Origin of the sequence: Pantoea sp., from assembly GCF_028283705.1 — a bacterium.
GTDB lineage: Bacteria > Pseudomonadota > Gammaproteobacteria > Enterobacterales > Enterobacteriaceae > Pantoea.
Genome location: NZ_JAPWKD010000011.1, coordinates 230,687 through 288,357, shown reverse-complemented (window position 1 = coordinate 288,357; position 57,671 = coordinate 230,687). Strand labels below are relative to the sequence as shown.

General features: G+C 51.8%; 35 protein-coding genes (2 of these 35 running past the window's edge). 15 read left to right on the top strand and 20 right to left on the bottom strand.

The genetic code is table 11. The features are described from left to right. The 3 genes in view from attM to PW844_RS08300 are tightly spaced (at most 54 nt apart) and all read right to left on the bottom strand, a layout consistent with a single transcriptional unit that may run on beyond the window. On the bottom strand, positions 1-433 hold the 5' portion of the coding sequence (attM, locus tag PW844_RS08310; RefSeq protein WP_084881079.1) for an N-acyl homoserine lactonase AttM. Its footprint begins 359 nt before the window's first position; 433 of the gene's 792 nt are visible here — the first part of the coding sequence; the start codon lies at positions 431-433; the stop codon falls past the left edge of the window. Between the two features lie 54 nt (positions 434-487). Further along, the gene (locus PW844_RS08305; RefSeq protein WP_299450248.1) at positions 488-1,648 is read right to left on the bottom strand and encodes an iron-containing alcohol dehydrogenase; all 1,161 of its coding nucleotides are present in this window, start codon (positions 1,646-1,648) and stop codon (positions 488-490) included. Between the two features lie 28 nt (positions 1,649-1,676). Continuing rightward, positions 1,677-3,128, bottom strand: coding sequence for an NAD-dependent succinate-semialdehyde dehydrogenase (locus PW844_RS08300; protein WP_299451092.1), 1,452 nt, complete (start codon positions 3,126-3,128; stop codon positions 1,677-1,679). Positions 3,129-3,203: 75 nt separating this feature from the next. Between PW844_RS08300 and PW844_RS08295 the strand changes: the two genes are divergently transcribed. Then, entirely contained in the window at positions 3,204-4,004 is an 801-nt protein-coding gene (locus PW844_RS08295) for an IclR family transcriptional regulator (protein ID WP_299450246.1), read from the top strand. Positions 4,005-4,023: 19 nt separating this feature from the next. Here PW844_RS08295 and PW844_RS08290 read toward each other — a convergent pair whose 3' ends face one another. The 4 genes from PW844_RS08290 to PW844_RS08275 all read right to left on the bottom strand — a co-directional run bounded on the left by PW844_RS08290 (position 4,024) and on the right by PW844_RS08275 (position 9,194). Further along, positions 4,024-5,241: a cytochrome c gene (locus PW844_RS08290; protein ID WP_299450244.1), complete on the bottom strand. Its 1,218-nt coding sequence runs from the start codon at positions 5,239-5,241 to the stop codon at positions 4,024-4,026. Continuing rightward, a complete protein-coding gene (locus tag PW844_RS08285; RefSeq protein WP_299450243.1) occupies positions 5,238-6,995 on the bottom strand; it encodes a GMC family oxidoreductase in 1,758 nt (585 codons plus the stop codon). Before PW844_RS08285 ends, PW844_RS08290 begins: the two co-directional genes overlap by 4 nt. 3 nt (positions 6,996-6,998) lie before the next feature. Beyond that, complete coding sequence (locus PW844_RS08280) at positions 6,999-7,745, bottom strand: gluconate 2-dehydrogenase subunit 3 family protein (protein WP_299450242.1); 747 nt, start codon at positions 7,743-7,745, stop codon at positions 6,999-7,001. 225 nt (positions 7,746-7,970) lie between these two features. Further along, positions 7,971-9,194, bottom strand: coding sequence for a LysR family transcriptional regulator (locus tag PW844_RS08275; protein ID WP_299450240.1), 1,224 nt, complete (start codon positions 9,192-9,194; stop codon positions 7,971-7,973). A 136-nt stretch (positions 9,195-9,330) separates the two neighbouring features. Between PW844_RS08275 and galB the strand changes: the two genes are divergently transcribed. Genes galB through PW844_RS08255 form a run of 4 tightly spaced genes read left to right on the top strand, consistent with a single transcriptional unit; the run spans position 9,331 to position 12,752 of the window. After that, positions 9,331-10,068 carry a 4-oxalmesaconate hydratase gene (gene galB, locus PW844_RS08270; protein ID WP_299450238.1) on the top strand — a complete coding sequence of 246 codons (738 nt, stop codon included), beginning with the start codon at positions 9,331-9,333 and terminating at the stop codon, positions 10,066-10,068. Continuing rightward, positions 10,065-10,781: a 4-carboxy-4-hydroxy-2-oxoadipate aldolase/oxaloacetate decarboxylase gene (locus tag PW844_RS08265; RefSeq protein ID WP_299450236.1), complete on the top strand. Its 717-nt coding sequence runs from the start codon at positions 10,065-10,067 to the stop codon at positions 10,779-10,781. The genes galB and PW844_RS08265 overlap by 4 nt, the downstream gene beginning before the upstream one ends. Positions 10,782-10,783: 2 nt before the next feature. After that, positions 10,784-11,875: a 4-oxalomesaconate tautomerase gene (locus PW844_RS08260; protein ID WP_299450234.1), complete on the top strand. Its 1,092-nt coding sequence runs from the start codon at positions 10,784-10,786 to the stop codon at positions 11,873-11,875. Further along, positions 11,868-12,752, top strand: a complete 885-nt coding sequence (locus PW844_RS08255) for an NAD(P)-dependent oxidoreductase (RefSeq protein WP_299450232.1) — start codon at positions 11,868-11,870, stop codon at positions 12,750-12,752. The genes PW844_RS08260 and PW844_RS08255 overlap by 8 nt, the downstream gene beginning before the upstream one ends. Positions 12,753-12,804: 52 nt before the next feature. Here PW844_RS08255 and PW844_RS08250 read toward each other — a convergent pair whose 3' ends face one another. The 6 genes from PW844_RS08250 to PW844_RS08225 form a co-directional block, all read right to left on the bottom strand. Further along, complete coding sequence (locus PW844_RS08250) at positions 12,805-21,453, bottom strand: hypothetical protein (protein ID WP_299450230.1); 8,649 nt, start codon at positions 21,451-21,453, stop codon at positions 12,805-12,807. Between the two features lie 232 nt (positions 21,454-21,685). Further along, positions 21,686-23,722, bottom strand: a complete 2,037-nt coding sequence (locus tag PW844_RS08245) for a glycoside hydrolase family 31 protein (RefSeq protein ID WP_299450228.1) — start codon at positions 23,720-23,722, stop codon at positions 21,686-21,688. Beyond that, positions 23,719-25,098 (bottom strand): glycoside-pentoside-hexuronide (GPH):cation symporter, encoded by a 1,380-nt coding sequence (locus PW844_RS08240; protein WP_299450226.1) that lies wholly within the window; start codon positions 25,096-25,098, stop codon positions 23,719-23,721. The genes PW844_RS08245 and PW844_RS08240 overlap by 4 nt, the downstream gene beginning before the upstream one ends. Positions 25,099-25,319: 221 nt before the next feature. Then, positions 25,320-33,980, bottom strand: coding sequence for a hypothetical protein (locus PW844_RS08235; protein ID WP_299450224.1), 8,661 nt, complete (start codon positions 33,978-33,980; stop codon positions 25,320-25,322). A 150-nt stretch (positions 33,981-34,130) separates the two neighbouring features. Then, positions 34,131-36,068: a MacB family efflux pump subunit gene (locus PW844_RS08230; RefSeq protein ID WP_299450221.1), complete on the bottom strand. Its 1,938-nt coding sequence runs from the start codon at positions 36,066-36,068 to the stop codon at positions 34,131-34,133. Then, positions 36,065-37,240 carry an efflux RND transporter periplasmic adaptor subunit gene (locus PW844_RS08225; RefSeq protein ID WP_299450218.1) on the bottom strand — a complete coding sequence of 392 codons (1,176 nt, stop codon included), beginning with the start codon at positions 37,238-37,240 and terminating at the stop codon, positions 36,065-36,067. Before PW844_RS08225 ends, PW844_RS08230 begins: the two co-directional genes overlap by 4 nt. Positions 37,241-37,475: 235 nt before the next feature. On the opposite strand from PW844_RS08225, the gene PW844_RS08220 reads away from it, so the two are divergent. The 8 genes from PW844_RS08220 (at position 37,476) to PW844_RS08185 (ending at position 46,308) form a co-directional block, all read left to right on the top strand. Beyond that, on the top strand, positions 37,476-38,417 hold the full coding sequence (locus tag PW844_RS08220; protein ID WP_299450215.1) for a formyltransferase family protein: 942 nt from the start codon (positions 37,476-37,478) through the stop codon (positions 38,415-38,417). A gap of 269 nt (positions 38,418-38,686) precedes the next feature. Continuing rightward, entirely contained in the window at positions 38,687-39,766 is a 1,080-nt protein-coding gene (gene pmrB / locus PW844_RS08215) for a two-component system sensor histidine kinase PmrB (RefSeq protein ID WP_299450213.1), read from the top strand. Positions 39,767-40,229: 463 nt separating this feature from the next. Beyond that, entirely contained in the window at positions 40,230-41,888 is a 1,659-nt protein-coding gene (gene arnT / locus PW844_RS08210; protein ID WP_299450210.1) for a lipid IV(A) 4-amino-4-deoxy-L-arabinosyltransferase, read from the top strand. A gap of 87 nt (positions 41,889-41,975) precedes the next feature. Then, positions 41,976-42,641: an iron ABC transporter ATP-binding protein FetA gene (gene fetA / locus PW844_RS08205; protein WP_299450208.1), complete on the top strand. Its 666-nt coding sequence runs from the start codon at positions 41,976-41,978 to the stop codon at positions 42,639-42,641. Beyond that, positions 42,628-43,389 carry an iron export ABC transporter permease subunit FetB gene (fetB, locus tag PW844_RS08200; RefSeq protein ID WP_084881055.1) on the top strand — a complete coding sequence of 254 codons (762 nt, stop codon included), beginning with the start codon at positions 42,628-42,630 and terminating at the stop codon, positions 43,387-43,389. The genes fetA and fetB overlap by 14 nt, the downstream gene beginning before the upstream one ends. Positions 43,390-43,476: 87 nt before the next feature. Continuing rightward, positions 43,477-44,178: a response regulator transcription factor gene (locus tag PW844_RS08195; RefSeq protein WP_299450194.1), complete on the top strand. Its 702-nt coding sequence runs from the start codon at positions 43,477-43,479 to the stop codon at positions 44,176-44,178. Positions 44,179-44,182: 4 nt separating this feature from the next. After that, complete coding sequence (locus PW844_RS08190) at positions 44,183-45,457, top strand: ATP-binding protein (protein ID WP_299450191.1); 1,275 nt, start codon at positions 44,183-44,185, stop codon at positions 45,455-45,457. 71 nt (positions 45,458-45,528) lie between these two features. Further along, positions 45,529-46,308: a MipA/OmpV family protein gene (locus tag PW844_RS08185; protein WP_299450188.1), complete on the top strand. Its 780-nt coding sequence runs from the start codon at positions 45,529-45,531 to the stop codon at positions 46,306-46,308. Here PW844_RS08185 and PW844_RS08180 read toward each other — a convergent pair. Then, a complete protein-coding gene (locus PW844_RS08180; RefSeq protein WP_299450185.1) occupies positions 46,305-47,003 on the bottom strand; it encodes an O-methyltransferase in 699 nt (232 codons plus the stop codon). The genes PW844_RS08185 and PW844_RS08180 overlap by 4 nt on opposite strands. A gap of 55 nt (positions 47,004-47,058) precedes the next feature. After that, complete coding sequence (locus PW844_RS08175; RefSeq protein WP_299450182.1) at positions 47,059-47,958, bottom strand: LysR family transcriptional regulator; 900 nt, start codon at positions 47,956-47,958, stop codon at positions 47,059-47,061. A gap of 91 nt (positions 47,959-48,049) precedes the next feature. On the opposite strand from PW844_RS08175, the gene PW844_RS08170 reads away from it, so the two are divergent. Beyond that, positions 48,050-49,009, top strand: coding sequence for an NAD-dependent epimerase/dehydratase family protein (locus tag PW844_RS08170; protein ID WP_299450179.1), 960 nt, complete (start codon positions 48,050-48,052; stop codon positions 49,007-49,009). On the opposite strand, the gene PW844_RS08165 is transcribed toward PW844_RS08170, so the two are convergent. Continuing rightward, positions 49,006-49,755 (bottom strand): SDR family oxidoreductase, encoded by a 750-nt coding sequence (locus PW844_RS08165; protein ID WP_299450175.1) that lies wholly within the window; start codon positions 49,753-49,755, stop codon positions 49,006-49,008. The genes PW844_RS08170 and PW844_RS08165 overlap by 4 nt on opposite strands. 140 nt (positions 49,756-49,895) lie before the next feature. Between PW844_RS08165 and PW844_RS08160 the strand changes: the two genes are divergently transcribed. Next, positions 49,896-50,804, top strand: coding sequence for a LysR family transcriptional regulator (locus PW844_RS08160; RefSeq protein ID WP_299450172.1), 909 nt, complete (start codon positions 49,896-49,898; stop codon positions 50,802-50,804). Here PW844_RS08160 and glgX read toward each other — a convergent pair. The 4 genes from glgX to PW844_RS08140 form a co-directional block, all read right to left on the bottom strand. Continuing rightward, positions 50,791-52,872 (bottom strand): glycogen debranching protein GlgX, encoded by a 2,082-nt coding sequence (glgX, locus tag PW844_RS08155; RefSeq protein WP_299450170.1) that lies wholly within the window; start codon positions 52,870-52,872, stop codon positions 50,791-50,793. The genes PW844_RS08160 and glgX overlap by 14 nt on opposite strands. A gap of 94 nt (positions 52,873-52,966) precedes the next feature. Then, complete coding sequence (gene treY, locus PW844_RS08150) at positions 52,967-55,444, bottom strand: malto-oligosyltrehalose synthase (RefSeq protein ID WP_299450167.1); 2,478 nt, start codon at positions 55,442-55,444, stop codon at positions 52,967-52,969. Beyond that, positions 55,441-57,228 (bottom strand): malto-oligosyltrehalose trehalohydrolase, encoded by a 1,788-nt coding sequence (gene treZ, locus PW844_RS08145; RefSeq protein ID WP_299450164.1) that lies wholly within the window; start codon positions 57,226-57,228, stop codon positions 55,441-55,443. Before treZ ends, treY begins: the two co-directional genes overlap by 4 nt. A 123-nt stretch (positions 57,229-57,351) precedes the next feature. Continuing rightward, on the bottom strand, positions 57,352-57,671 hold the 3' portion of the coding sequence (locus PW844_RS08140) for an ABC transporter substrate-binding protein (RefSeq protein WP_299451089.1). 751 nt of this gene lie beyond the right edge of the window; 320 of the gene's 1,071 nt are visible here — the last part of the coding sequence; its start codon lies off the right edge, out of view — the gene reads right to left on this strand; it ends in the stop codon at positions 57,352-57,354.

Genomic DNA, 57,671 nt, shown 5'->3' with positions numbered 1-57,671 from the left:
CATTACGGATATAGCCACCCGCTGCAAACCAGTCTGGCGTAAAGGCATACTCATACTCCGCCCGCTGCACGATATGACGGGCGTTCGGGAAGCGGCCAATAGCCCCGGTATGGTCGAGATGCAGGTGCGACTGCACCACATATTTCACATCTGCTGGGTCGATGCCCAGCGCTTTCACCTGATCGACACATCCCTGATCCTCGCCAAGTACTGGCCAGTAAACATCGCAGATTCCGCCCCAGTAACCTTTGGGATCGGTTGCCACCTCGATGGCATTGCCACCATCAATAATGGTGTGGCCGTCAGGGTGGGTGATGAGAAAGAAGGGCACGGGGATTTCATAATCTGCCCCGGCTCCCTGGTTCATCTTGATATTGTGCACCTTACATTTCAGGGTGCCGGACTGGAGCATGTAGAGTCGTATATCTTTCATACTGGGCATTCCTCTGGTTCGTCGTGGGTACTTTATTGTTGTGGGGTAAGGCTTTTAGAATGCTTCGCGATACAGATTCAGGGCGTCCTGCTCCAGAACCTCTACCGGGTTATTGGTGAGCAGGCGCGTTTGTAACATGGCATCGGCAGCCAGTCTGGGCAGGCTTTCCTCGGTGACACCGACATCGCGCAGTCGTCGCGGTGCGCCGCTTTGTTCCATCAGTTGCAGCATATGCCCGACGAAAGCACTGGATCGGGTATCCGCATCGCCACTGCCCGCGACGCCAAGCACATCCGCCAACTCGGCATACAACGGAGCCGCAGCGCTGGCGTTGTAGCGCAGTACCGGTCCGAGCATCAGCGCATTGGAAAGGCCGTGCGCGACATGGTAGTGACCGCCCAGCGGGTAAGCGAGGGCATGCACGGCGGCAACCGGCGAATTGGCAAACGCCTGGCCTGCTAACGTGGCACCCAGCAACATCCCTTCACGCGCAGCGCGGTTGCTACCGTCTTGACAGGCGCTGATCAGATTGGCTCCCAGCAGTCTCAGAGCCTCACGCGCCAGCGCATCAGACAGCGGGTTTTTCTTGTGCTTACTGGTATAGGCCTCGATAGCGTGCACCATGGCATCGATGCCGGTAGCAGCGGTATGAATTTTTGGCAGGCCCACCGTCAATTCGGCATCCAGCAACACAAAGTCAGCATACAGTTGAGGTGCAACCACCCCCATTTTGGTCGTTTCGCCGGTGGTGATGATGGCGATATTGGTGACCTCGGAGCCGGTTCCGGCGGTGGTGGGAATCAGCACTAGCGGCAGGCGTGACCCTGTCACCTTTCCGATACCATACATCTCTGCCAGCGGCTGATCCCCTTCAGCCATCACGGCGGCAATTTTGGCGATATCCAGCGAGGAACCGCCGCCGAGGCCGATAATAATGTCGCTCCCGGCCTGTTTAATGACTTCCGCACAGGCATGCACGATAGCTTCCGGCGGATCCGCCACCACGTCATCAAACACCGTGACGTTAAAACCCGCCGTGGTGAGATTTTCCACGATGGGCGCGATCAGTCCGGCTTTCACCAGCCCGGCATCGGTAATCAACCCGACATTCCGCTGGGTAAAACGTGCCGCCACGCTGACGCCCAGTTGCTGAGCGCCTCCCCACTTCATTTCAATCGCGGGTACGGTACGAAACTCGAATGGATTGATAGTCATCTCATCTCCTCTTTCCAGGTTGCGATATTCAGGCGATCTCAGAACACAGGTATTTGATTTCCAGATATTCATCGATGCCGTGATGGGAACCTTCACGGCCAAGGCCGGATTGCTTGACGCCGCCGAACGGGGCGACTTCATTCGAAATCAGCCCACTGTTATGGCCAACCATGCCGTATTCAAGGGCTTCGGCGACACGCCAGGTGCGGCGAACATTTTCGGTATAGAAGTAAGCGGCGAGGCCAAACTCGGTGTCGTTAGCCATGGCAATCACTTCTTCTTCGGTAGTAAAGCGGAATAGCGGGGCCACCGGTCCGAAGGTCTCTTCGCGCGCAATCTTCATCTGTTGCGTGGCACCGACCAGCACCGTGGGTTCGAAAAAGGTGCCACCAAGCGCATGAGGTTTACCGCCGGTGATGACGGTGGCACCCTTCGCCAGCGCATCTGCGATATGGTCTGTCACCTTGCTGATGGCGGCTTCATCAATCAGTGGCCCGATCATCACATTCGCCTGATGACCTTCGCCGACTTTGAGAGCGGCAACCCGTGCGGCAAGCTTCTCCGCAAAGGCGTCATACACCCCGGACTGCACATAAATGCGGTTAGAGCAGACACAGGTCTGCCCGGCATTGCGATATTTGGAGGCCATGGCACCTTCCACCGCGGCATCCAGATCGGCATCGTCAAACACGATAAAAGGCGCATTGCCGCCAAGTTCCAGTGAGAGTTTTTTGATGGTGGGAGCACATTGCGCCATCAGAATGCGGCCCACTTCGGTGGAGCCGGTGAAGGAAAGCTTGCGCACTGTATCGCTTTCAGTGAGTACCGCACCCAGCTTACGGGCATCCCCGGTAATCACCTGGAAAACCCCGTCCGGAATGCCCGCCTGCTGGGCAAGTACTCCCAGCGCCAGCGCCGTCAGAGGTGTTTGTTCGGCGGGTTTGACGATCATGGTGCATCCGGCTGCCAGCGCAGGCGCAGCTTTACGCGTGATCATCGCTGCCGGGAAGTTCCACGGGGTAATGGCTGCACAGACGCCAATCGGCTGCTTGATCACCACAATACGTTTATTGGTTGCCGGGGCCGGAATGGTTTCGCCATATACGCGTTTGGCTTCTTCAGCAAACCATTCAACAAACGAGGCTGCATACAACGCCTCGCCTTTGGCTTCCGCCAGCGGTTTGCCTTGCTCGGCGGTCATCAATGCGGCGAGGTCATCGGCATTTTCGACAATCAGATCAAACCAGCGGCGCAACAGAGCTGTGCGATCTTTGGCGGCCAGCTTGCTCCAGCTGCGAAAGGCTGCCTGAGCAGCGACAATGGCGTTGCTGGCATCCTCTGCCGCCAGCGCAGGAACGGAGGCGATAATTTCACCCGTGGCCGGGTTATTCACGTCAATGGTCGCGCCATCGCCTGCGTTCACCCATTCACCCTTTATCAGACAACGGTCACGCAGCAGAGATGGATTTTTGAGTTGGATCATGGACTCCCCCATAAGATGAGTTCAATATATTGAACTAATATCACTATAGTGAACTAAGTGTGAGGGCGCAGTATGTCAGGGGAATCCGTAACAAAAAGCGATCAAACGCGCAAAAATATCGACACCGTCCCCGCCCTGCGTCGTGCTGTGACGATAATGGATTTAGTTGCGGCGTCGGGTGATGGGCTGACTGCCGCAGAGATCACGCGTCAGCTGGCATTGCCGAAAAGCACCGCGCATGGGCAACTGAATGTCCTGACGGAGCTGGGGCTGCTGGTCAGAAGCGCAGACGGGACATTTCGCCTCGGGCCGCACCTGATGCGCTGGGCAGACGGTTTTCTGTCACAGATGGATATTGTCTCGCTTTTTCGTGAATATTTTGCCAGTGACTCGGCACTGGAAGGCTATACCATCACGCTGACTGTGCTTGACCGTGATGAGGTGGTCTACATCAGCTGCCGAAATTCAGATAAACCCCTGGGGCATACGTTCCGCATTGGTATGCGTCTGCCTGCTCCTTTTACCGCCACGGGCAAGATGCTGCTTTCCCGGCTAAACGATGATCAACTGGCCGCGCTTTTTGCCACGCACTTTCCTGCGCCGATGACGCCGACCAGCGTGCCGGATCTCGCTGAACTTAAGCAGGAGCTGGCGATCATTCGTGAGCGGCATTTTTCCATTGATAACGGGCAGATTCATGCGGCAATGACCTGCGTCGGGGCGGCGATTTACGACCATTCCGGCCGGGCCATCGCCGGGATTGCGACCAGTTTTCTCAGCAGCGAGGCGGAGACGGGGCTGATTGAGACGCTGGGGGAGAAGATGCGTTGTGCGGCGTTGGCGCTTTCCAGGCAGTGCGGTTATCAGGGTTGATAACCGCACGGACGCCCCCTTACTGCAGGCTTTCTTTCACTTTCTTCACCGCTTCAGCATCCACCGGTGCTGCGGCGTTACCCCAACTGTTGCGGATATAGGTCACTACCGCAGCGATCTGATCGTCACCCAGGGTACCGGCAAACGACGGCATTGCCGGTGCGGTGGGGCGCGTATCGGTATCTACGCCGCGACTACCGGCCGCCACCACGCGAATCAATGAAGTGGCATCTGGCTGGTTGAGCAGCGGGTTATCTTTCAGCTGCGGGAAGATGTTCTGCTCACCCCGCCCGCCTGGACTGTGGCAGGCCGAACATTTTGACTCATAGATCTGCGCGCCCAGTTTCATGCGGTCATCGCTGGCAGGCAGCGGTTGTGGCACTTTCTCACTGGTTTTGTCTCCTTCTTTCAGGAAAGTGGCGACGGCCTGCAAATCCTCATCACGCCAGTGCTGCGTGGAGTGGCGCACCGCATCCGCCATCGGCCCGGAGGCGATGTCGAAGCGATTTACGCCAGTGCGCAGATAGCTGACGATATCTTCCTTCGTCCATTTGCCCAGCCCGGTATGGTCGCTGGCACTCAGATTGGGGGCATACCAGCCTTCCACCACTTCGCCTCCCAGGAACTGACCGTTTTTATCGCCCCCGATCAGGTTTTTCGGCGTATGGCAGGTCCCACAGTGGCCGAGGCCCTCAACCAGATAAGCACCGCGATTCCATTGCGCCGATTTTTGCGGATTGGGCTGGAATTCGCCTTTGTCGAAGTTGATCCAGTTCCACACCATCAGGCTGGTACGGATATTGAACGGGAAGGGCAGCTGATTGGTTTCCACTTCGTTATGCACCGGCTGCAATGTCTGCATCCAGGCCCACAGATCCTGCAAATCCTTGTCAGACATTTTGGTATAGGCGGTAAACGGCATCGCGCCGTACAGGCGTTTTCCGCCGTGACCAATCCCTTCTGTCATGGCGCGTTTGAAGTCGTCGTAGCTCCAGTTGCCGATACCCGTTTCGCGATCCGGCGTGATGTTAGCGCCCACCAGGGTACCGAAAGGTGTCTGCAGTTTTACGCCACCGGCAAAAGGTTGTTTGGGGTCGGAGGTGTGACATGCCGTACAGTCACCGAGGGTAGCGATATAGCTGCCCCGGCTGTATTGGTCATATTCTGGCTGTGCCTGCACGCTAAAACTGGCCGCGACCAGCCATGCCGCAGCTGAGAGAGAAATGAAAGTCTTCATGCGGTGATCATCTCCCCAGGGCGTTTCAGATAATAAGTACGGATGGCATGTGCTGCCTTAAAGGCCAGCGCGCCGACGGTGCCGGTTGGGTTGTAGCCCGGGTTCTGCGGAAAAGCCGAAGCGCCAACCACAAACAGATTCGGCACGTTCCAGACCTGCAAATGTTTATTGACGGAGCTGGTGCTGGGATCGGCACCCATCACAAAACCGCCCACCACATGGGATGATTGGTAAGGGACGCTGTTCCAGTGGCCGGTCATCGGCTTGGAAACAATCTCGCGTGGATTCATCGATTTAGCGATTTCTGCCACCTTTCCGGTACAGTATTGCGCCATCTTCAGGTCATTCTCAGCGAAGTCAAAGGTGATGCGCAGCAGCGGGCGGCCATGCGGATCCTTGTAATTAGGATCGAGCGACAGATAGTTGGTGCGCGTGGTGTAGCTACTGGCTTCACAGCCGATAGACATGGTGCTCAGGTAATTATCTTTAACGGCACGTTTCCATTTGGAGCCCCATTTCGGGGTGTTTGGCGGCACCGGTCGGTAACCAATCGGGGCAGAACCGATTGGCGTCACACGGATGCTGCCGCCGCCAAAGAAGCCAAGACCGCTATGGTCGAAGTTGTCGTTATTAAACTCATCAATACCCATGCCGACAGCGCCTGCGCCGATAAAGGGATTAAAGTTTTTGCCATCGAAAAATAACGTCACGCCGTTTGCGGTTTGATAGGCATAGTTGCGTCCGGTGGTGCCGCGATTGGTTACCGGGTCGTAGGCTTCCCCAATATTGGAAAGCAGCATCAGGCGCACGTTTTCGAAGGTGAAAGCAGCGACGATCACCAGGTCGGCGGGCTGTTCCCATGTGTCACCCGAGGAGTCCACATAGGTTACGCCAGTGGCTTTTTTCCCGGTCGAGTCGGTCAGCACTTCCAGCACTTCGCAGTTGGTATAGGCGGTGAAATTATCTTTACGCATTAACGCCGGGAGTACCGTGGTAATGGCGCTGGCTTTGGAATAGTTGGCGCAACCGTAGTTGGTGCAGAAGCCACAGAAGGTGCAGGGACCCATAGTGACGCCATACGGGTTGGTATAGGCTTCGGAAACCAGTGATGAAGGAACCGGGAACGCTTTATACCCCATATTCTTCGCCGCTTCGGCAAACAGGGTTGGTCCGTAAGGCTGGCGCAAGGGCGCTGTCGGGTAATCGCCGGAACGCATACCTTCAAACGGGTTGCCACCCTCACGTTTTTCACCGTTGACGTTAGCGGCATAACCGGAAGTCCCGGCTACACGCTCGAACTGCATATAGTGCGGTTCCATCTCCTCCCAGCTGGTGCCCCAGTCCTGCAGTACCAACTCGTCAGGGATGGCACCGTAGCGTTCGGTGAGATGGCTTTTGAGGCGGAACTCTTCTGGCTGGAAACGGAAGGTGATGCCAGCCCAGTGGTTACCTGCGCCGCCGGTGCCGTTCCCGGGGTGAAAAGAACCCCAGGTGCGCATTGGCAGCGCGGTTTGTGAGGGGTTATTACGCATGGTGCAGGTGTTCTGCCGGGTACGCAGCATCAGTTCTTCGCGCATCACGTAACGCAATTCATCGGTCACCGTGGCGACATTGAAGTCACGCGCAGTATCGCGCCAGGGACCACGTTCAATCCCGATGACTTCCAGCCCCTCATCGGCCAGTTCTTTGGCAATAATCGACCCTGCCCAGCCGAGGCCAATGACCACGACATCGGTTTTTGGTAATTTTTTCATGCGTTATCCCCTGGCTTTCCATTGCGCAATGCTGATGGGCTCGAGTCCCAGATTCTCGTTATGGCGCTCGATATAGTCGCGATAGTCATAACGCGCGCCGGGGAATCCCAGCATCTTCCAGGAGACCATCTCTTTGTTGCCGCCATAAATCGGATCGGCAAAGAAGCCTTCCATGGTGTTATTCAACACGTCGAGGAAAAACGATTTCGCGTCGTAGCCGTCGAACTGCACCTTGCCTGCTTCCATCGCCTCCAGCAGCTGGTCCTGCTGTTCAGTGGTCAGCTCGGCAAAGTTCTTTTTCGTGGTTTGCTGCACGTAGCGATTCAGTGCTGCAATGCCATGGCGATAGCGCTGCTGTGGCACCAGCGGCGACTGGTCGCCTTGCTCCGGTGTACCCTGCTGGAAAGGACCTTCCATATACAGCCGTTCAAAGGTGCCGTAAAAACCCTGCAACTGGCGATCGATAAACACCGCACAACCCGCCTCTTTGCCGCCGATGCTGAGCTCATCGGCAGGGATCAGGCGGTCCACAATGGCTTCAACGGTCTGGGCTTCTTCCGGGGTAAAGAACAGCCAGCCTTGCTGGTCAAACGATTCGGGGGGATTGTCGGAGAAGGGCGTCCAGCCCGGTGAACCTTTGAGAGAGACGGCATCAGCCGCTTGCGTCACGGTGGCGGCGACGCCCAGCGTCGTCCACGTCAACACCTGCCGTCGCGTGACGCCCGGCAGCGTTTTGGCTCTTTTTTTCATTTTGCTTCCTAATTGTAAGTTGAACAAATTTGCAACAAAGGTGTTTCCAGCTTCGAAAATATCGCCACAGACTCTGCGTGTTGTGTTTATGTATAATTAACATTGTACAAATGTTAAATGTAGGGGCTTTCGGCGATACAGCCAGTTGCCGGGCAGGAAAATGCATTTTTTGTTCAAAAAGAAACAAATGAGAGAGGTTCTTGCGGGTGTCTACTTAAGCGAATGTTACAAATTCTGCGCAGTAGCGACATCGGTGATGCAGCGGATCAGCGCCTTGGCCGCTGGCGCGTGTAAAGCCCCCTGGCGCAGCGTTAGACCAATCTCGCGATGGGTATTGGGCAGGGAAAATTCTAACGGGCGCAGGATCCCCGCAGTGAGTTCGTATTCAAGCTGATGGGACGACACCGCCGCCACCATATCGGAATTTAGCAACAGACCACGCACGATGGCGAGATCGCCACTTTCAACCATCGGGGTGGGTACGTTGATGCCCAATGCCTGAAAAGCACTATCCAGCAGATGGCGCGCGGGCGAGTTCACGCGCGGTAAGATCCACTGCACAGGGGGTAAATCCGTTGCGCTGAGTTGACGTCCGGCCAGCGGATGTTGCGGTCGCACCACTAATACCAGCGATTCGGCAAACAATACCTGGTTTTGAATATCCAGCACGTTCTCATCCTGACGCAATGCGCCGAGGATGAAATCAATATCCCCGGCGCGCAGTTCGGTCACTAACGCGTCGAAGGCACTTTCATTGGTGACGATTTTAATACCCGGATGGGTTGCCACCAGCCGGGTAATCGCCAGTGGCAGCAGGGTGCTGCGACACAGCGGCAAGGCACCCACATGCACCGTGCCACGTAAAATACCGGTTGCTGCTGCCAGGTCTTCCGGGATATGGCGAATCTCATTCAGTGCGCGGCTGATAAAAGGTGCCATTTCCCGCGCGGCGGTGGACGGCATCATCCCTCTCGGTGTGCGCTGGAACAGGGATATTCCGGCACCTTTCTCCAGCACCTTCAGTGCAGCACTGACCGCAGGCTGGCTGATGCCGAGTGAATTCGCCACGCTTTGCGTATGGTGCAGGCGATATAACCGCAGAAAGACCTGCAGGCGACGCACATTGAACAACCAGATGGGTTCGGCATCGTCACGGTGATAATCGCGCTGTTTGAGCCGACTCAGGGTCGCCGGGATACGCTGCAACTCGCTGATGGCGCGCTGCGCCCGTGGCAGCACGCATTTCCCCATTTCCGTCAACAACATGCCGCTGGCATGACGCTCAAACAACGGTGTGGCTAAAGTGTGCTCAAGATCACGGATAGATCGGGTGATCGCCGATTGCGTGCGAAATAATTTCTCCGCCGCTTCCGAGACCGTCCCGCGTTCCGCGATCATGCAAAAAGCGCGTAGTTGCATGATTTTAATCTCATTTTCTTCGGCTTTCATTGCTGGCGTTTCCCCGGCTTCTGTGACGATCGAAATCACAACATAAATAAAAATCATAGCTCGCGCAATGAAAGGCATTATCCGGCCAGCAAGTGGCATGTCAGGATGAAAAAAACAGCCACCGCAGGATAGAAAGATGGAAAACACCGTTAAAAAAAGTGCCCTCGTTGTCAGTGCTCACTCTGCCGATTTTGTCTGGCGCGCGGGTGGCGCTATCGCCTTACATGCCGAGCGTGGCTATGACGTCCATGTGGTTTGCCTGTCATTTGGTGAGCGGGGCGAATCCGCCAAACTGTGGCGCAAAGGCAATATGACGGAAGACATTGTCAAAGCGAATCGCCGCAGTGAAGCGCAGTCAGCGGCGGAAATCCTCGGCGCATCGATTGAATTTTTCGACCTGGGTGATTACCCGCTGCGTGCCGATAAAGAGACCCTTTTCCGGCTGGCAGATGTGTTCCGCAAAGTGCAGCCACATTTTGTGCTCACCCATTCGGTTGCCGATCCCTACAACTACGATCATCCACTGGCTGCCAATCTGACTCAGGAAGCGCGCATTATCGCCCAGGCCGAAGGCTACCGTCCGGGTGAGCCGATTATCGGTGCACCGCCGGTTTACTGCTTCGAACCGCATCAGCCGGAACAATGCAACTGGAAACCGGATGTGCTGCTGGATATCACATCGGTGTGGGAGAAGAAATATGCGGCGATTCAGTGCATGGCGGGTCAGGAGCATCTGTGGGAATACTACACCCGTGTGGCTCTGCAACGTGGAGTGCAGGCGAAACGCAATGTGGGGATCGCCTCGTCACGCGTCATCAGTCACGGTGAAGGCTACCAAAGCCTGTTCCCGCGTGTGACGGAGGATTTGTCATGAGCCAGGTCAACCAGAAAGGCGTGGTGGTACGCCAAATCGAGCGGGCAGACGCGGATCTGGTGGCGCAGTTCGCCACCTTCGGTGTGGCGACGGTGCATGAAGCGCAGCAGCGTCAGGGATTACTCGATGCGCGCATTCGCCCGGTGCAGCAGGGTACCACCATCGCGGGCAGCGCACTGACGGTGCTGGTTTCCCCCGGCGATAACTGGATGTTCCATGTCGCAGTTGAGCAATGCCAGCCGGGTGATGTGCTGCTGGTGGCTCCCACTTCAGATTGCCATGACGGCTTCTTTGGCGATTTGCTGGCAACCTCGCTACAGGCGCGCGGTGTGGTGGCGCTGGTGGGCGATATCGGCATTCGTGATAGCCAGACGCTGCGCGAGATGCATTTTCCGGTATGGTCGCGGGCGGTGTATGCACAGGGCACGGTGAAAGAGACGCTGGGGTCGGTGAATGTGCCGGTGATTTGCGCCGGTCAGTTAGTCAATCCAGGTGATCTGGTGGTAGCGGATGATGACGGCGTGGTGATTGTGCCGCGTGCCGATGCCAAAACGGTGGCGCAGGCGGCAGCGCAGCGGGTTGAGATCGAAGAAAGCAAGCGCCAGCGTCTGGCTGCGGGGGAACTGGGGCTGGATATTTACCAGATGCGACAAAAACTGGCCGCGAAAGGATTGCGTTATGTCGATTCGCTGGCAGAACTGAAGAGTCTCTGACGATGAAACAGACGCTGATCCCCTGTGTACTTATGCGTGGGGGTACCTCCAAAGCCGCCTGTTTTCTGGCGCAGGATCTGCCTGCCAATCCGGCGCTGCGCGATCGGGTGCTGCTGGCGGTGATGGGGTCGCCCGATGCGCGGCAAATCGATGGCATCGGGGGGGCTGATCCGCTGACCAGCAAAGTGGCGATCATCTCTCCCTCGACGCATCCCGATGCTGACGTTGAGTATCTGTTCGCTCAGGTCAATGTGGATAAAGCCGTGGTCGATTACGGTCAGAACTGCGGCAATATTCTGGCGGCGGTGGCCCCTTTTGCTATCGAAAAAGGGCTGGTGGCGATACAAGGCGTAGAGACGCGGGTGCGTATCTTTATGGTCAACACCGGTCAAATCGCCGAGGCGCAGCTGCCAACACCCGATGGCGCGGTGGAGTATGAAGGAGATGTGCGTATCGATGGCGTACCTGGCTACGCGGCTCAACAGGTCCTGAACTTTACGGATATTGCCGGTTCCAGTTGTGGCGCATTGCTGCCCACCGGGCAGGCAAGGGATCAGTTTGATGGGGTGGCGGTGACCTGCATCGATAATGGCATGCCGGTGGTTTTACTACGCGCCGCTGACCTGGGCCGTACCGGGCTGGAGAGCCGCGAACAGCTGGATAATGACGACGAGTTAAAAGCACGGCTGGAATCGATTCGTTTACAGGCCGGGCCGCGGATGAATCTGGGCGATGTGGCACTACGCACCGTGCCAAAAATGACCCTGATAGCAGAACCGACTCAGGGCGGAGTGCTTTCCACCCGCACTTTTATTCCACATCGCTGCCATGCTTCGATCGGCGTGCTGGGCGCGGTCAGCGTGGCAACGGCCTGCCTGATTCCCGGTTCAGTGACGGAAGGGATCGCGCAACTCAATCCAGGCGCAGAGCAGCGTCTGGCTGTTGAACATCCGAGCGGGGAGTTCAGTGTGGTGTTACAACGCGATAGCGCTGGGAATGTTACCCGCAGTGGCTTGATTCGCACTGCACGGCTGCTGTTTATCGGAACGGTAGCGGTACCGGGTTCAGTGTGGCAGGGAGAAAAACATGACTAAAATCGCCATTATTGGTTTTGGTGAAGCCGGACGGATCTACGCCAAGGATCTGGCGGCGCAGGGTGCGCAGGTAACGGTGTGGGATAACAAATTCCTCAGCGCCGAGGCAGATCAACTTAAAGCTATGGCGGGACAATGGCGGGTGCGCGCTGCGCACAGCCTGGCGCTGGCGCTGGAAGGGGCCACGCTGGTTCTCTCGCTGGTGACCGCCGCTAACGCCTTGCAGGTGGCGCAACAGGCCGCAGCGCTGCTGCGACAGGGACAAACTTTACTGGATTTTAATTCTGTCGCGCCTGACACCAAACGCGCAGCGGCGCAGGCGGTGACCGAGGGCGAAGGAGGCTATCTGGATGTGGCCGTCATGGCCCCGGTGCCACCCAAGCGGCTGGGCACACCGCTATTAATCGGTGGCACACAGGCCGCCACGGTTGCTGCACTGCTATCCGGGCTGGGTTGCCAGGCCCGCGCCGCCAGTGAGGAGATTGGTACGGTGTCCGCGATCAAGATGTGTCGCAGCGTGATGATCAAAGGTCTGGAGGCGTTAACTACCGAGTGTCTGGCTGCCGCACAACGTTACGGTGTCGAAGAGGCGGTGCTGAATTCGCTGCATACCAGCTTTCCCTCGCTGGGCTGGAATGACGCGCTGCCTGACTATCTTATCAGTCGGGTTGCGGAGCACGGTGTCAGGCGCGCGGAAGAGATGCAGGAAGTGGTGAAGACCTTACAGGATGTCGGGCTGGAAGCGCCGCTTAGCCGGGCTATTCGTCAGGTCCAGGCGGAATTACCGGCTCAGCTTAAATCGCATCAGCTGCAATATCAGGATCTGGTGCCGTTTAGCTGGCGTACGGTGCTGGCGAAACTGTCGCCAAAATGTTAGTAGCGGTGCGATTTATCGCGCCGCAGTCGCACCTGATGACGGAGAGGCTAATTTACACACCGACCAGGTAGAGTGGCTGTGTAGCATCTTCATCAGTACACAACCCAAAGGTATTGCTGAAAAGAAACCATGCCATGGAAAAATCCTCTGTCGCGCGTTCCGGGTGTTGTGCTTTGAAATAATCGCATAGCAAACCGAAGACCATTTCTACATCAGGCAAAATCAGGCGTGCAACCAGCACGTCGCTGGCGAACAAAGCTTTAAAAAAGTCCAGAAAACGGCGCTTATCTGCAACGCCAAAATCGGTAAGTTGCAAAAATCGCGTGGTATCTGATAACCCATAGAAGTTGCGTTCTTCACGTCCCCATTGGTTTGAGTCGGTTACCATTGCGGCATCGATTCTGCTTTGTAATCGAAACAAAAATGCGGATCCAGAAAGCTCGTTCATAAATACCGGGCCAGCAAGGCGATTTTTAGCCCAGGCTGCGAAATCCGCGGCAGTACGGGGGGCGCTATTAATGCCAGCCAGGCGAATCGCTGATCCATTGGAGGGCTGTGGGGCGGGATTGACGAGTAATAAATCGGTAAACTGGTCAGTGCTGAGCGACAATGGCGGAGCCTTTTCCTCATTGGTCAAATGACCCGCCACCGCAGAAAGAATCATGTTGATCGGATGATTATATTGGGTGGACATAAGCGCTGTCGGCCTGATTAACACTAATTGCTGTGCCTGATGAGACTGTCGCCAGTAATGTAGAGTGCTATTGATAATCTGGTGAACCTGACGGGCACAGGTCTGCATATGTCCTGCCTGCCATAAGTGTTCAGGTAAGGAAAGAAACTGATTTAATACCTGCGTGTTATCGGGTATCCCCATCACGAGGAGATGCAGCTGATCCAGTGCCTGCTGCCATGCGTGGTATTGAATGGTTGAACGACGTTGGTCAAAACGAAATGCCCAGGATTCTGCGAATAATTCTGGCGTTACATAAGGTTGCGCACCGAAATAGCTAAAAAAGGAATTTTTCGCCAAAGAGTCCAGATGTAAAGCTGAAGTAGCAGTATCGGAAAACGACGGGCGGTTCCCACGCGACTTAAACCACTCTATTGCGTCAATGGCACGAGACAGATATGTCCGACTGTGCTCAATCCATAAAGTCAGAGAAGGTGTTCTATGCAGTGCGATTAAGGGGTTATCAGTCACTAACTCATTGAGGGCAGTGAAGATCGCCTGCTTTTTTATCAGGTTTTTAATACTGTTGTTGCAAATCCTCTCGTCATAAAGGTCATCGTCACGCCAGGTAAAGACATTCCAGTTTCTGTCGCTAAGTTCGACATCCGCATGGATACGTTGCTGAAGTTCATTATTTAGTGAACGGCCATGTCGTTTCAAATAGACATCGATATCAATCAGTCCGTCGGTATCGATTGCCATACGAAAAGGAATATTTGTCGTGATATTGCTAAGTAAACGTATGTGTTCCCGTCTTGCGGCTTGTGCGTTGAATAGCAGGGATTTATTTTGTTGCAGTTCAGTGGTGGTGAGTAAGGGGAGAAATTCCGGTAGCAACTCTCTTTGTTGTCGGATAATAAAATCTTCAATGGTGGCATTAAATAGCTGTTTTGAAGAAATCTGGTCTGAAGTGTGAATAAGATGCGGCCAGTCAGTGAATTCTTCAGGAAGAGACTGCACAACTCCCTGTGAATCTATAATGCCATATCTGGCTTTCTGGTAATTATCTTCACTGAAAACAAATACGATATTACCGCTATGATATTGCAACACGTAAGGGGTTAATTGGGTGTTGATCTCATTCCGTCTGGTGTCAGCTTGTAAATAATAATCAGGTGTGAAGACCCCCTGACGCAAAAGTTGGCTGGCTACTTCATTTTTCACCAGATGCCAGGATTCCGTTGCATTTCCGGTATTACGTCGCCAGGCAACAGGAATAGACTGCTCAAAAAAAGCCAGTGCGGAAAGTTGACCACGGCGTAATGCGGAAAAATCAGCCTGCAACTCACTATACAAGCTGAGTTTTTCCCAGATTCGGGCATGTGCAAACCTGTCTGCCAGTAGATATAAAACCTCACGATTTTCTGGCAGACTTGCGTAAAGCGCACGCTCGTTTTCATTGATAAAACCCACATAGCAGACATAACGCATCGGATCCCACCAGATTCCCCTGAAGCCAGTCATTGGGAGTTCACCGGCAGAGAGGGTATGATCCCATTTCCGGCGGCTTCTTAATACAGAAGCATCAGCGGGCCAGTCGGTATATTTTCCCATTACCTCGGTGATGGCCTGATCGAAGTAATAAATTGAGGACATATTTTGCGGCCTGGCCAGGCTCCGTGTTTTCCATTTATTCACTGCCGGATGTGCCGCCAGTTTGATAATGTGTTCAGACTTTAGTTGCTCTGCAAGTATATTATCCTTGATATAAAAGGGGAAATGTCTCATCAGCCATGCCACTGCCCGCTTTTTTTGGGTGATGAAATCTGCTTCATTTTGTACCGCAGCGAGCTGGTGTAATTGTTCCTGCACTTCAACTTTTATCCAGTTGAATAAGGTCGTTATGACGCTGTTATTATTCTGCCGATTAGCCAGAGGAGCGGGTACTACTGTGGTGCGGTTAAAATGAATAATATCCTTACTCGCTGGATCGAAACAGATGGCGGTTAAAGCTTCATCCGTGAGTGGTGCGGGTTTCTGGTGGAACATTCCTGTCGCGGGAAAGGACAAAGAATAAGGGAATAAGATCCCCTCATTATTATTTATAATATCGAATCCGATACCCACCACCGTGAGATCAGGACCCTCATTCTTTCCGCCAGTCTGATACCAGGTAAATTGCAGTTCCCCCCGGGCGTGTGCTTGTCTTAATTGTTGCTCTTTGCTTGCGGGCATGGCGATGGTGAGTAGCTGCTGGTGGCTTTGTAGCGCGGTGTTGAATAGAGAAAGCAGTCGTTGTTGTTGTTCAGATGATGAGGTAGCAAAGTGAAGTTCAGTCAGATATGCCGCCAGTGCCTGGCTGTCATCAACGCAGGCAAGTATGTACGTTTGTATCGTAGCTGTATGTTCCAGACAGGTGGCCACGCAGTGCAGCGCATCTTCACCAGTGTGGCGGCCCGGCCGAGTCAGCAAGGCTATTTGTTGTTGAGCGGCAACAGGAATGATGCCTGCATCCTGCATTGCAACGCTAAAGAGTTTCAGCAATGCGCCTTGGCTGACTGTTTCCAGCTGCAAGTTCTGAGCAATGATCGCCCCGAGGCAAAGTTTTTGTGCTGAGACATCTTTTAACCTGATGCTCGCCATTCCCGCGTCCATGCTTTTTAATTGTGTTGTGAAATCAAGAAAATGACTGACGGCGGCAGTCATATAGCGCCGGACTGCCTGCAGTGTTGTACCGTAGTTTATTTTTGAATGTTGCTGAAATTGTTGAGTTAAACTCAGTGATTGAACTTTTATAAAATTCGCATTCGTTAAGTGTGCCAATGTCATCCACGATGAGCTAAGCACAATTTGTAGCTGTCGAAACGCATAATCATATAAATCAGGCGCAGTTGGCGAGGCTAATTTAAAAATATCGCTTAATAATTGTAGCAATCGGTCTTCATCAATAATCGTTCCTGTAGGAAGGTTGCGTTGCAAAACTTTAAGCTGACAATTAATCAGGTTGCCATTTTCATCAAGAATTGTATTGATCAGTGTCGCAGCATCACTCGGGCCCTCTCTTTCTGGCGTGAGCATACTCATAGTATGGCCATATAATCGCTCATGAAAGGGCAGAGCAGAGAAATAGATAAAATTCTGTAGGATGTTATTTAATTCTTGTTGATATAACAGCGTTTCATTTTTTTTCTGGCTGGGTAGTTTGCTCTTTAATGGAGAGATAACCACATCAGTCAGTTGTTCATCATTCAGAGAAGGTAATGGATAAAAAGGATGCTCACTCAGCAGCTGACGTCTGGATCGCTGTTGTGGTTCAGAAATAAAGTCGTTAGTCAGAAAAGTAAATCTGCTACCGTTATCAAGTTGGTAGTATTGGCAGAATAAAAGTGTGGGATAAGTGTCGCAACATTGTTGCATTGCATTTTTAACTAATGATATAAAAATTGGATTGACATCATCGGCAATGATAATTTCTAAACTATTTTTTATAGTGGCACTACGTTGCTCATGTTGCCAGCCAGCCAGGATTTTCTTCGTCACATCTTTAAGATAGAGCGCAAGATTTTGGCTGCGCATTTGAGGAGAAAGATATTCCTGGAATTTTGCCAACCAGTCAGCCTGTGCATCAGCGTTGAGCCATTGTTCTTCCGTATAATTATCCAGTACCCTGGCGCTGTATTCTATGCGTGCGAAGGGTTGATAAATCCGTTCAAATTCATTTTCCATCCAGATTTGATTTCTGATAAATTCAGCCAGTGTGGGGACAACCTCACCGGGATGATGTTGACGGTATTGCTGGCATCGGTGATTGAATATTTCGATGTTTGCGCTAAATAACGTTATTGCAGCGGGGCGTTCTCTTATTGTCTGGTTCATGGCTTGCGTAAAGTAATTAATTATCACAATGTGGAAGTTTTCCTGCATAGCAGAATGTGTGGAATATAAGGTTGTTTTCCCAAGTTTATAATGAATGTTTTGTACTATCTCTTTATGTTTTCTCTTCTTTTCCTTTTCAGATGCTTGTAATAAATTCTCAAGATCTTCACTAAGAAAGACTTGTTTAAGCATAAACAGATAATTAAACTGAAAAGCCTCGGAGTCACTCTCAAGGGTACTATTTATCGCTTTAAATGACTGGCTTATGAGGAGGTTTTGATCGGCAGTTAGTATAATGTTTGATATTGGATTTCTCTTGATTAAATTATCATTGAGATAATCAAAAAACATCCCTGCGTTCAATTCTGATCTGTTGGGGTTAAGATTGTAATGTTTATCAAGATCTATAATTTCACCAACATAATGCCACACTGGAGCGATAAAACTTCTAAAGCAAAACATGGCCATTTCGTCATGGTCGTTCGGTATTTTCCACCCGCCAGCATCTGCAACATCGATAATTGTCTGAATGTCTGGGTTTTTCAACATCGCAAAGAATATTGTATGATAAAGTTCAGGATTGTTGGTATGGATATCAAAAATGTTGGTCGTAATTTTCAATGGTGGTGAATCATCAGAATAACAGGTAATGTTCTTTTTCTGTAGTGTTAATAATATGTGATGCTCCTTTTCCACAAGTTCCTTTGCTGATGGTTTTACCCAAGGGTAAAAAATATAGGATTTTAGTCCAGACTTTAATTCTTTCAGTTGTTTTTTTCCTATGCCCGCAGCCAATGGAAATATAAACGTCTTCCCACTACCAAAACTGAATATTGGATATAATATTTCAGTAGGTTTAGAGGCAACACTTAGTCCAGTCAGAAATATTTTTTCAAATGTCGATTTCAACTCTTCATCAAGATGGTTTATCTCCTTTCTTAGTTTATTTATGCTTTGTTCAAGGGCAGGAGAGGGTTTCTGAATTGCGATGGATATTTTTAAATTTTGTCTTAAAGTATCAAGTTGCAGCATCTTTTTTATTTTTTGTATAGATGCTTTTTTAATGAGGTGCTCAAGTCCTGTTACTTTTTTAATTACTGAGGATAACAGATAAGCATCTGAAGCACATAACACTCCCTGAAAAACATTCTCTAATAATGAAGTCAGAACAATGTCTTCATGTGGGATGATCATATCATCAATCATTTCAACACAACTATACAAAGGTAACTTTTCCTTAAAAAGCTGCCATTTTCCCTTTTTAATATCGTGTTCTCTTTCCGTTTCTCTTGAACTTTCAATTTCTTCTTTTTCATAAGACAAGTATTTTTCGCGAATGTTTGCGATTTCTTTTTGCAGCAGCTTAACCGCATTCGCAGATCGACCCAGCTTTTTCTCGTAGAATAAAGAAATAATTTCCTTGTCAGACCGCGTTGCTTTGCATACTTTAGCTTTGACAAATTTCAGTCGCTCAGTAATATAATCCCACATTTTCTCTGGAGGGCTAACTAATGATTCTTTAAACGCTTTCTCCTCATCACAGGGATCCCAAAAAGGTTTTCCGTCGTGAAATTTGTAGTGTCTGTTTAAAAAATCATTCGGCAGACCAGCAATATCTTCAGTTTTATTTATGGCTAATGTAGTAATTGGAAGTTGTCGATAAATACGGCTGGCCTCGATATTTATCGCGAAAAATTTTCTTTCTTTAGTCTGTATGTTTTCAGCAATAAAAATCGCTCCACGTTGATAATGCCTCCTGGAGTTATAACCGACCTGATACATGATACTGGCTTTAAATCTAAACGATTTAGGCATCAACATTGTGCGTACTTTTTGTATGCGTCGGTTATCGAGTTCTACAATGCTGATTTCAACAAGGGGATTGTTGAATAATTCATAATTCGGATCCATCTCGAACGCGAGACGAACGACTGTTTTATACAGCGCTATATGTTCATTGTAGACTTGTTGATACATCTTCTCATGTTTATCTTTCAACTCATCTCGCTTTGGATGTGGCCGAAGAACAAAGGAGTTGGTGTCATCTGTAGCATAACTTCGTAGCGAGTGAGGCACCAGGTTTGGCAGCCGACGCCGTAATACATCCATACCATCGGGGAAACTGCGAATAACATCACGAATATTCTTGCACCCGCGCAAATACTCTATCTCACCGTGTGGATCGATATAGGGTTGCAAATTGATTCTCAGGCTTTCCCTATCAAAATTTACTGACGTAACCACATTAATATTTTTCTCCAGGTAAGCATCTTCGATCACATCATCAAAAGTTGGGAAAATGAGTCTTTCAAGTTTAACATCGTTTTCATGGTAATTAATAAAATCGCGATTGATGCTGCTGGTGAAATTCTCAAATAATTCTCTGATGGGTGATAATTTTGGTATGCCATCATAAAATTTTCTTCTGCGCAGATAGAATCCATATTTTCTTCCTTCATTTATGGCGAAGTCAAAATCATCATGTAAGACGTATTTATTTTCTGAATATTCTTTACCCAGGTAATTCCAATAGTAATAGGTTTCTTTTGAAACAACGTCCAGGTCACCTTTATTATGATTTTTGAATTGAATTAAATCAGGTGCGCATAACAATACGATAAAGTTAATTAGTTTTTCTGTTTTACTCAAATCAATTGCACCGAGTGTTTTAACCAGTTGTCCTGAAACATACAACCGAGTCTGCTGAAGTGCTTCGTTAATACTCTCCTGTTGTTTTTTATTAATATTCCTCAGCCATATTTGATTAACTTCCTCTCCGGTTGAGAAAATAAGTTCATTTAAGTCAAAAGCTTCTTTCTTACCAACAGGGGTGAGTAGCACTGATAAAATATAGGTTAATAAAACAGACATTTCAGTACGCTCAAAAGGGCTAAAATTTGTGATGTCCCATTTTTTTAGCAACTTGTGTGCATGTCCGACATTCAGGTCGCCATGTTCATTGAAGATGAAATGACAGAACTCATCAACTAATCTTAATCCTGCCTTATTTGAAGTAAGCAGCTCTTTTATAGCTTTTTCAATATCATAACAAGTACCTTTTTGTCCTGCTGGATTCAATTGATTCAGTCCGTGTGGTTTTTCGCCATAAGACACGCTGTGGATAATATGAGTGTTATTAATATTAGTAATAATGGAGTTTTCACTGGCGATGCTATTTGAATCCTGCGGAAGAGACAAATAGCGATAAATTGCGCAGGAAACTCCCATACCCAAAGCGGTTATTCCTGCTATGGTTTTCGCTCGGGCTGTTGATTGATGCGCAATGGCTATCGCTGTGGTTCCGAGCAACAGCGGTGTATTCACTGCTGTTGTGCTGGATGAGGCATAATGATCAGTAGTTAAATTATCACGTACAGCAGCAGGCGTTAAAGAGAACAGATTTTTCAGTAAAGTGATATTGAGACTTAGTTGTTTTTGCGTTAAATCATACCTGCCTGTCTCCTCCCGAAGTAATCGATCAATATCATTTGTGCGATGTGGAAAGAGTAGTGTCAGAGGGGTAAAACTATCGAGAATTTTAATCGCGCTCCCAAGTCCGGGAGATACCATGGTGATTGCTGAGATTAGCAGACCTTTAACACCTTCATTAACCACCGACAAAGTGAAAATTTTAGATGAAAGAAACGATGAGAAAAAATTCAGTAAGACAATATCTCGCGGTATGCAGTTGAAGACGCTTTCCTCCGTGGATTCTGCTTGTTTCAGGGCCTTCCCATTTTGCAGAACAGAAACCAACTGTTGAAAAATATCCTGATTGACTTCCTCAGGAATACCCCCGGCAATGCCTGAAAGAAGGAAGAAATATTTAATGTAGTGATTTGGTTTATGATACAATTTTCCCAGTAATTGCTGGTTTTCTTTCTTTTTCATTATTTTTACTGCGATAGAGATATATAGGTGATTTTTATAAGGGTATATGTCATCACGAAAATATGTTGCATCTCTATTGATTTTTGGTGTCAGGGATTTAACCAGAGGCAATAAATATTGATGAATTTTACACGAGACAGGAATTGATGGGGTATTGATTATTTTTTTAATTTTTTTCATGGAAAAATTACAGGCAGTGACGGTTTTCTCTAACCAGTAAACACAATTGGAATCGGCATGAGATTGGATCTCGGTTTTCATGGGCAAATTTCCTTATTTGCTATGTAACTTAGCGACAGGGAATAAGGTCGAGCCTTTACAACTCATTCATAACTATAGTCGCTTAAATTGAAAGCAAGAGATTTTTACCGAGGAAGGAACCTTTTGACGCGGTGATATAAAGCGGTACGGTTTTTAGCTGATGACTTCACGCTAACATCTTCGTAGCGGCGCGATAAATCGCACCGCTAATCCTCGCAATTAATGCTGTTCTTTATTTGTTGTCCAGCACATCGGCGCATCCGCCTTCACGCAGGAATACCGGAATGGCACTTAGCGGAGCGGCGACGGTGATCCGCTGCCCACCCTGGTAACGTTCACCATTATGGGCAATCCACTGATCACCGGCGGGTAGCCACACGCGACGCTCACGCTGCTCGGCATGTAGCACCGGAGCTACCAGCACATCACGTCCCAGTAAATACTGATCTTCAACCTGCCAGCTCTCCGACTGCTGCGAATAGTGATAAAACATTGGGCGCATGACTGGGTCCCCCAGTTCATGAGCCTCACGCATCAACTGGTCGATGTAGGGGCGCAGACGCTCGCGTTGCAACAGGCAACTTTTCATCAGCGCAAAATTGTCTTCACCGTAGCTCCAGACTTCATTGGGTGAACCACTATTGCACTGGGCAATGCCCTCGCGCCAGGCATCCGCCGGTTCAATCTGCGGCTCGCGGTAACCATGCAGGCGCATCACTGGACAGAACACCGCCCACTGGAACCAGCGAATCAATAATTCATGAAACGCGGGGTCGTGGATATTCCCGCCCTGGAAACCACCGATATCGGTGGTCCACCAGGGAATACCGGCCATTGCCATATTTAGCCCGGCAGTAAACTGATTGCGCAGCGCATGAAATGAGGAGTGGACATCCCCCGACCAGGCCAGCACACCATAACGCTGGCTTCCTGCCCAGGAGCAACGCACCAGATTGACGATTTCCGTTTCGCCTTGTTGTTGCAGCCCTTCATAAAAGCCACGGGCAAACAGCTGGGGGTAAATATTGCCCACTTCCTGTACCGGGCCAAGATGGTAGCGATAGTTATCGAAATCGTAGGCACGATACTCCGGTTCGGCCTCATCCAGCCAGAAGGTGCGGATACCCTGGTCATAGTAATTACGTTTCACCTCCTGCCAGACAAACTCACGAGCTGCGGGGTGGGTGGCATCAAAAAAGGTGGTATTCCCCATAAAATCGAGATTCACTGAGACGCCACGTTCGCTGTTCACCAGCAGACCTTTTGACTTCATCAGGCGATAGTTCTCACTGCGGCTGTCCACCGTCGGCCATACCGAAACCATGGTTTCAATACCCATCTCTTTCAGCTCCTGCACCATCGCCCGCGGGTCCGGCCAGTCGCGGGCATCAAAGCACCAGGTTCCCTGGTTCGGCCAGTGGAAAAAGTCGATAACGATCACTGAGAGCGGCAGCTGCAAACGGCGATACTCGCGCGCGACTTCCAGCACTTCCTGCTGGGTGCGATAGCGCAATTTGCATTGCCAGAAACCTGTGGCAAAACCCGGCATCATTGGGGCAGTACCGGTGGCACGACCATATTGACGGACAATGGCTGCCGGGGTATCGCCCGCAGTGATCCAGTAATCCATCTGGTCGGTCACTTCGGCCTGCCAGCGGGTACCGTTCTTGCCAAAAGTGACTTCACCAATCGCCGGGTTGTGCCACAGCAGGCCATAGCCAAGACTGGAAACCATAAATGGGACGCTAGCCTGAGAGTTGCGTTGTGCCAGTTCCAGCGTACAGCCTTTCAGGTCAAGACAATCCTGCTGGTATTGTCCCATGCCGTAGATCTTCTCTTCCGCGCGCGCTTCGAAACGTACGCTCAACTGATATTTACCGCCGGGAATAGGGCGAAAGCTGCGACCATCAAGTTTCAGGGCGCTGATGTATTTATCCTGGCTTTTCTCGGTCGCGCCGATTCCGACGGTGCTGCGCTGACGCCAGAACTCTTCCAGCAGCAATTCCCCATGCTGGTTATGAAAAGCCAACTGGCCGCGAATGTTCAGGGTGGCGGTGATGTTGCCATTGCGCAGACTGAGCGATTCATTTTCGCGACGGATTTCAACCTCACAGGGCTGGGCAGGTAACAATGCCCAGTCACTGTCGATCAATTCCGGCTGGCAGGTGGCGCGTACCCGCAAGCTGTTTGCCCCCCAGGGTTCAATAACCAGTGTCTGACGGTCAAAGGTCCAGACAATACGCTGGGATTCGGCACGTAATTCGCTCATGACAACTCCTGTGGTTGTAAGACAGTCGGTCCGGTTGCGGCAGGTTGCGCCGTCATTTTGTTCTGATTGATGGTGCGCATCAGCGCGTCATTGAGTTTGTAACCTCGCATCGCCAGCGCGCTGAGCAGGGCCAGCAGGCCAGGTATCACAGAAAATAACGCGACAATCGCGATCATGGCGGAGGATTGCTGATGCGCAGCCTGCGCGACATACCCGCTCAATCCGAGGCTCCAGCCGACAATGGCACCACTGATGGCCATCCCCATTTTCAGCACTGCCAGCAGGGTGGAGAACACGGTGCCATCCATGCGTTTCCCCTGGCGATATTCACCATAATCCACCACGTCAGACATCATCACCCACATCAGGGTGGTGGTGACCTGATAGAAACCTGAGACGATAAAGGTCATACCGACCAGCAACACCAGGGTGGCAGGAAGAAATACGATGCTGATACTCAGCACACCGCACACGATAGCGCTGAGGGTAAAGGCGGTGATTTTACTCAAGCGGCGCGTCAGCAGTTTTGCCAGCACACTGCCGACGCTTTTCCCCACGATATGCGCGGCCAGCAGCCACATAAACAGGCTGGCGTTACCGAGGAAATAAGTGACGTAATACATCATGGCACCCAGCCGCACCACGCCGAAGGAGATGTTGCAGAACACCAGCAGCGCGACGACACGCCATTGATCGTTACGCAGTAAGTCGCGCAGGTCAGTAAGGAAATGGCTGTGGCTGGCTGGAGCATTGACACGTTCACGTGTATTGAGAAAGCAGATGAAAAACATCAGGGTCGCCAGGGTCGCCATAATGGACATCGCAGCGAAATAGCCTTCCAGTTTGTTGCCGCCACCCAGCCAGGTTGCCAGCGGAATCATCAGGAAGGTTGACATTGCACCGCCCAGCGTCGCGAGAAAAAAGCGCCAGGATTGCAATGAAATGCGTTGATTATCATCAGCGGTGATAATCGCCCCCATAGAACAATAGGGGATATTGATTGCGGTATACATCAGCATCATCAGGCTATAGGTAACGGCGGCGTAAACCATTTTGCCGCTGAGTGACAAGCTTTCTGGTACGGCATAGATCAGCATGCAACTGACACCAAATGGCACGGCGAGCATCAGCAGCCAGGGGCGGAATTTACCCCAGCGTGAACGGGTGCGGTCTGCCACCATACCCATTGCCGGATCAATCACTGCGTCGGCAACGCGTGCCAGCAGAAATAGAGTGCCGACGAATACCGCCGGCAAACCCACGACATCGGTGTAATAAAAGGTGAGGAAAATAATGACGTTATCGATGGCGATATGACTGGCCATATCGCCGAGTCCGTAACTGATTTTTTCTTTAATCGTTAACCTTGCTTGCATAAAGATTCCCGCCTGTCTTTGAATCGCTAAGGGTCAGTGACACCCTCCCTGGCTCCGACAGTTAGTTATAGAAAGCGTGTCGTGATGAAACAATTGCGGGATTTCTTTCAGGTTTTATGTTTTTTACTTTATGTGATACGGGTAACAACAATGGCAACAAATAATTAACATGGCAAGGATCGTGCTATACGCATGAATAACCGGGAGTTATGTTTCGTCGGCTATATCCCAATTAAATAAGGAGGCCGCTGATCTTCACCTGCGGCTGTAATATCAAACGTTTCTTTGAACATAAACCATGCCATTGAAAAATCCTCGTTAGCCCGTTCCGGATGCTGCCCATTGACATAGTCGCACATTAACCCAAAGACCATCTCAGGGTCAGGCATGATCAGGCGCATCACCAATATTTCGCTGGCAAAGAGATTTTTAAAAAAGTCGAGATAACGGAAACGTTCAGCACCACCAAAATCGATCATTTTCAGAAAATGCGTGGTTTCAGTCGCAGCATAAAATTTTTGTTCAGCTGTATTCCAGCCCTGAGACTCGGTTGCTATCACCTGATGAATTCTGTTTTGCAAACGAAACAGAAAACCTGCCCCGGAAAGTTCACACATAAATATCGGTCCGGCCAGTCGATGTTTCGCCCAGGCCGCGAATTCATGCACAAGCTGCGGTTCACTATGAAGACCTGCGAGGCGAACCGTTGAATTCGTTGTGGTGGCAGGAGCGGAGTTTGCCAGTAATAAATCCGTGTGATGTTCAGGGTTGAGCCGTAGTGGTTGTGCCTTGCCTGCGGTAGTCACATCGCCCACCCTGGCAGATACGATAAGACGTACCGGCAGCCCATGTTTGGTTGAAGACAAACTGATATCCAGAGGGGAGGTTTCTGGTCTGATTAACAGCAGACTTTCAGGCATATGAACTTGCTGCCAGTAGTTGCGCGTACCGTTGATGCGTTGCTGCAATTGGCCAGCGTACGTATGCAGCTTCTGCCCTTGCCAGTTATTTTCATTCAATCGCAGAAAATTATCACTCGCACGACGTGCATCAGGTATGGCCGCTGCCAGCATGCGGAGTTGCGCAAAAGTCCGCATCCACGCCTGATAATCGCGGGGCAGCCAGGATTGATCGAGGCGATATTGCCACTCGTCCATGAATATTTCCGGTGTCACGAAAGGTTGCTCGTCGTAATAACTAAAGAAGTTATTGAGCGTTAGACAATTCTGGTGCAATCGTGTTTGTTCTTCGTCAGTATCAACAGGCCGTGTTCTGCGCGATTTGAACCATTCGATGGCGGTAATGGCGTGGGAAAGTATTTTACTGCCTTGTTCTACCCAGCCATAAGTGCTGATTTCCGGCTGTCCTTGTAGCACAATATGATTTTGCAGGATAAATACCAGTCTGGTGAGGGTTTCATTTTTTTTGTGCAGTGCTTCCAGGGTCTGGTTGCATTTAACAACATCATAAAGATCTGCGTTGCGCCAGGAAAAGATATTGCAGGTTTCATGGTCCAGTGCTGCATAGGGACGTTCATTCATTCCATGTCTGTGAATCTCCGTGTTCAGGCTGCTTCCAATTCGTTTCAGAGCCTGATCCAGCTCAATCAGCCCGTCTAAACTGAATTCAAAGCGAAACGGGATACCTGAGGTGGCATGACTGATCGAATGAATGTATTCCCGCTGTGCATCCAGCCCATTTACCAGCGTCGCTTTTATCTGCTGTTGTTCCTGACGGGTTAGTAATGGCAGAAAATCGGGTAACTTTTGTCTCTGTTCCTGTGCAAGAAAACTTTCCATCGTGGAGCCAAATAACGCTTCAGAGGATGCCCCATGAGCGCTCCGTATCTGGCGTGGCCAGTTGAGTTGCCCGATGGGAAATACCTGAAGTTTGCCTTGCGAATCAAGAAAACGATAATTGACGTCACGGTAACTGTTATCACTGAAAATAAAAATTAAATCTCCGGTATGAAATTGCAAAGTGTAGGGGCTAAGTTTCAACGTAGTATCGTTTTGCCGGGTTTCAGGTTGCAGATAGGAAACGGGATATAACACACCATGCCGGATCAGCGCTGATGCAGTTTGTCTGGGCATAAGCTGCCAGTGTTCGCAGGACGTAGCATGTTGTTGCTGCCATGCTGCACGCACATGGTGCTCGAAGAAAATTTGCGCCGTAAGCGTTCCGTTACGTAAAGCCTGATATTCCTGCTGAAGTTCTGTACGCAGGCTCAGCGATTGCCAGATTCGGCTATGGGTATAATTATTTGTCAGCAAGTATAACCCCCCACGGTTACCTGCCAGGCTGGCATACAGGGAGCGTTCATTTTCAACGCTAAAACCGAGGTAGCAAACATAACTTATCGGGTCCCACCAAATGCCCATAAATCCTGTTGCGGGTAGGGCGTCAGGAGAATACGTTTCATCTGTTGTCCAGCGCGTTCTTAATGCCTTCGCGATCATCGGCCAGTCAGTAAATTTACCCATCACCCCGGAAATAGCCTGCCCGACGAAGTCAACCGATGATTGGTTAGCTGCTTTATGCAGGTTACGATTTTTCCATTTTATGATGTCGGGATGGGCGGCCAGTTGAATGATGCGTTCAGACTGCACTTCTTCGGCAATGCTGCGTTTAGCCGCGTAAAAGGGAATATGCCGTGCCAGCCATTCTCCGGTTTGATTATGCTGTGCGGCAAATTCGGTGGCATTTTTAGCCTGGGCAAGTTGCTGAAACTGGCGACGCAGCGACGACTCCACCAGACTTGCCAGCGTGGTGCTTATGGTTTCGTTCGCGGGATAGGTTCGGGATTCTGCTGTCAGTTCGTAAAAGGTGAATGACATGCTCGCTTTACGCTTATCGCCAAAGCAGACGCGGGTTAAGCCTTCAGCATTGCGTGAAACTGGTGTCTGCCGCATCGGCCCAATGGCAGGCAGCGGCAGACCGAGGGGTAATAACAATCCATCGTTTTGGTTAATGGTAGTAAAGCCGATCCCCGCCACGGTGACATCCTGTCCCGGTGTCAAATACCAGCTAAACCGCAGCTCTCCCCGGTCGCGCGCCTGGCGCAATTCCTTATCGAACTGTGCAGGCAGGGTGTGGGCGATCAGCTTATGCAGGTCACGGAGAGTGGTGAGAGCGAGAGTAAGCAAACGTTGATGGGCGTTCGCAGTGGCAGAATCGAAACTGAATTCGGCCATTTCGCGTGCTAATTTCTGGCTGCCAGTGACACAGGCAAGCACCAGGGTTTGCCCCTCAGCAGCATGGGACAGGCAACGAGCCAGTGAATGCAACGCATCTCCAGCATAATGGTTGCCATACATGCTAAGCAGTGCCAGTTGGGGGAAGCGGATCACTGGAACGAAACCCGCATCATGCATAGCGGCGCTGTAGAGTTTCAGTAAATGTTCGTGAGAAAGGGTATCTGCCTTCAACTGGTGAGCGATGATTGCGCCAATACAAAGCTGTTGCGCGGGCGCATCGTTAATCACCAGTTTTTGCAGACCGGTGTCGATGTTGCTTAACACGCTGGCAAATGCCAGATGATGGCGCACGCTTGCTTTGATAAAACGCGTGGTTGCCTGGATGATTCGCCCCTGTTTATCTGGCCGAATGTTTTGATAATCCTGAATAAAATTAATAGATTGTTGGTTGAGAAACCTTTCATCCGCAATTTGTTCCAGGGTTATCCAGGGTAAATTCATCACCTTTTGCAGTTGATTAAAGACATAAAGATAGAGATCCGGGATGGCCGGATCGGCCAGTTGTAAAGTATCACTACATAGTTTGAGAAGGCGATCGTTGTCAATTAACGTCCCAGCGGGTAGATAACGCTGTAACACCAAAATTTCGGCAGATTGTAATTCACCGTCCTCATCAATAAGTTTTTCGATCATGGATGCGATGTCATTTGGCGTGATCTGTTCCTCTGCCGGGATGGTCAGCAGATGGCCATATAATCTGTCATGGAAGGGCAGCAGTGAAAAAAAGATAAAATTTTGTACGACATTATTTAGCGTTGTCTGATAAATCTCCGTACCGTTTTGATTCAATGCTGATAATAAGGGTTTTGTCTGAGCATTAAATGAATCAATCAGTTCCTCGTCATGGACGACGGGTAAAGGTTCAAAAGGATGCTCACTGTACACCTGACGGCGGGAACGTAAATGGGTTTCCGAGATAAAATCATTCGTCAGGAATGTAAACCAGCAACCCTCATCGACCAGATAATACTGGCAAAATAACAAATGGTGATGAATCAGACAGGATTCTCTGAAAGCATTTCTGACCAGCACAATAAATTCTGAACTCACCTCATCAGCATCAATGATTTGAGTTTCACGTGCCAGCGTGGCATTACGTAATGCTTTTTGCCAGTCGGCCAACAGCCTTTTGGTGACGTCGGCAAGAAATGGCCTCATATCCTGAAAGCACATATCCGGTGACATGTATTCCTGCAAAGCGGCCAGCCAGTCAGCCTGGACTTTAGCGCCAGACCACTCTTCTACAGGGTAATCAGCCAGCACTTTGGCGCTGTATTCAACACGGGCAAATATTTCATAAATGACTTCTATCCTTTTCATTATCCGAAATCGGGTCCGGATAAACTCAGCCAGTGAAGGGACTTCAGCTGTTGGGTGAATAAGACGATATTCATTACATCGACTATTGAAAATTTCAATACTGGCACTAAATAAATTGATAGCCGCCGGGTTTTGTTCTATTGCCTGACGGATGAAATCAATCAGGAAATTTATAACCGCCAGATGAAATTTCTCCTGAGCGGAAGAACGTGTCAGATATAATGTGAATCTCCCCATTTCGTAATGTATGTCCTGCTGTGTCAGGGTTTTTTCCGCCCGCGCATCCTCTCCTTCACCGATAAGGCGTAATAGCGAGTCAGTGCCTTTTCTCATCAGGCTATCATCAAGCATAAACAGATAATTGGCTTCAAAAGCCTGAATATTACTTTTGAATGTCTTATTAATCACATTCATGGCTAGCTCAATAAGAAGATTCTGCTCTGCGGTCAGGACAACATCTGGAATGGATAATGTTTTATTATCGCTAATGTTTTTTTGAAAATGGTCATAGAAAAAATCTGCATCAATATCCGTTCTGTGTTGATTGAGGTTGTAATAGCTGTTGAGTTCTAAAATCCTGTTAACAAATAACCGTACCGGGAAGGTAAAGGATCGGAAGCAAAACATCGCCATCTGGTCATAGTCATTTGATATCCGCCATCCACCATCCATTGCTGTTTCAATAATTTCCTGCGCATTCGGATTTCTCAAAGCTGAGAAGAACATCTCCACATATAACGGTGGGCTTTTACGATGAATGTCAAAAACATTCAGGGTGATATTTTTAGACTGGGAACCATCGGAAAAGCAGGTAATATTCACTCGGGCAGGCATAGGTACTGCAAAATTTTCAATATTATATTTATTTTCCCATTCAGGTGCGTTCCAGCGTTGAAAAGGCAATTCACCCATGTCGGAGTACAGCGCCCGTGCATGTTTTTTTAACCTGCCAAAAATACCCGGAAGTATGGCCAGAGGTGCCGACCGGTCAGGGGATAGATTAGACTCGGGGATCATCGTTTTACTTGGAATAGAAGCCAGCTGGAGTAATGTGTTGGCAACCTTTTCTTGTGTTTGTTTGAGTGATAGCGTTAAGTCGTTTATTTCATTCTCCAGAGATTTTCTGGCTGGTTCGAAAATTGCGAGAGGATCTTGTTGGCTGGTATGAGGCATTGTCAGAGCAAGGGTTATTTTTTCATTCAGAATGCGTAACTTGTGTTTTTTTTGCATTCTCTGTATATAAAGTGTCCTGACACCATTGCCGAGTGCTTTAAGAGATTTAGTCACCCCTGGAGGAAAGGGGGCATCAAGCGCACAGATGCCGACCCGTAACCAATCAATCGACGCAGAAGTATAAATGGTATCTTCTCTATTATAAAAAACATCTTTACCGAGTTCATAACATTCTTTCAGTGGCAAATATTCAGAAATAATCCCCAACAATCCTCTCTTTTCATCTCTTTCGCTTTCAGTTTCTGTTGCAGTGTTGATTTTTTCTTTTTGCAACTCAAGTAGATTTTTGCGGTTTTCGACGGCCAGATCAATGATCAATGGTATAGCAACATCGGACGTTCCAAGCTCCTTCTCAGTAAAAAATGCGACGATATAATGATCAGGTCTGCTGTATGTGCACCATTTAGCACGATAATATTTATAGTATTGTGAAATGAAATCCCACACTTTTTCTGGTGGGTCGAGCCATGATGCAGTGGGTGCAATGATGTCATCACAAGGGTCCCAGAAAAGAAGTCCATCCATAAAGACATAGTGTTGGTTAAGGAATTTATCTCCTAAGCTGGTGATGTCATGAGTATTATTAACGGCTAAGCGTGTGATAGGCAGTTGCAGTTGAATCCGGCTGGCTTCTATATTTAACTGGAAAATGCGGGTTTCCTGGCTATGACTATGTTTTGCGTAAAAAAGGACACCCGTCTGACAATGTGGGCGCACATTATAGGACATCCTCTGTGCTATTTCCGGGATGAGTTTGAAGGCTTTATGCGTCAGCATAAAGCGGATGCGTTGTAAGCGGTGATTATCAAGGTTGATGACCGAAAGCCTGACATTGGGATCGTTTATGAATATTTTATCATTCTCAGTTATAAGAGAAAATGAGCGTGTAATAACCTGTCGATAAAGTTCGATATGTTCTTCCTCTATTTCTGTTGAGATATCCTGATACTCTCCTTGTAATTCAAGACGCTTTGGGTAAGGTTTTAGTGTAAAAACCGTGGTGCCGTCATACTTATGATTCCGCAATGGTCCAGGAATAGAGTTTGGCATGCTGTCATAAACCACTTTTATGCCATCAGGGAAGCTACGGACTGCACAAAGTAAATTTTTGCAGTTTTGCAGGTAAGGATAATCCAGATGTCTGGCAGGATGACGATGTATTTTGAAGGTGGCCCGATCAAAATCCACTGGTTGAGTAACGTCAACGCCCAGATGGCTGAATCGATAAATAATGATGTCATTTAATGTCAGGAACAGTTGTCGTTCGAGTGCGACATCTAATTCGTGATACTCCATCGTTTCTTTGTTAACGCTTCGGGTATAATTTTCGAACCTTTCACCATCAGGATCTTGTGAGAAAATATCCTTATAAAATCTTCCTCTGATTAGAAAATGAACTAATCGCTCCCCTTTGCGCAACGCCCGGGAAAAATCTTCAAAACGCAAAGCCTTGTTGCCTGGGTATTCTTCCCCCATACATACCCAGTAGTTATTAAGTTTTTTTGAGATAATTTTTTCCTGACCAAGACCATTATTTTCAAATTGTATAAAGTCTGGTGCGGAAAGAGTAATGATATAATTTGCGAATCGGCGAGTTTTACTCTCATCAATAAGTCCCAAAGTATTGACAAGGACGCGTGATATATGCAGGCGAAGTTTATTAAGCGCATAGCTAATGGTGTTGTCTTCTAATCCACTGGCATTTTCTCGCCAAAGTTTAATCACCATTTTACCCACGGAAAAGACCAGGGCATTCAGATTAAGAATATTATTCCTGCCTACAGGTGTCAGCAGTACGGAAAAAATGTCTATTAATATGGCATTTATCTCATCACGATCGTAAGGAGAAAGGTAAGTAATACCCATCTGCCTGAGTAAACTCTCCGTATGTTTAATATTCAGATCACAATGCTCATCAAGAATGTATTGGCTGAATTCATCCACCAGTCTGATGCCGGTCTGAGCCGAGTTTAATAATCCCCTGACGATGCTGATGGTATTGATACAAGTACTATTTTCTAGTATTGTCTTATTAGTCAGGTTCAGGCTGAGTGGTAATGGACCATAAAACACATCGTGCTGTGCTTCTATGATTTCATTTTTAACAGGGACATCCTCTTCAGTGATTATTTTGTTTTCACTGACCAGATAAGGGAAAACCCGATACGCCAGATAAGAACCTGTTACCAGCGCCGCGGCGACAGCAGTGATACCTGCGGCATTTCCTGGGCCTCGAGCTGCCAGTGCGACAGCGGTGGTCACTCCGAGTAACGGTGCATCAGGAGTGACAGCATTGCCTGGTGAACGCTGATCAGCCGCTGACAGCTTGCTGCTATTTTTTCTGCCTTGCTGCCGTAGATGATTCGCCATTATTGCTTCACGCCGCAAACGACGTGAATATTCATGGGTGTTTCCATCGGGCAAGAGAAATTTAACTGGATTAAACGTATCTATATATTTAATCGCACTTGCCAGAGTGGGGGAAAACAGGGATATACCTGATATGGCTAATGCTTTAACCCCTTCATTAATTATCGGCAGTGTAATAAATTGCGGAGCGATAAATGAAGAGAAAAAATTTAGCAGTACCGTATCTCGTGGGATGGAAGGGGAGAATGTATTTGCGGATGGCTTACGCAGCGCACCACCTTTCTTCAGAGCCTGTTTGAGTTTTTTGAAAACAGGATGATTGATTTCCGGAATGCCGCAGGCTATCCCTGTTAGTTCGATAAAATCCTGAGCAGCCTGTTTTAGCGATGGGTTCTTCTGTTTCTCTGGTCGATATAATCTGACCAGAAGTCGCTTAACTTTTTCTGACCTCATGATTTTTACCGCTATAACCAAATCGATATAGGTTTTATAAGGATAGGAATCATTCGCGAAGTCTTCAGGTGTTTTGTCTAATACAGGTTCAGTAGCGGGAAAATATTGATAAATTATTCGGGAAAGGGGGAGAGTGGGCGTATTGGTTATGCTTCTTAGTGTACCTATCGCCTGGTTATAACCGGTAACAATAGACGTGAGTACCGTCCCCTTGCTGCATGAAGGGAAAAGATTGATTTCAGGTTGCATTGGCAAATTTCCTTATTCGCTTAAATGGTCATCGCCACCTTCCCGAAAGGTGACGCGCGAAGAATGCAACCTAAACTTTAGTGCAGAACTTTTAAGGGTGGCAATGTGAAAAGGAAAATTAAAGGGGCGGGGCCGCCCCGGATATTTGGCTTATTCGCTTGCCAGTGCGGCCACCGGGTCCATGCGCGCGGCTTTGCGTGCGGGCAGGTAACCAAAGATCATCCCGATCACGGTTGAACAGATAAATGCCGCGGCTGCGGATTCCCAGGAATAAATGGCCGTCAGCAATCCACCTGCGAGCAGGCTAACCAGCGGGCCAATGGCCAGTGAAAGAGCGACGCCCAGCACCCCTCCCACCAGACATACCAGAACGGCCTCGATCATAAATTGCTGCATGATGTCACTGCGTCGAGCGCCCACCGCCATGCGCACGCCAATTTCATGGGTACGCTCGGTAACCGACACCAGCATGATATTCATCACGCCAATGCTGCCGATGGTCAGCGCGATAGCGGCAACCATCAGAATCAGCAGTGTCAGGGTGGCAGCGGCATTTTCGATAGCCTGGCGATACTTATCGCGGTTAAACACCAGGAAATCTTTGCCCCGGTGGCGGTCAGTCAGTATCTCACTCAACGCAGCGACCGCCGGGCCACTGGCGATATCATCTTTCAGTTTGATACTAAAGCTGGTCAGTGATGTCTGGCCGGTGATGCGATACATCATGGTGCTCCATGGCAGCCACACATTAAGGCGATTAGGATTGGCACCGTCATTCAATCTGGCTACACCAACCACCCGCACCGGAACGGAACCGAGAATGATCATTTTGCCGGTCACGCTGCCCGGCTGCTCACCAAACAGTTTGTTCCGGGTATTTTCATCAATGATGATTTCCTGAGTGGCGTGGAGTTCGTCTGAAAAATTCGTCCCTTCCGTGAGTTTAATACCCTGAATGCGGAAATAATCCTTACCTACGCCGTAAACCGTGGTTTTGGAGGCATTTGACAGGTAACGAATCGGCTGGGTTGACATCATTTCCGGGCTGACGGCTGCAACAAATTGTTGTCGGGCAATGGCCTGTACATCTGACATCACCAGCGTTAACGTGGGATGGGTTTCATCCTCAACGAAATCCCCCCCGGCATAAATGGTCACCACATTGGTGCCCAGACCCTGAATACTCTCCAGCGTGCTTTGCCGCGCGCCTTGCCCCAGCGCGACAACCGTCACTACGGCTGCGATACCAAAAATGATGCCCGTCATGGTCAGCGAGGTGCGCAGACGATGGGCATTCATCGCATGCAGTGCCATGCGTAAGGATTCGCGTAATCGATCGCCGATTCCGCGCCATTTGCTCTGGCTTTTCGCCGCAGTGGGCTGATAACGGAAATGTACAATTTCTGCGGACCGGCCACTGTCAGCGACAATCGAGCCGTCCTGGATTTCGATGATGCGATCAGCGTGCTGAGCAACGTTCATATCATGCGTCACAATGATCACCGTGTGCCCATCACGGTTAAGATCGCTCAGGATGCGCAACACTTCCTCGCCGGAATGAGAATCCAGCGCGCCGGTGGGTTCATCTGCCAGGATAATTTCCGCACCATTAATTAATGCACGAGCGATGCTGACGCGTTGTTGTTGTCCGCCGGACAGTTCCCCCGGCTTATGGTGTGCACGGCCATGTAACCCGAGGCGTTCGAGCAATTGAGCGGCGTGTACACGTCGGGAATTCCCGGCGACATTGGCGTAAATGGCCGGAATCTCTACGTTACTCAGGGCATTCAGATCCGGCATCAGATGATAACGCTGGAAAATAAATCCGATATGTTCGCGCCGGACTTTTGCCAACGCATCGGCAGACAGACTGGCAATGTTCTGCCCGCTAAGGTGATACTCTCCGCTATCTGCGGCATCCAGACAGCCGAGGATATTCAGCAGCGTTGATTTGCCCGAGCCGGACGGGCCGATAATCGCTACCATTTCCCCTTCGGCAATGCTCAGGTTGATATCTTTCAGTACATTCAGAGATTGCGAGCCAAAGGCGTAAGTGCGGGTAATATTTTTCAGCTCGATGATATTCACATCACCACCTTCTCTGCGCCAGCAGCCTGGGCGGCAAGAATGACTTTTTCACCGACCTGAAGCCCGCTCAGTACCTGAATATCCACGTTGTCAGAAATGCCGGTAGTGATGTAGCGCTTAACTGGCTGCTGATTTTCATCTGCGACTTCAACATAACTTTTGCCGTCAGCGTCTTTTTTCCGCGCCTGAACCGGAATCAGTAGTGCGTTATTGGCGGAGTCGCGCAGCAGATTGACCTGGGCGGTCATGGCGATGCGCAGGGAATTATCGGGGTTAGGCACATCAAGCAGCGCGTTGTAATACACCGCAGCATTGGTGGCGCTGGTGGGATTGCTCTCGCTGTTATTCAGCAGCGCGTCATCCTTCATCACTGTATCGGGTGCCAGCTCAATGCTGCGTAAAGTGGCGTTGTAACGTTTATCCGGATCGGAGAAGGTGGTAAACCAGGCCTGCTGCCCGGGTCTGATATTGTTGATGTCCGCTTCAGATATCTGCACCTTGATGGTCATAGTGGCCAGCTGCGCCAGTTTGGCAATGGTTGGGGCACTTTGCGCTGCGTTTACCGTCTGTCCTTGTTTGGTAATGATGGCGATAACGGTGCCATCCATCGGTGCCATGATGCGGGTGTAACTCAGGTCGAGCTGTTTTTTATCCACCTCAATCTGCGCCTGAATCACGCGCGCCTGCTGGGCCGTTTGCTCAGCGCGCGCGATACGCCAGGCTTCAGCGCCGGTATCAAAATCCTGACGAGACACTAAATTCATCTTCAGCATCTGTTGCAGGCGTTTGAACTGCGCCTCCTGACGCACCAGGGTGGCTTGTTTGGTTTCTAAATCCGCTTTGGCGACACTGAGCGCTGCTTCGGCATTGCGCAGGTCACTGCGTTGTGGCTGGTCATCGATTTCGGCGATGAGTTCACCTTTGTGCACATTATCACCGGTGCGGATATACAATTTTTTGAGCTGACCGGAAACCTGAGCACCCACGTTGACGCGTTCGATGGCATCCATTTTACCCGTCGCAGCGATGACGTTTTCGATGTTGCCCTGACGAACGGTGGTGGTGATGATGTTGTCAGGTTTGTTGCGGGAGGCATTGAATTTATAAACACCGAGGATGACAAGCAGAATAGCAAACGCCGGAAAAAACCATTTTTTCGTTGAAGTTGGCATGAGAGTCCCTTTTTTTGCCAGAGGATAATAATCACGTGCCGTTACGGCAAGTGAAAACTGGTTTTCAACGCTCAGATTAGGCCGCATAACCGGCAAGCAAAATGAATGAGTTATGAGAAATCGCAGGATTTATCCTGACATCTGTGAAAAGTAATGTGTTTAAGCATATTTTAATTTTCGCCCGCTATCATGTGATGCGTCTTACCCTCCGCTACCACCGATACAAAGGAAATCAATGAAAGCTGTCATTTTTGCCTACCACGATATGGGATGTGCTGGCCTGGAAGCGCTGGAAAACGCTGGTTTTGAAATCTGCGCGGTGTTCACGCATGCTGATGCACCGGGCGAAAATCATTTTCATGGCTCGGTGGCCCGGATGGCACAGGCCCGCAATATTCCGCTGTATATGCCGGATGACGTCAATCAGCCGCAATGGATAGCGCTGTTGCAGACGCTGGTCCCCGATATGTTGTTCAGCCTGTCATTTCGGCAGATACTCAGCCGTGAAATTCTGGCGATCCCTCGTCGTGGGGCGTTTGGCGTGCAGGCTTCTTTGCTGCCTGCGCATCGTGGCAGGGCACATCTGAATTGGGTCTTAATCAAGGGCGATGCAGAGACCGGTGTCACGCTGTTTCGTATGATCGCTCGTCCTGATTGTGGCCCGATTCTGGCACAGGAAAAGGTCAGAATATTGCCTGAGGACGATGCCCATAGCCTGCATAACAAGCTGGTCAGTACCAGCGCAAAGATGCTGGCCCTCTGGCTACCCGCGCTGTGCGCTGGTCAGCTGGAAGAGCGGGAACAGGATGAGTCTCAGGCAAGCCGTTTCGGGCGTCGTACACCGGAGGATGGCGAGATCAACTGGCAGGCCGCCGCGCAGGATATTCACAATCTGATACGTGGACTCGCCAGCCCCTGGCCAGGAGCGTACAGCGCGGCCTATGGGCAGCGTTTTGTTGTCTGGCAAAGCCATGTCAGTGCGGATAAATTACCCGACCAACCCGGTACCGTATTAAGCCTTGATCCGCTAGTGATTGCCTGCGGTGAAGGGCAGCTTGAAGTGGTGGCAGGACAAGCCCGAGAGGGCGTGCGGATGAACGGCGCTGAACTGGCGCGCAAGTTAGGATTGCGTGTGGGTGAGAACATTAACAGTCAGAATACACCGCAAAATACGTAAATAAAAATTATCATATAGCAACTTAAGGATCACCTAATGTAACGGTGAGAAACTGGTCTCTTCATCATTAGAGGAGGCCAATCGAGAATGCCCTTTTCTTTATTTCAGCGGATCGTAAGGAATCCGTTATTATTTGTTCTTTCCCCATTAATATTAATTCAATTTTCGATTTCTTCTGCCCGAATTTTCTCTCTGTGGGTAATGAGAATATTATTCACACCCTGGATTAAAGCTATTTTAACTAAACCCAGAGAAGCGAGAGGCTGACCATGTTCTGGCCTCTGTTACGCCCCCGCAAAAACAGCACTCTGCGCTGGCGGTTATTGCTGGTGATTGGCTTAATTCTGATTGTTTGTCAGACCATCAGTGTGTGGGGGGTATGGCATGAGAGCAAAGAACAGATCGCGCTGCTGGTGAATGCCGCACTGGATAATCACAACCCACACCAGCATATGGAAAAAGAAATCCATGAAGCCATCATCAGCCTGGCGCTTCCCAGCATTGTCATGATTCTGGTGGCGTTATTTCTCTGTTTTCAGGCGATAACCAGCCTGACCCGCCCTTTATCAGAATTGCAAAAATGCCTGGAGGAGCGCGGCGAGGAGAAGCTGACCTCGGTGGACTATCACAGTTCTTTGCAGGAGATTGATGCGGTGACACATGCCATCAATCGCCTGGTATCCCGTCTGAGCGCCAGCCTTGAACGGGAGCGCATGTTTACTGCGGACGTTGCCCATGAACTCCGCACGCCGCTGGCCGGTCTCAGACTCCATCTGGAACTGCTGGAAAGAACACATCAATGCGATGTTAAGCCTCTGATGCAGCGCCTCGACCAAATGACCAGCAGCGTGACCCAACTGCTACAGCTGGCGCGCGCTGGGCAATCTTTTTCATCGGGTAGCTACCAGAATGTCAGACTGGTGCGGGATGTCGTCGAGCCAATGAAACATGAATTTGAAACCATGTTAGCGCTGCATCAGCAGGTCTTAATTCTCAATATGCCGCAGGAGGTCGTCGTTCGCGGTGATGTGACTTTACTGAAGGTGATGCTGCGGAATCTGGTGGAGAATGCCCATCGCTACAGTCCACACGATACCTGCATCACTATTCGGATCAGCAAGCAGCCATCTCCGGTGCTGATGGTAGAAGATGAGGGGGTGGGGATTGATGAAAGTAAAATTGGCGAACTGAGTCGGGCGTTTGTCCGGATGGACCGTCGTTTTGGTGGCATTGGCTTAGGGCTGAGTATCGTCACCCGTATTGTTCAGCTGCATAAAGGGCAATTTTTACTGGAGAATCGGGGCAGTGTGCCAGGTTGCCGGGCCAGAGTGACCTTTACCGGCCAGTAATACCCGCAGGATTACAGTGAAAACCAGATGATCAAAAAACTAATAACGCTAACAGCGCTGAGGATAACAGCAGCATATTCGCTGGCTGGACGGGAGAACATAGATTGCATAGGGAACCTCATTATCAGACCCGACAATTTTTACCGCCAAAGATTAAGTTAACCTTAAGCCAGCCTTGCGCTCACAGAACGGACATGAAAATTCGCCGTTTAATGTTCAGTTAAGAATCAGGCGTTATGCTCCCAATCGCTATAAATTAATGGCTGCGAAATTTTCTTCGTCCCGAAGTTAATTAAACGGGGAAATAAATTCTTAAATTTCTCTGTGCCGGTGTTTCATATATAGCACTTTATGCTAAATTGTTATTGCTGGATACTTTAATGAAACTACTGCATAGCAGGCCTGGCAACATGTGCTGGCCGGAAAATTCGGTGTGGTGTGAAAAACTCACAGGGAATCGCGTATGACCGCAACAACAAAAACGCTGCTACTGCTGGCGTTACTGATCCTCTATTATTTGGTGCCACTTGAATTTCGCCATCTCTGGCAGCCTGATGAAACGCGCTATGCGGAGATTAGCCGGGAGATGCTGCAAAACGGCAACTGGATCACGCCACACTTCTTTGACTTACGTTATTTCGAAAAACCGATTGCCGGCTACTGGTTCAACAACATTGGGCAGTGGTTATTTGGGCATAACAATTTCGCCGTGCGCATTGGCGCTGTCTTTTCCACGCTGGTTAGCGCGGTGCTGGTTTTCTGGCTCGCCCGGCGTCTTTATGCTGACCGGGCGATCGCCCTTACTGCCAGCGTTATCTTTCTCACCTCATTGCTCGTCTATGGCGTGGGCACCTATGCCGTTCTCGACCCGATCCTGTCGCTATGGCTGGTCGCCGCTATGTGCAGTTACTGGTATGCCGTCGGCGCGGACACTCTGCGCCAGCGGTTGGTGGGCTATATCCTGTTTGGTCTGGCCTGTGGTATGGGATTTATGACCAAAGGGTTTTTGGCACTGGCTGTACCGGTACTGGTGATTGTTCCCTGGGCCATCTGCAACCAGCGTTTCCGTGAATTACTGGCCTTTGGTCCGCTTACGGTACTGTGCGCCGCACTGCTTAGTGCGCCCTGGGCGCTGGCAATTAATCAGCAACAACCGGATTTCTGGCACTACTTTTTCTGGATAGAGCATATTCAGCGCTTTGCCGACTCCGATGCCCAGCACAAAGCGCCATTCTGGTATTACATACCGATCTTAATCGCCGGTTCCCTGCCGTGGCTGGCGTTGCTGCCTGGCGCATTGCGTCAGGGCTGGACGGAGCGCAAAAGCGCCCCCGGTGGGTTTTATTTACTGTGCTGGATCCTCATCCCCCTGGTGTTCTTCAGCATTGCCAAAGGCAAATTGCTGACTTACATCCTGCCATGCTTTGCGCCGCTGGCAATTTTGATGGCCTGCTATGGACATCGGCTGGCGGGCAAGGCGAGTCGCATTCTTCGGGTGAATGCCTGGATTAATATCCTGTTTGGCACACTGAGCCTGTTCGCCTTACTGGTGGTGTTTGCGCCCTGGGGCATCAGCCATCGCCCGCTGTATCAGCAGCATGAAGTGGGCGCGTTGATCATGGCGGCTGTGACTTTTGCCGGATGGGGACTGGCTGGCTTTGTCAGCCTCAGAGCGAAAGGTCAAGGCTGGCAGCTTGCGGCGCTTTGCCCGCTGGCACTGGCACTCTGTGTCGGTAATGCGATCCCGGAAAGCGTACAGAACACCAAACAACCCCAGGTCTTTGTGGCAAGCGTTGCGGATAAACTGGCGGAAAGTCGCTTTATCCTGAGTGACGACCCTGGCATCGCGTCGACCATTGCCTGGACACTGCAACGTAGCGATATGTATTTCTATGATAAACAGGGTGAAGTCCGCTATGGCCTGAGCTATCCCGATTCTCAGTCGCGTTTCGTCAGCAAAGCTGACTTCCCTCAATGGCTGGCGACGCACCGTAAGCAAGGAACGGTTTCAGTGGTGCTGATGCTGGGTCGTGGCGAGACGACACCAACCGACATTCCCCCTCCCGATCTGGTGTATCGCCACGATCGCATGCTTTTACTGCAATACAGCCCTGAACCCTAAGCTCAGAGGCTTCACAATTCTGCTAACATGCGCAGGGCCGCAATGCGGCCCGTTAACGCAATCGCTCATTTTTGTGGATAAATAATTATGGCCGCCGATTTTCCTTTGCTGGATGTGCAAGGGGTGACGTTCTCACTGGAGGACCGCGAGTTATTGGCTCCGGTCTCATTAACACTTAACCCGGGTGATTTTGTTTTGCTCTCCGGTCCGTCAGGCAGTGGCAAAAGCACGTTGCTAAAGATTATGGCCTCACTGTTGGATCCCAGCGCGGGACGCATCTTTTTTCGCCACCAGGACATAGCAACACTCAAGCCGGAAGAGTATCGGCAGCGGGTTTCCTACTGCTTTCAAACCCCGGTGCTGTTTGGCAACACGGTATTCGATAACCTGGCGCTGCCGTGGCAAATCCGGCAGCAGAAACCCACGCGCAGCAAGCTGGAGGCCGATTTAACCAAAGTGAATCTGCCTGCTGACATGCTGGATAAAAAAATTGACCAGCTTTCCGGCGGTGAAAAACAGCGCGTCGGCTTATTACGCAATTTGCAGTTTCTGCCGGACATCTTGCTGCTGGATGAAGTGACCAGCGCACTGGATGAAGATAACAAGGGCCTGATTAATAACCTGATCAAAGGGATCGTCAGCGACAAGGGTATGGCTGTGGTGTGGATCAGCCATGACCCGGCGGAAATTCGTCAGGCGCAGCGGGTATTGCACCTGGAAACCCCGGAGAGGAAAAACCATGAGCCAGCATAATATCACTAATACCTCGCTGGTCCTGGCACTGGTGCTGGTGATGATCGCGCTGCTGATTAGCCAGAAAGAAAAACTGGGGCTGGGTAAAGACATCATCTGGAGCGTGTGTCGGGCCATTGTGCAGTTGGTCATTGTCGGCTATGTGCTGAAGTCGATTTTCGACATCAATAATGACTGGCTTACGGTGTTGATGGTGTTGTTTATCTGCGTCAATGCCGCGCTGAACGCCCGTAAACGTAGCCGCAATATTGATCATGCTTTCCTGATTTCGTTTATCGCCATTACCAGCGGCACTACGTTGACGTTGGTGATTCTGGTGCTGAGTGGCGCGATCGAATTTATGCCGATGCAGGTGATCCCGATTTCCGGGATGATTGCCGGGAATGCCATGGTGGCGGTGGGGTTGTGTTACAGCAATCTTAACCAGCGCTTCGCGGATAACCGCCAGAAAATTCAGGAAATGCTCAGTCTGGGGGCGTCCATCAAGCTGGCATCAGGCACGCTGATTCGGGACAGTATTCGCGCCGCGATGATCCCAACCATAGACGCGGCGAAAACCGTGGGGCTGGTGAGCCTGCCGGGCATGATGTCGGGGCTAATCTTTGCCGGAATTGACCCGGTTAAAGCCATCAAATATCAAATCATGGTGACCTTTATGTTGATTGGCACGGCCAGCCTGTCCACTATTATTGCGGTCTACCTGGCGTATCGACGTTTTTATAATGAGCGATCACAGCTGAGATTTTGATCATCTGATCTTCTCTTCCAGCGTTGACGAAACTTAATAGCGGACGCCGCTGTCTGTTACTCATCATTGTTTTGGAAGATAAAAGTCATGACCTCTGTATTGCTGATTGAGGATGATGTCCGTCTGGCGCAGATGATTGCGCCTTATCTGGCACAACACGAATTTGAGGTGATGCATAGCGCCAGTGCTACTGATGCACAGGCGCGCATGAAACTGCGCAGCTTTGATGTGGTACTGCTGGACCTGATGCTGGGGGATGCCGATGGGCTGGCCCTGTGTCGACAGATACGTGCTGAAAGCCACGACGATCCCGCCATCATTATGGTCACCGGACGTGGCGACCCAGCAGACCGAATTATTGGGCTGGAAGTCGGCGCTGATGATTACCTGCCAAAACCGTTTGAACCGCGTGAGCTGCTGGCACGGATGCGTGCTGTGCTACGTCGCATGCGCCCTGGCTTGCGCGCCAGCGATGCCAGCCTGATTCGCTCAGGGGAACTGGAGATTGATATTGCTGCGCGCACGGTCACCTTACACCAGCAGCCCTGTGCTCTGACATCATTGCAATTCGATTTGCTGGTTTCGCTGGCACGGCAGGCCGGACGCGTTCTGAATCGTGAGCAAATCTGGCAGACGGTGCGCGGTGAAAGTTATGAAAGTTTTGACCGGGCGATAGATGTGCATATCGGGCGTATCCGTCAGGTGATTGAAGACGATCCACGCACACCGAAACGTATCATCACGGTACGCGGTGTCGGTTATGTTTTCTCGGCCTTAGCGGATCGCTAAGCGTATGAAACGTATCACCGACCTGCCAATGCATTTACAGATTTTCCTCGCTGTCATCAGCGCTATTTCGCTGGTGGTGCTCTGCACCATTGCGTTGTGGTTATGGACCGATGATGAAAATCGCCACCTCAATGCCTTTGCCACGTTCAGCGGCATGGTGGAACAGACGTTACCCGCTGCATCCGCTCCGCTTGAGGCGCAGTCGGCGGCGATAGATAGCTGGATGCAGCGTACCAATGCCCGTTTCGCGTTATTTGCAGCCAACGGCGCGCTGCTGAGCCGCACGCTCTCGCCAGCGATCCCTTTTCCTCATCAGGTGAAAGCCGGGGGTTACTTTGATGACTGGTACAGCTCGCGCTTTGTCTGGCAGTTGCAGGATAAACGTTTGCTGGTGATCCAGTTCAGTGTTGATCGTATTGAACGTCCGTGGACCTTCATCCTGATGCTGCTGGCCCTGGCTGCGGCGGTGGTGGTGATCTCTTTTCCGGTTATTCGTCGACTCACCGCGCGGCTGGAATCACTGCAACATAGTGTGGAATCGTTGGGCAAAGGCAACCTGGCGGCGCGGGTGCGGGTGACGGGCAGCGATGAGGTTGGACAGCTGGCCGCCAGTTTTAATCGTTCTGCGACGCAGATCGAAACGCTGGTTCAGTCGCAGAAAACCATGCTGGCCAATGCTTCGCACGAGCTGCGATCACCGCTGATGCGTATTCAGATGGCCTCGGCATTGTTAAGTGCTGAACATTCTCAGGCGAGCAATGAATTGCAACGCAGCGTAAAGGAACTGGACGCGCTGGTGGAGGAAATCCTCACCCTGAGCCGACTGGAAATGGCGGATAACGTCATTGTCGGTGAGTTACTGCCTACCGACATCACCGCACTGGCCGCCGAGGAGTGTGCCAGCGTTGAAGTGGAACTGAATGCAGAGCACATTGTGGCGCAGGTTGATGCCCGTCTGATGCGCCGTTTAATGAGAAACCTGATTGAAAACGCGCTGCGCTACGCGGGCCGCGATGTGACGGTCAATCTCAGACGCACGCCAGATCAGGGCTTTTCACTGACGGTGAATGACCGTGGGCCGGGGATTCCCGAGACGGAAATGGCGCGTATTTTCGAGCCTTTTTATCGCCTGGCGCGTAGCGGTAACGGTTCCGGACTTGGCCTGGCGCTGGTACGTTCCATCAGCCAATATCATGGCGGCGAGGTTAGCGTGCATAACCGTTCTGGTGGCGGTGCCAGCTTTACCGTGCACATCCCGCTGTTACATAACTTTACCTGAGGTAAAAAGAGGCGTTACAGGAGGCTGATGTAATGGCTGGCGGTCAACCGTCACCATAAGGATGAAGTCACATGCGTTTCACACCAGCGAAATCCCTTCCGCTGATATTGCTATTTTCCACCGCCGCGTTGCCTGCTTTTGCTGATGAATCTGCTCAAAACTTCAATGGTTTTCTCGGCGCTGGCGTCAGTGTTCAACCCAAATACACTGGTTCGAAGCACAGCGAGACCCGATTTCTGCCAGTGGCCAGGCTGAACTATGGGCCATTTTTTTTCGGTGGTGTCGATACCCTGACTGCGCTGGGCTGGCAGTTCGCCCGAACCGAGCACTGGACCTTTGCCGTTGGCGCAGGGTTGGATCTCTTCCCCCGCGAGGAGTCAGATGATGACTACCTGCGTGGCATGGGCGATATCAAACGCTCACCGCACGCGTTTACCTCGGCGATTTACCGCAATGACCTGTTTAATGCCGGGGTGATCCTGACTCAGGATATAGGCGGAAATCAGCAGGGGTTTCGGCTGACGTCATACGCCAATCTGTCATGGCGACCCTATGAAGACCTGCGTCTGTTCACTGGCCCGAGCCTGAGCTGGGCGAATAGCGATTATATGCAGACCCATTATGGCGTTTCGGTGCACCAATCCTCCCGCAGCGGTTTTTCCCGCTACGATGCCGGGTCTGGCCTGGAAAAAATTGGCTGGGAAGTGGGGATGGATTATGACATGACCGCGGCATGGCAGGTGGGGGCGCGGGTGATGGCCCAGCGTCTGGAAAGTGATGCTGCTGACAGCCCCCTGACCCAGCAGAAGGATCAGGTAAGCTATGCGCTGTTCCTTGCCTGGCGTTTTTAACTGATGTGAGGGGGCTCTGCAATGACGACTGCCATCGCAAAACCATCCCAGCCTTTTTCACCGGTGGTTTGAATGGCAGTGGCATCGAGGCGTGGATTCTCTGCCACCATACGCAGAAATTCGCGCACTCCCGCGACATTAGGATCGGCAGAATCGGCATCGGCTACCGCTCCACCGCGCACGATATTGTCGGCGATGATCACCGTTCCGGTGTGCGAGAGGCGCAAGGCCCATTGCAGATAGTGGGGATTATTTTTTTTGTCGGCATCAATAAAGATGAGGTCGAATGGGGCCTTGAGGGTGGGTAACACATCCAGTGCTGCGCCGACATGTACCTCAACACGGTCAGACACGCCTGCATTGGCGATGTTCTTCACCGCCACTTCAGCATGCCGGGGTTCGGCCTCAATGGAGATTAGCTGGCCTCCCGCTGGCAACGCTCTGGCCATCCAGATGGTGCTGTAACCACCCAGCGTACCGATCTCCAGGACCCTTTTGGCCTGCTGCATTCTGATAAACAAAGCCAGCATCTTTCCCTGGGGGGCAGACACGTCATGCGCAGGCAAACCGGCACGGGCATTTGCCTGTAGAGCAGCCTCCAGCCCCGCATCTGCCGGGGCCAGCAAATGGGAGAAATATTCGTCAACGGCAGACCATTTCTCAGCGTCTGCGGATGGGTAATCGGGAATACGCATCTTTTTGCTCCTGCATGATGACAAAGACGGTAGCTATATGTTTATGCCGAACCGATTATAGTGCGGTTTGGTGAATGTATTGCTGCAACCCTTCGGCCAGCGCATCAAATACCGTGCGGCATAGCGGGCGGGTGCGCAGATCTTCATGCATGGTAATCCAGGTGGAAAGATGCAAGGTGAACGCCTCGGGCAGGATGCGCACCAACTGGGGTTCGCGCTGTGCCAGCCCCACCTGGCAAAAGCCAATACCCGCTCCGGCGCGAATCAGCGCCAGTTGCGCCGGGTCGCTGTCGGTGCGAAAAGCAAAGTGTTCCCGTGCCAGTAACGGATGCGCCTTCACCACGCTGCGCACAAAGGCGTCCGGCTGGTCAAACCCAATCAGGCTGTGCTGACGCAGCGCCTGAATCGAATCTGGTGTGCCATGTTTTTCCAGATAGATAGGGCTGGCATACATACCCAGTGCAATCTCACCCACCGCGCGGATCACCAGCTGATTCTGATGCGGTCGCACCATACGTACCGCAATATCCGCTTCGTGTTGCAGCAAATCCTGCATCTGGTTAGACACCACCAGCTCAAGGTTCAGACCCGGATGGCGTTGCCGTAATTGTGCGAGGATCGGCGGCAGGACCTCAAGCGCGATAATCTCACTGGCGGCCACCCGCACCACACCACACGTGACATCGTTTTGACCGCTTACGGCGCGTTGCAATGCGGCAACAGTGCTGGCAAGGCTGGCAGCATAAGGTTGCAGGGCCAGCGCGGCTTCGGTGGGGATCAGGCCATGGGGGGCGTGAATAAACAGCGTCACGTTCAGTGCCTGCTCCAGCGCAGCGATATGCCTGCCCAGCGTCGGCTGTGTCGAACCCGACGCGCGTGCCGCAGCGGAGAGTGAACCGGCGTTAAGTACGCCAAGGAAGGAACGATACAGTTCCCAGCTGATATCTTTATCCATGCATTTATGTATACCTGCTCCATCATTCCAGTCAATGTTATTTAGCCCCGGCCTTACTTACACTCAGGGAAAATCAAACGGGGGTTAAAACATGAACACACCATCACGGGCGTTAATACTCGGGGCCAGCGGCGGCATAGGGGGCGAGGTTGCACGTCAGCTGCGTGCCGCTGGCTGGCAAATCAATGCGTTAACCCGCCGGACTCCGTCAGGAGAGGATTATCACTGGATTACGGCCGATGCCTTGTCCCGCGCCGAGGTTGTTCACGCGGCACGCGATTGCGAGGTGATTGTGCATGCGGTGAATCCGGCAGGATATCGTCACTGGGATACCCAGGTGATGCCGATGCTGGAGAATACCCTCACGGCTGCCCGGCAGCACGGGGCCACCGTGGTATTGCCGGGAACGGTTTACAATTTTGGAGCAGATACTTTCCCGGTTATTGCCGAAGACGCTCCCCAGCAGCCGCAAACGCGCAAGGGTGGTATTCGCGCGGCGATGGAACAACGTTTGCAGGAATTCGTCAGCGAAGGCGGGCGGGCGCTGATTGTGCGCGCCGGTGACTTTTTTGGCCCTGCGGCGGGCAATAACTGGTTTGCCCAGGGGCTGATTAAACCGGGAAAAACCATCACAACGGTGAGTAATCCGGGGCGCGCTGGCGTAGGACATCAGTGGGCATACTTGCCGGATGTCGCCGCGACCATGGTGGCGCTGCTCGGCCATCGAACGCAACTGTGCCCGCTGGAAAAGGTGCATCTGGCGGGACACTGGGACGAGGATGGGAGTGCTATGGCGGCGGCAATTTGTCGGGTGGTGGCCCGGTACAGCAGCCAGTCACCGCGCATCGCCACCTTTCCCTGGTGGCTGGTGCATTTACTGGCCCCGTTTCAGACCACCTTTCGCGAGCTCAAGGAGATGCAATATCTCTGGCAACAGCCGGTGCGTTTGTCGAACGCCAGGCTGCTGTCATTGCTGGGCCACGAACCGCATACGCCACTGGATCGCGCGGTAGAGGCAACGCTACGGGCCCTCGGTTGTCTGCCTGCTTAAATCTGCGCCATACCACCATCAACAAACAACTCGGTGGCGTTGATAAAGCTGGAATCATCAGAGGCAAGGAACGCCACCACTTTACCAATCTCTTCAGGTTCACCCAGACGACCCAAGGGTACCTGGGATGCCAGCGCGTCAAACAATCCCTGACGTTGATCTTCACTGACCAGGCCACCTAAACCAGGGGTCCGAATCGGACCAGGGCTGACAACGTTGATACGAATGCCGCGATCTTTCACATCCAGCGCCCAGGAGCGGGCGAAGTTACGTACGGCCGCTTTACTGGCGCTGTAGACGCTAAAGCCAGCAGTACCCTTCACTGAAGTGGTAGAGGCGGTGAGGATCACCGAAGCCTTGTCACTCAGCAGCGGCAGCGCTTTTTGCACGGTGAACAACACGCCACGTACGTTGGTGCCAAAAATACGGTCAAAATGTTCTTCGGTGATGCTGCCCAGCGGCTGCATATCGCCGCCACCGGCGTTGGCAAACAGGACATCAAGGCGACCCGCCTGACGGGCAATCTGCGCGTAAACCGCGTCGAGGTCGCTGAGAATCGCCGCATCGGCGCGAATCCCGGTTGCTGCTGCGCCAATACTGGCGACGGCTGCGTCCAGTTCTGCCTGACGGCGTCCGGTGATAAACACCTGTGCGCCGCGTGCTGCCAGCGTTTGTGCTGCAGCCAGACCAATACCGGTGGTGCCGCCAGTAACCAGAGCAATTTTACCTTTCAGTGTTGTGTTCATGTTTGTCTCTCCAGATAAGTGATTAAGTGATTTTCAACGGCTTCGTAGTGCATGGAGGCAATGTACCGTGGCGACGTTTATCGATAAATCGTGTAAAATGAAAATGACTATTCATGTGTGTGGATAATAGGTGAAAGACGATGGACCAGCTGATGGCAATCAAGGCATTTGCACGCGTGGTGGAGGCCGGAAATTTCACTCGCGCGGCGGATTCACTCGATATGCCCAATGCTACGCTCAGCAAGATGGTGCAGGAGCTGGAGGCCCATCTGGGGATTCGTTTACTGCAACGCACCACCCGGCGTGTGACGGTGACGGCAGAAGGGCGGGATTACTACGAGAAAGCGTTGCGTATCGTGCGCGATCTGGAGGATATCGACGCCTCGTTTAACGTGGTCAGTGGCCGGTTACGTGGTTATCTGCGCGTGGATGTCGGTGGCTCAACGGCGCGGGATGTGCTGATACCGGCGCTGCCGGATTTTATGGCACGCTACCCGGATATTCGTCTCGATCTTGGGGTATCGGACCGCCCGGTTGACCTGATCAGCGACAACGTTGATTGCGTGATTCGTGGCGGGCCACTCAGCGATTCCTCCCTGATCGCGCGCCATATTGGCGATGCCACCCTGATAACCTGCGCAACGCCGGGTTACCTGAAAGCTTTTGGTGTCCCTGCTTATCCTGATGAGTTAAAAAACGGCCATCGGCTGGTGAGTTATCTGTCGCCACAAACTGGGCGTCCGTTCCCGTTCCGCTTTGCACGTAACGGTGAAAAGAGCGAGATCAAAATCGAACATCGTATCGGGGTGAACGAAAGCAACGCGCATCTGGCGGCGGCGCTGGCCGGGCTGGGGATTATTCAGACTTTCACCTATGCCACCTTTGAAGCCCAGCAGCGTGGGGCGCTGGTGGAGATTCTCGCCGGGTGGCGTCCCGCACCTTATCCGTTTCATGTGGTATACCCGCAGAACCGCCACGTCACGCAACGGCTGCGGGTGTTTATTAGCTGGCTGATGGAGGTATTCCCGCAACGGCTCAGGGCCGTCTGAACAAGGCGATGCTACGACCCTCCAGTGTGAAATCTTTTTCTTTGGTGATCACCAGCCCCTTTTTGCTGCAATCGCTGGTGGTGAGTTCCAGTACCCAGCCACCTTCGCCAAATTGCGGGATGCGGAAGGGCACCTCACCTTCAAACGGATTAAACAGCATCAGCACGTCATGCCAGATACCCTCGGCGTCCTGCAAATCCGGGCGGCCAATGTACATGCCCAGGGTGGTGCCTTCATCCCAATGCTCCGATTGTTGCAGACCGCCACCCGCATTGAACCATTCAATCTCCATACCATCGCGCCAGTTTTCCCGATGCAGCAACGGCTGGCTGGCGCGCAGATGGATAATCTGACGGGTAAATTCGCGCAACGTTTCGGCACTGGCGGGCAGGTTATCCCAGTGGAACCACGAGATCTCGCTGTCCTGACAATAGCCGTTATTGTTGCCCATCTGGCTGCGACCAAACTCGTCACCGGCCAGCAGCATCGGCGTGCCGTGGGAAAACAGCAGGGTGGCAAGAAAATTACGTTTCTGCCGTTCACGGACTTCAATGATTTGCGGATCATCGGTCGGGCCTTCCGCGCCGTAATTACAGGAGCGATTATCGTTGTGCCCGTCATTGTTGTCTTCGCCGTTGGCCTCGTTATGTTTCTCGTTGTACGACACCAGGTCGTTAAGGGTGAAGCCGTCATGGGCGGTAATAAAGTTGATACTGGCCCAGGGGCGGCGTCCGCGTTGATCGTAGAGATCGCCGGAACCGAGCAGGCGGGCAGCAAAATCACTGGAGACATTGTCGCCTTTCCAGTATTCACGTACCGTATCGCGATATTTGTCGTTCCATTCGGCCCAGCCCGGCGGGAACGCGCCAACCTGATAACCGCCCGGACCGATATCCCAGGGTTCACCGATCAACTTCAGTTTCCCCAGCACCGGGTCTTGGGTCATGGCGTCAAAGAAGCCGCCGCGCGGGTCGAATCCGCCAGGTTCACGGCCAAGAATCGTCCCAAGGTCGAAACGAAAACCATCGATATGCATCGATTCGGCCCAGTAGCGCAGCGAATCCATAATCATCTGCAACACGCGGGGATGTGAGGTATTGACGGTGTTACCGGTGCCAGTGTCGTTAACGTAGTATCGATGCTGGTCTGCCAGGGTGCGATAGTAGGAATAGTTGTCGATGCCTTTAAACGACAGCGTCGGTCCCAGTTCATTGCCTTCTGCGGTGTGGTTGTAAACCACATCGAGAATCACCTCGATCCCCGCATCATGCAGCGCGCGCACCATGTCACGAAAGCCCTGAATACCTCGCGGGCCGAAATAGCGCGCGGCAGGGGCGAAAAAGTTGAGCGTGTTGTAGCCCCAGAAGTTTTTCAGCCCTTTATCCAGCAAATGCTGATCATCGGGGAACCAGTGCACCGGCAACAACTCGACTGAGGTAATCCCCAAACTTTTCAGGTAATCGACGGTGGCTTTATGCGCCATGCCTTCATAGGTGCCGCGCAGGGGCTGAGGGATCGCGCTATTAAGCTGGGTAAAGCCTTTGACATGGGTTTCATAGATGATGGCGCTGGACCACGGGATGACCGGGCGATTCTGGTCGTGCCAGTCAAATTCGTTGGCATCGATGACCCGACATTTGGGGGTGAAATCGGCGCTGTCGTGGGTATCAAAGGTGAGATCTTTGTCTTCGCCGTCATGCTGTAAATCGTAAGCGAAATGCGCTTCGTTCCAGGCGATGTCCCCGGAGAGGTCACGCGCATAGGGGTCGAGCAACAGTTTGTGCGGATTAAAGCGATGACCATTTTCCGGATCAAAGGGGCCATGCACCCGGTAGCCGTAAAGCGCACCGGGTTGCAGGCTGGGAATATAGCCATGCCAGACTTCGTGGGTAAATTCGGGCAAATCAAATCTGGCGATTTCATGACGGCCACTGTCATCGTACAGGCACAGTTCAACGCGTTCGGCATGAGCGGAAAACAGGGCGAAGTTGACTCCATCACCGTCGAAATTGGCACCCAGCGGGTAGCTGTAACCGGCGGTAATCACAAAAGGCTTAGCATGCGACATTTTTCCCCACTCCTGTAAATAAACACCTGGTAAAAACCTGCGCGATAAATACGTTCAGATACCGTAAATCACCAGGTGCGAATGAATTCGCACCCTATAGATGTAGGGGCGGCATGTATGCCGACCGGTTCAGCTTACTTGAGCCGCTCAGCAACACCAGGTACGGCTGTTCACTGGTCAGGACATCGGCGAGGGCCAATTCTTCATGGTTTATAACGTTGTTATAACGACGGCTGGCAAGTGGCTCGGGCAGGGCAATTTGCCATGTCGGTAACGGCTGCGGCAGGTTGCCGGCAAAGGCGGTTAATGGCAGGCGTGGAACCACCACGATTAACGTTGCTTGCGGGTGCACCCGCGCAAAGGCAATCAGATGGTTACTGCTGGCTGTCAGCGGCAGATAATCACCGTCGCGAAACAACGCCGGATGCTGCTGACGCAGCGGCAGCAGGGTTGCGATGGTCTGCTGCTTCAACTGACCACTCAGCCAGCTGTCGGGCTGCGAAGAGGGGCTGTGCAGCCACTGCTCCAGTAACGCGAAATCCACAGGTTGCCGGTTGTCAGGATCGACCAGGCTGAAGTTCAGCGCCTCGCTGCCCTGATAAATATCCGGCACGCCAGGTGCCAACAGTTTGATGATGGTCTGACTCAGGCTGTTTGCCAGCCCGGCGTGGATAAAGGGTTGTAGCGTGGCGGTAAAATCCTGCAAAAAAACCAGGCTGGCGGGGGAAAGTAGCTGGCGGGCATAGGCTCGCACCGCCTCTTCATATGATTCATTGCTTTCAGCCCAATCGGTGCGCTGTTTTGCCTCACGCAGCGCTTTTTCCACAAAGGCCACAAACCGGGTTTCCAGATCCTGCAATCCGGCAGCATCATCCAGCTTCAGCGATACCGGCCAGGCGCCAGCCAGTGCCTGATACATCATCCATTCCACCGCAGGTCCGGGTGCCGGGCCTGCAGGCAGGGGTTTGATATGCGCCTGATGCATCTGCCGCCAGCGGGTGACGGCGGCAGACCAGCGTTCTGGCGCTTCGCTCAGGGTATAAAGCCGCGCCCGGGTGTCCTCGCCCCGCTTGGTATCATGCGTGGACGTGCTGGAAAGTCCCTGTGGATGCTGCTTTCGTGTCTGCATCGCGGCATGGAAACGCGCCAGAGAGAAGCCTTGCGGCAGCGGTTCGCCGCCGACTTCATTTAACGCCAGCGCCGTGCACTGGCGGAAGAACAGGGTATCTTCCACCGATTTTGCCATTAAAGGACCGCTTAATTGCTGAAAGCGGGTGCGAAATAGCGCGGTCTGATTATCAGCGGCTTCGCCGTGGAACAGGCCGGTGATAAAAGAAAGGGCCTCGGGGGATGTCTCTGCGCCAATGTTTGCCGTCACAGTTTGCAGCAGCGCCTCATCGGCAGCGGGTAAACCTTCCGCAGTGGCGTAAGTACGGTAAACCGGAAAAGCCAGCAGCAGTTCACGCAGGGCGTTGCGGAGTGCGTTTTCAGCGAACGCGTCCTGAGCAATATCCTTTGCCAGCGCCAGCAGACGGTTGAATTCTCCGGCAAAATTTCGATCAACCATTAACGCTTTTGCTGCACGTAATTCTGCGGCCATATCGTTTCTGGCAGGGTAGGCCTGGCGCAGGGCCTTGATGCCATCACTGACAACCAGCGCATCAGCCAGCGCGGTGATAAATTCGTAGCCAGTGGTGCCCGCAACGGGCCAGTCGGCTGCCAGCGCTTCCTCTGCCCCGAGGATTTTTTCCACCGTGATATAGCAATCCGGCCCTGCCTGCTGGCGCAGACGTTCCAGATATCCCTGTGGATCGGCAAGCCCGTCAACATGGTCGATGCGCAGGCCAGCAACGGCTCCGCTGTGCACCAGTGCCAGAATCAACTGATGTGTGGCAGCAAAGACCTCGGGATCTTCCACCCGCACCCCCACCAGACCGGTGATTTCAAAGAAACGACGATACGAAAGGTCCGTTGCGGCATCTCGCCAGCATATCAGCCGATAAGCCTGGCGTTCGTGCAAGGCGGCAATGTCCACCTTGTCCTCGAGATTCAGTCCCTGCCAGCTGTCGATCGCCAGTGGGTAAAAATTGTCGAAATACGCGAGTGTCGGTAAGCCGCCATGGGGATCGGCGCGGACGCTGATCTCACCTTTTTCCAGTGCTTCAGCAAAGGTGTCGCCCAGAAATGGCAGCGTCAGCGGGCGTGACCAGTCGATATCAAAATAGTGGGCGTAGCGGCTGTGTTCACCGTGGGCTATCACATCGCGCCACCACGGATTTTCCAGCGAGGCTGCCATATGATTGGGGACGATATCGAGTATCAGGCCAAGACCGGCGCTTTTCAGTGCCTGCACCATGCGCTCAAAACCCGCGCGGCCACCCAGCGAGGGATCGATTTGTGTGGCATGCGTGACGTCGTAGCCGTGGGTCGAATCACGGGTCGCTGTAAAGACGGGCGAGGCATACAAATGGCTGATGCCGAGTTTTTTTAAATAGGGCACCAGGGCGGCAGCGCGATCAAATGTCATGCCGTTGCGGAACTGAATACGGTAAGTTGCCGTTGGCAAAATCATGACTTATCTCCGGCAGACAAACGTACGGTCATCCCATAGGGCGACAGCGGGTCTGCCGCCAGCGGCCAGGCAAACAGGGTTTCACCTGGCAGCTCCGTCAGGGGGTGCGCGATATGGCTTAAATTCAGCGCCAGCGACAGGGTGCCTGCCGGGAAGCGCCAACTGACCGCGATAAAGCCATCCTCTGCGACGATAACGCGGCCGTTATGGGCGTCGGCGTCACGGATCAGTGGCACGATATGTTGCTGACGCACCGCCAGCAACTGTCTGGTCAACGCCAGCCATTGCCTGCCCTCGGGGCTGCCAGGTTTTGACCAGTCGAGTTTTGACTTCTCAAAGGTGTGCTGCGCATTGGGATCCGGCACGCTGGCCCCCTCGTGCCCGGCATGGCCGGTAAACTCGCGGGCGCGCCCCTCGCGCACCGCTCTGGCGAGATCGCCGTGAAAATCCGTGAAGAACAAAAATGGCTGCGTCTCGCCAAACTCTTCGCCCATAAATAGCAGCGGGATATGGGGGGAAAGCAGCAGGGTGGCGAGCAATGCCTGGGTTCGTGCGGCCCCGGCAAGGGTGATCAACCTTTCGCCGTGGGCACGGTTGCCGACCTGATCATGGTTCTGAATAAAATCGACAAAAGCGACGGGTGGCTGGCCGGTACTGGCGACGCCACGCTTTTTGCCGCTGTGGGGAGAGACTTCCCCCTGGTAAGCGAAGCCTTCAGTCAGAATCCGTGCCAGATGTTTTTCTGGCTGATCGGCAAAATCCTGATAGTACGCGTGGGTTTCCCCTGTCGCGCAGACATGAATGGCGTTGTGGAAATCATCATTCCACTCAGCGGTGAACAGCGGCACGGAACCGTCTGAGGTGCGCGGATGGAGAAAAATGACGTTGCGGCTGTCCTCAGTGGTGAGGTGGATATGCCGGTCAGGGATTTCGCGCCGAATGCGCTCGGCAATTTCAAGCAGAACGTGTGGTTCGGTCTGATCCTTTATCTGATCAATGGCATCGAAACGCAGGCCATCAAGATTAAATTCCGTCAGCCAGTACAGCGGGACTTCAGTGATATAGCGGCGGGCAGCATCAACATTGTAAGCAATGCCCGCGCCCCATGGGGTCATTCTTTGCTGGTCAAAGAAGTCCGGCGACAGCAGCGGCAGATAATTACCTTCCGGGCCGAAATGGTTCAGCACGATATCCAGTACCACCGCCAGGCCACAGCCGTGCGCGGCATCCACGAAGGCGCGGAAATCATCCGGGGTGCCATAGGCGGAGTGCGGCGCGTACAGCAGCACGCCATCATAGCCCCAGCCCCGGTTGCCGCCAAACTGTGCGACCGGCAGCACCTCAATCATGGTGATCCCCAGAGCAGCCAGCTGCGGCAGTTTTTCTATTGCCGCCCGGAAGGTGCCTTGTGGCGTGAAGGTGCCGATATGCAGCTCATACACCACGGTCTCTTCCCACGGACGACCGGCCCAGTCACGGTGCTGCCAGGCATAGGTGGTGGGGTCGATAACCAGTGAGGGACCATTCACCCTGGCCTGCTGAGCGCGTGAGGCGGGGTCAGGCACCAGAGTGCCGTCGGCAAGCAGATATTGATAGGGCGTACCGGGTGCGACCTGCGTTTCCCGCCATGCGAACCAGCCATCGCCGCAGGGTTGCATCGGTATGTCAACGCCTGCCAGCTGTAATGTCACCTGGCGCTGGCCGGAAGCCCAGAGGCGGAATTGCACACTGCCATCTGGCGCGTACTCAGCACCCCAGCTTTTATGAAATAAACAGGACTCCATTTTATCGCCTCGCCGGTCAGGAAATAACCTGTGACAGTCAAGCATAGACCACGACGGGGATGTAACCAGGTCACGATAAAGGGTGACCCTACACATTTGCAGGGTCCGTATTGTCAGGCAGGGCTACGGGCGCATGGGTAGAAACCAGGTGCCGCTATAGGGAATGGGCAGATAATCGTGGAAGATTTGCTTTAGCGTTTCTTCGGGCTGCACATCGTTAAATAGCTGTGGATAGAGTGTTTTCGCCATAAATTCGGTCGCGGCGATGTGCCACGGGCTGAGATAGAAATTCATCCAGATCACCGCCGCATGGCCGTTATGCAATGCCTGCAACTCGCGCAGACCATTCTGTTTTGCCGTCATGGCGCTGAAGCTGCTTTGTACCGCATCAGGTGCCACTGCCGGACCCAGCTTGAGCACGCCCTGCGCATCGTTATCACCCG

Bases quoted from the DNA above. Each gene is read 5' to 3' on its own strand.
- PW844_RS08185 (WP_299450188.1), top strand. From the start codon at position 45,529: ATGCGTTTCACACCAGCGAAATCCCTTCCGCTGATATTGCTATTTTCC.
- PW844_RS08305 (WP_299450248.1), bottom strand. From the start codon at position 1,648: ATGACTATCAATCCATTCGAGTTTCGTACCGTACCCGCGATTGAAATG.
- PW844_RS08165 (WP_299450175.1), bottom strand. From the start codon at position 49,755: ATGAACACAACACTGAAAGGTAAAATTGCTCTGGTTACTGGCGGCACC.
- PW844_RS08280 (WP_299450242.1), bottom strand. From the start codon at position 7,745: ATGAAAAAAAGAGCCAAAACGCTGCCGGGCGTCACGCGACGGCAGGTG.
- PW844_RS08250 (WP_299450230.1), bottom strand. From the start codon at position 21,453: ATGAAAACCGAGATCCAATCTCATGCCGATTCCAATTGTGTTTACTGG.
- PW844_RS08285 (WP_299450243.1), bottom strand. From the start codon at position 6,995: ATGAAAAAATTACCAAAAACCGATGTCGTGGTCATTGGCCTCGGCTGG.
- treY (WP_299450167.1), bottom strand. From the start codon at position 55,444: ATGATTTTGCCAACGGCAACTTACCGTATTCAGTTCCGCAACGGCATG.
- PW844_RS08240 (WP_299450226.1), bottom strand. From the start codon at position 25,098: ATGCAAGCAAGGTTAACGATTAAAGAAAAAATCAGTTACGGACTCGGC.
- PW844_RS08190 (WP_299450191.1), top strand. From the start codon at position 44,183: ATGAAACGTATCACCGACCTGCCAATGCATTTACAGATTTTCCTCGCT.
- PW844_RS08260 (WP_299450234.1), top strand. From the start codon at position 10,784: ATGAAACAGACGCTGATCCCCTGTGTACTTATGCGTGGGGGTACCTCC.
- PW844_RS08220 (WP_299450215.1), top strand. From the start codon at position 37,476: ATGAAAGCTGTCATTTTTGCCTACCACGATATGGGATGTGCTGGCCTG.
- PW844_RS08225 (WP_299450218.1), bottom strand. From the start codon at position 37,240: ATGCCAACTTCAACGAAAAAATGGTTTTTTCCGGCGTTTGCTATTCTG.
- PW844_RS08195 (WP_299450194.1), top strand. From the start codon at position 43,477: ATGACCTCTGTATTGCTGATTGAGGATGATGTCCGTCTGGCGCAGATG.
- treZ (WP_299450164.1), bottom strand. From the start codon at position 57,228: ATGGAGTCCTGTTTATTTCATAAAAGCTGGGGTGCTGAGTACGCGCCA.
- arnT (WP_299450210.1), top strand. From the start codon at position 40,230: ATGACCGCAACAACAAAAACGCTGCTACTGCTGGCGTTACTGATCCTC.
- PW844_RS08255 (WP_299450232.1), top strand. From the start codon at position 11,868: ATGACTAAAATCGCCATTATTGGTTTTGGTGAAGCCGGACGGATCTAC.
- PW844_RS08295 (WP_299450246.1), top strand. From the start codon at position 3,204: ATGTCAGGGGAATCCGTAACAAAAAGCGATCAAACGCGCAAAAATATC.
- PW844_RS08160 (WP_299450172.1), top strand. From the start codon at position 49,896: ATGGACCAGCTGATGGCAATCAAGGCATTTGCACGCGTGGTGGAGGCC.
- PW844_RS08290 (WP_299450244.1), bottom strand. From the start codon at position 5,241: ATGAAGACTTTCATTTCTCTCTCAGCTGCGGCATGGCTGGTCGCGGCC.
- PW844_RS08265 (WP_299450236.1), top strand. From the start codon at position 10,065: ATGAGCCAGGTCAACCAGAAAGGCGTGGTGGTACGCCAAATCGAGCGG.
- fetB (WP_084881055.1), top strand. From the start codon at position 42,628: ATGAGCCAGCATAATATCACTAATACCTCGCTGGTCCTGGCACTGGTG.
- PW844_RS08170 (WP_299450179.1), top strand. From the start codon at position 48,050: ATGAACACACCATCACGGGCGTTAATACTCGGGGCCAGCGGCGGCATA.
- pmrB (WP_299450213.1), top strand. From the start codon at position 38,687: ATGTTCTGGCCTCTGTTACGCCCCCGCAAAAACAGCACTCTGCGCTGG.
- PW844_RS08180 (WP_299450185.1), bottom strand. From the start codon at position 47,003: ATGCGTATTCCCGATTACCCATCCGCAGACGCTGAGAAATGGTCTGCC.
- PW844_RS08235 (WP_299450224.1), bottom strand. From the start codon at position 33,980: ATGCAACCTGAAATCAATCTTTTCCCTTCATGCAGCAAGGGGACGGTA.
- galB (WP_299450238.1), top strand. From the start codon at position 9,331: ATGGAAAACACCGTTAAAAAAAGTGCCCTCGTTGTCAGTGCTCACTCT.
- glgX (WP_299450170.1), bottom strand. From the start codon at position 52,872: ATGTCGCATGCTAAGCCTTTTGTGATTACCGCCGGTTACAGCTACCCG.
- fetA (WP_299450208.1), top strand. From the start codon at position 41,976: ATGGCCGCCGATTTTCCTTTGCTGGATGTGCAAGGGGTGACGTTCTCA.
- PW844_RS08175 (WP_299450182.1), bottom strand. From the start codon at position 47,958: ATGGATAAAGATATCAGCTGGGAACTGTATCGTTCCTTCCTTGGCGTA.
- PW844_RS08275 (WP_299450240.1), bottom strand. From the start codon at position 9,194: ATGAAAGCCGAAGAAAATGAGATTAAAATCATGCAACTACGCGCTTTT.
- PW844_RS08245 (WP_299450228.1), bottom strand. From the start codon at position 23,722: ATGAGCGAATTACGTGCCGAATCCCAGCGTATTGTCTGGACCTTTGAC.